Consider the following 57671-nt stretch of genomic DNA (forward strand, 5'->3'; position numbering starts at 1 on the left):
GAATAAAAGAGGTGACAATAAATGAGTAATATGAGAGCAGAACGTGTTGGCGAACAAATGAAAAAAGAAATCATGGATATCGTTAATAATAAAGTGAAAGATCCTCGAGTAGGTTTTATTACAATTACAGATGTTGAATTAACAAATGATTTATCTCAAGGTAAAGTATATTTAACAGTTCTAGGTAATCAAAAAGAAGTAGATAATACTTTTAAAGCACTAGATAAAGCTAAAGGATTTATTAAATCTGAACTTGGCTCACGTATGAGATTACGAATTATTCCAGAATTATCATTCGAATATGATGAATCAATAGAATATGGTAATAAAATTGAACGTATGATCCAAGATTTACACAAACAAGATAAATAATTATCATATTATTTTAGCCTGGGAAAATGTTTCTCAGGCTATATACATATCAAAATCAATCATATTAATCGATGTACTCAATCATCAAATACTTTGCTAAATATTATAATATAAAGCGTAATAATTTTGGAAAATAAAAGGTGTGAAACCATGTATAACGGTATATTACCAGTATATAAAGATCGAGGATTAACAAGTCACGATGTGGTATTTAAATTAAGAAAGATACTTAAAACTAAAAAAATCGGTCATACGGGCACGTTGGATCCCGAAGTATCAGGTGTCCTACCTATATGTATCGGTTCGGCAACACGTGTAAGTGATTATGTTATGGAAATGGGGAAATCCTATAATGCAACCGTAACAATTGGAAGAAGTACAACAACAGAAGATCAAACGGGAGAAACTGTTGAATATCAAAATATTGAAGAAAATACATTAACTGAAACTCAGGTGGATGACATTATCAATCAATTTAAAGGTACAATTGAACAAATTCCACCCATGTACTCATCCGTTAAAGTTAATGGGAAAAGATTATATGAGTATGCACGTAATAATGAAACTGTGGAGCGCCCAGTGAGAAAAGTAACCATTAAACACATAGTACGTACATCACCTTTAAGATTCAAAGATGGAGAATGTTATTTCGATATTTCAGTAAATTGTGGTAAAGGAACATATATTAGAACATTAGCGACTGATATAGGTGCCAAGTTAGGCTTGCCAGCACATATGTCATTATTAACACGTGTTCAATCAGGAGGATTTGGTCTTGAACAAAGTCTCACTCTTGATGATATACGTTCTTTACATGAGCATGATGCATTACAAGATAAATTGTTTCCTATAGAATATGGTTTGAAAGGTTTACCACAAATTAGTATAGATGATGAACAAATCAAACAACGCATTTTAAATGGTCAAAAGTTTTATAAAAAGCAATTTCAAAATATAACGAATGACCAATTTGTATTTGTTAATGATTCAACTCAAAAAGCGATGGCAATATACATTGTACATCCAGATAAACCAGATGAATTAAAACCAAAAAAAGTATTTAATTAAAGGAGATTTATTATGAAAGTGATAGAAATTACCCATCCAATTCAAGAAGACCAACGAATAAATGAAAATGTTGCGATGGCGTTTGGTTTCTTTGATGGTATGCATAAAGGGCATGATAAAGTTTTTCAAACATTAGATCAACAGGCACAATCTCGTGGATTGAAGAAAGCTGTTATGACGTTTGATCCACATCCATCAGTTGTGTTAAATCCTGAACGTAAAAGAACGACTTATTTAACACCACTTTCAGACAAAATTGATATGATAGCTTCACATGATGTGGACTACTGTATTGTTATCAATTTCTCATCTAGGTTTGCGAATGTAACTTCTGAAGAATTTATTGAAGAATATATTATAAAAAATAATGTTAAAGAAGTTATTGCTGGATTTGACTTTACATTTGGTAAATTTGGTAAAGGTAATATGACAGTGTTAAACGAAGTTGATTCATTTAATACGACAATAGTAGGCAAACAAGAATTAGACGATGAAAAAATTTCTACTACAGCGATTAGAGATGCGTTACAAAACGGTGAATTGCAAAAAGCGAATGAGGAATTAGGTTACTTATATAAAATTAAAGGTACAGTCGTTCAAGGTGAAAAGCGTGGGCGAACAATAGGATTTCCAACTGCAAATGTTCATCCTAATGATGATTATTTGTTACCTAAAAAAGGTGTATATGCAGTAAGTATGGAAATCGGCACTGAACAAAAATTATATAGAGGCGTTGCAAACGTAGGTGTTAAACCCACTTTCCATGATCCAGCTAAAGCCGAAGTGGTAATAGAAGTAAATATTTTCGATTTCGATGAAAATATTTATGGCGAACGAGTAGTGGTATATTGGCATCATTTCTTACGTCCTGAAATAAAATTTGATGGCATTGATCCATTGGTAGAGCAGATGAATGATGACAAAGCACGTGCTAAATATTTATTATCTGTTGATTTTGGTGATGATGTATCATATAATATATAAAGTTGATTAAAACAAGTTAACCTTGTTTAAGAGACAACCTTTTTCTTAGTAGGTCGAGACTCCGACGCCTAACTCGGATAAAGGAGTATACAAATTAAAGGAGGAAATTGACAATGGCAATTTCACAAGAACGTAAAAATGAATTAATTAAAGAATACCGCACTCACGAAACAGATACTGGTTCTCCAGAAGTACAAATCGCTGTTTTAACTGCAGAAATCTCTGCATTAAACGAGCATTTACGTGAGCACAAAAAAGATCACCATTCACGTCGTGGATTATTAAAAATGGTTGGTCGTCGTAGACACTTATTAAACTACTTACGTGGTAAAGATATTCAACGTTACCGTGAATTAATCAAATCTTTAGGTATCCGTCGTTAATCTTAATAATAAATTAGGAAAGCACCATTCGATTGGTACTTTCCTTTTTTTATTATCTGACAAATAAGAACTAATATAAATTAAATGTAATAAATGATATGATATAGATAATAGAATTTAGAGAGGAGATTCATAATGTCTCAAGAGAAGAAAGTGTTTAAAACTGAGTGGGCTGGCAGATCATTAACGATTGAGACAGGACAATTAGCCAAACAAGCTAATGGTGCTGTTTTAGTTCGTTATGGTGATACAGTTGTCTTATCAACTGCTACAGCTTCTAAGGAACCACGTGATGGTGACTTTTTCCCATTAACAGTTAATTATGAAGAAAAAATGTACGCTGCAGGTAAGATTCCTGGAGGATTTAAAAAAAGAGAAGGACGTCCAGGAGATGACGCAACATTAACTGCACGATTAATAGATAGACCAATACGACCGTTGTTCCCTAAAGGCTATAAGCACGATGTTCAAATTATGAATATTGTACTCAGTGCTGACCCTGATTGTTCGCCTGAAATGGCTGCTATGATTGGTTCTTCAATGGCATTAAGTGTGTCTGACATACCATTCTTAGGACCTATCGCAGGTGTCAATGTAGGATATGTAGATGGCAAGTATGTGATTAATCCAACCGTTGCTGAAAAAGAAGTTTCACGTTTAGATTTAGAGGTAGCAGGCCATAAAGATGCAGTTAACATGGTTGAAGCTGGAGCAAGTGAAATCACAGAAAGTGAAATGCTTGAGGCAATCTTCTTTGGTCATGACGAAATTAAACGACTAGTTGCTTTCCAACAAGAAATCATAGATTATATTCAACCGGAAAAACAGGCGTTTATTCCAGTTGAAAGAGACGAGGCACTTGTTGAAAAGGTTAAATCATTAACAGAAGCTAAAGGTTTAAAAGACACAGTACTAACTTTTGACAAACAACAACGTGATATTAATTTAGACGCATTAAAAGAAGATATTGTTGCTGAATTTATTGATGAAGAAGATCCTGATAATGAGGCGTTAATTAAAGAAGTATATGCCATTTTAAACGATTTAGTTAAAGAAGAAGTGAGACGTCTGATTGCAGACGAAAAAATCCGTCCAGATGGTCGTAAACCAGATGAAATCCGTCCGTTAGAATCAGAAGTAGGACTTCTTCCAAGAGCACACGGTTCAGGATTATTCACTCGTGGTCAAACACAAGCCTTATCCGTTTTAACATTAGGTGCCCTTGGAGATTATCAACTAATTGATGGTCTTGGACCTGAAGAAGAAAAGCGCTTCATGCATCACTATAATTTCCCTAACTTCTCTGTTGGTGAAACTGGTCCTGTAAGAGCGCCAGGTCGTCGTGAAATTGGTCACGGTGCACTAGGTGAAAGAGCGCTTAAATATATTATTCCAGATACATCGGCTTTCCCATATACTGTACGAATCGTAAGTGAAGTATTAGAATCAAATGGTTCATCATCACAAGCTTCTATTTGTGGTTCAACATTAGCATTAATGGATGCCGGCGTACCAATCAAAGCACCAGTTGCCGGAATCGCAATGGGATTAGTTACACGTGAAGATAGTTACACTATTTTAACTGATATCCAAGGTATGGAAGATGCACTTGGCGATATGGACTTTAAAGTCGCTGGTACTAAAGATGGTATTACAGCAATTCAAATGGATATTAAAATTGATGGTCTTACACGTGAAGTAATTGAAGAAGCTTTAGAACAAGCCCGTCAAGGTCGTTTAGCGATTATGGATCATATGTTACAAACAATTGATCAACCTAGAAATGAATTAAGTGCGTATGCACCAAAAGTGGTTACTATGAATATTAAACCTGAAAAAATTAGAGACGTAATTGGACCTGGTGGTAAAAAAATCAATGAAATTATTGATGAAACAGGTGTAAAATTAGATATCGAACAAGATGGACAAATATTCATTGGTGCTGTAGATCAAGAAATGATTAATCGTGCACGTGAAATCATTGAAGAAATCACTCGTGAAGCTGAAGTTGGTCAAGTATACAATGCTAAAGTAAAACGCATTGAAAAATATGGTGCCTTTGTAGAATTGTTCCCTGGAAAAGATGCGTTATTACACATCTCACAAATTTCTACTGAGCGTATTAATAAAGTTGAAGATGTATTAAAATTAGGTGATTCAATCGAAGTTAAAGTAACTGAAATTGATAAACAAGGCCGCGTTAATGCATCTCACAAAGCTATTAATGAAAAATAATAATACCTTACAAGATTGGAAACCAAACAAAGGTTTCCAATCTTTTTTAGTCATTTAAAGAATTCAAATATCCTACTATAATATAGAGTCATGACTTGCATTAATAGTGTACATCAAGCCAATTTTAACTTATAATAAATGGTGAGTTTATATATGGACGGGGATTAATTATAGGAGGTAACATTTTGAGTTTAATAAAGAAAAAAAACAAAGACATTCGCATCATACCACTTGGTGGTGTTGGAGAAATTGCGAAAAATATGTATATCGTTGAAGTAGACGATGAAATGTTTATGCTTGATGCAGGCTTAATGTTTCCAGAAGATGAAATGTTAGGTGTAGATATTGTAATACCAGACATTCAATATGTCATTGAAAATAAAGAAAAGTTAAAAGGAATATTCCTTACACATGGACATGAACATGCAATGGGTGCTGTAAGTTATATTTTAGAACAAGTTGATGCACCTGTTTATGGTTCAAAATTAACAATTGCACTTGTTAAAGAGAATATGAAATCTCGAAATATTAATAAAAAAGTGCGTTATTATTCAGTTAATCATGAATCTGTGATGCGTTTTAAAAATGTGAATATTAGTTTCTTTAATACTACACACAGTATTCCTGATAGTTTAGGCATTTGTATCCACACTTCTTATGGATCAATTGTTTATACTGGTGAATTTAAATTTGATCAAAGTTTAAGTGGACAATATTCTCCAGATTTCAAACGTATGGCTGAAATTGGTGAAGAAGGCGTATTTGCATTAATTAGTGACTCTACAGAAGCAGAAAAACCGGGATATAATACACCTGAAAATGTCATCGAACATCATATGTATGATGCATTTGCAAAAGTCAAAGGTCGTTTGATTGTTTCATGTTATGCATCGAATTTTATCAGAATTCAACAAGTGTTGAATATTGCTAGCCAATTAAATCGAAAAGTGTCATTTTTAGGTCGTTCATTAGAAAGTTCATTTAATATCGCACGCAAAATGGGATATTTCGATATTCCTAAAGATTTACTTATTCCAATTAGTGAAGTTGAAAATTATCCGAAAAATGAAGTCATCATCATTGCAACAGGAATGCAAGGTGAACCTGTAGAAGCGTTAAGTCAAATGGCTCAACAAAAACATAAAATTATGAACATCGAAAAAGGTGATTCAGTTTTCTTAGCAATTACTGCATCTGCAAATATGGAAGTGATTATTGCTGATACATTAAATGAATTAGTACGTGCTGGTGCACACATTATTCCAAATAACAAAAAAATACATGCATCAAGCCATGGTTGCATGGAAGAGTTAAAAATGATGATTAACATCATGAAACCAGAATACTTTGTACCAGTTCAAGGTGAATTCAAAATGCAAATTGCTCATGCTAAGTTAGCAGCCGAAGCAGGTGTTGCGCCTGAAAAGATTTTCCTTGTTGAAAAAGGGGACGTCATTAATTATGATGGCAAGAATATGGTATTAAATGAAAAAGTTCATTCTGGTAATGTATTAATTGACGGTATTGGCGTAGGAGATGTCGGTAATATTGTATTAAGAGACCGTCATTTATTAGCTGAAGATGGTATTTTTATTGCTATCGTAACGCTCGATCCTAAAAATCGTAGAATTGCTGCTGGACCTGAAATTCAGTCGAGAGGCTTTGTATATGTAAGAGAAAGCGAAGACTTATTAAAAGAAGCTGAAGAAAAAGTACGTGAAATTGTTGAAGCTGGCTTACAAGAAAAACGAATTGAATGGTCAGAAATCAAACAAAATATGAGAGATAAAATTAGTAAATTACTTTTCGAAAGCACAAAACGTCGTCCAATGATTATTCCAGTTATTTCTGAAATATAATCATTATAAAATAAACTAAAGAGGTTGGGACAAACTCACGTTGTTTGTAGTTCAAGTATGTAAATCACTACAGACTTCAATAGGCAAATGTTGAAATGCGAATCTGCATCAAGGTAGATTCGTTATATCATACAGATGTTCTATTATGTGTGTGACGTCCTTACCTCTTTCATCTTATTTAATAAAACTTTAAATCAATACGATACATACGAAAGATTAAAAAAAGAAGGTGTACGAATTTGCCACAAGCAAAGAAAAAATCGCCGACAAAGAGAAAATCGAATACAACTAGGAAAAAATCAACCACAAAGAAAAAGCAAACAGAGAGTCCATTAAGATACATCATTGCTATCATTGTGGTTATTTTAGTCATTTTAGGTGCTTTTCAATTAGGCATCGTTGGACGAATGATTGATAGTTTCTTTAATTATTTTGTCGGAATGAGTCGTTATTTAACATATATATTAATATTATTAGCAACTGGATTTATCACATACTCTAAAAAAATTCCTAAAACAAGACGTACGGTTGGAACGATTACGTTACAAGTAGCGTTATTATTTATTTCTCAATTATATTATCACTTTAGTAAAGGTGTCATATCTGAAAGAGAACCAGTTTTATCATACGTTTATCAATCATACAAACATAGTCATTTTCCTAATTTTGGTGGCGGCTTAATTGGATATTATCTATTAGAGTTATTTATTCCACTCATTTCTATTATTGGCGTATTTATCATTACTGTTTTACTTGTTGCTTCAAGTATTATTTTATTATTTAATTTACGACATAGAGATGTAACTAAAAAAGTATTTGAAAGTGTTAGATCATCGAGCATTTCAGCCACTCAAACTTTAAAAGAAAAACGTGAAGCTAATAAATCGAATAAAGAACAAAGAGCTAAAGATAAGGCTGAAAGAAAAGATAAACGACATCGTACTAATGATAAAGACGAAGTTAAAGATGTCTCAGATTTACCTGAAGTACCTCAAGATAGCGATATTCCTATTTATGGACACAGTGATTCTGAGCAAGAACCTACGCCTTCTAGACGAAAAAAGCGTTCATTTAGTAATGATTCAGAACAAATGTCATCAATGGTAAATGGCACTCCAAACACTTCACAACCATCAACAGTAGATGAGCCAGAAAATCATCAACAGTCTAGTGATGAAGATAATGAAAATTCAATTTCAGAAGCTGGAGAAGAAATGAATGCGGCTTATGTTGTGCCACCATTATCATTATTAAACCAACCAACACAAAAACAATCGACATCAAAAGCAGAAGTGAAAAGAAAAGGTCAAGTTCTAGAATCTACGATGAAAAACTTTGGTGTAGATGCTAAAGTGACACAAATTAAAATAGGTCCAGCAGTTACACAATATGAAGTGCAGCCAGCGCAAGGTGTGAAAGTCAATAAAATAGTAAACTTGCATAATGATATTGCTTTAGCGTTAGCAGCTAAAGATGTACGAATAGAAGCGCCAATCCCAGGCCGTTCAGCTGTTGGGATAGAAGTTCCAAATGATAAAATTTCTCTTGTAGCACTCAAAGAAGTTTTAGAGGAAAAATTCCCATCTAATGATAAATTAGAAGTAGGTTTGGGTAGAGACATCTCAGGCGATCCTATAACGATTCAATTGAATGAAATGCCACACTTGTTGGTAGCAGGTTCTACCGGTAGTGGTAAATCAGTTTGTATCAATGGAATCATTACAAGCTTGTTATTAAACGCGAAACCGCATGAAGTAAAACTTATGCTGATTGATCCAAAAATGGTAGAATTAAATGTATACAATGGTATTCCACATTTATTAATACCAGTTGTAACTAATCCACATAAAGCAGCTCAAGCATTGGAAAAAATAGTAGCTGAAATGGAGAGACGTTATGATTTATTCCAACATTCATCAACTAGAAACATTGAAGGTTACAATCAGTTTATAAGAAAACAAAATAGAGAATTAGATGAAAAACAAGCTGAGTTACCTTATATCGTTGTCATTGTCGATGAATTAGCGGACTTGATGATGGTAGCAGGTAAAGAAGTGGAAAATGCAATTCAACGTATTACACAAATGGCCCGTGCAGCAGGTATACATTTAATCGTTGCAACACAAAGACCATCAGTGGATGTTATCACAGGTATTATTAAAAATAATATTCCATCAAGAATTGCCTTTGCTGTAAGTTCTCAAACAGACTCAAGAACAATCATTGGATCTGGTGGAGCTGAAAAATTATTAGGTAAAGGTGATATGTTGTACGTTGGAAATGGAGATTCAACTAAAACTAGAATACAAGGTGCATTCTTAAGTGACCAAGAAGTTCAAGATGTAGTTAACTATGTTGTTGAGCAACAACAAGCAAATTATGTTAAAGAAATGGAACCTGATGCGCCAGTAGATAAGTCAGAAATGAAAAGTGAAGATGCCTTATATGATGAAGCCTATTTATTTGTAATTGAAAAACAAAAAGCAAGTACATCTTTATTACAGAGACAGTTTAGAATTGGGTATAACCGAGCATCACGCCTGATGGATGATCTTGAAAGAAACAAAGTGATTGGTCCACAAAAAGGTAGTAAACCAAGACAAATTTTAGTTGATATTGATAAAGATGAGGTGTAATTATGGCGGAAATGAATGCTATTTATAGAGTGAAACAATATATCTTAAACAAAATTAAGTCTGGAGAATTAGAGTTTGGTAGTAAATTACCAAGCAATTTAGCTATTGCACGAGAACTCAATATTAAAACAGATGATGTTTATGAAGGTATAGGGGAATTAATTACTGAACAAGTAGTTGTAGATAATTTTGAAGAGGGTACCAGTGTCAAATCACTGCCCCCTTTCTTTTATCCATTAAATGAATTAATTAGTATTACAGAGATGATAAAAAGTGCTGGTTATCAATCTGGTACAGAATATTTAAACTTTGATGAACAACCTGCAACATTATTAGATGCTAAGCGTTTGGGTATTAACGAGAAACAACCAGTAACTATTATAGAAAGATTAAAAACTGCTAACCATCAACCTGTAGTTTATTGTTTAGACAAGATTGCAAAGGACTATTTAACATGTACGGGATATCAAGAAAGTAATGGATCAATGTTAAATGCAATTAAACATGCAACAGGACATACAGTAACTTATGCTGAAACTGACTTAGAAGCGGTTAATTATGAACCACATATTTCTGAAATGTTAAATGCCTCACCACATGAAGGATTGATGTTACTTAAGGTAACTCATTTTGATGAACAAAATAATCCAATTTTATACTCTTTAAATTATATGAAGAGTAGTTTAGTTAAGTTTAGAATTACGAGAGAAAAATAATGAAAAATGTCAATGGAGGTATTGCAGTTGCATAACGAAAAGCAAGAAAATCAAAAAAGCCATATACATGTCTTGCCAACCGAGAAATTTAAAACAACAATGATTACGTTTAAATTTATGGCACCACTTGAATACGAAACAATAACTGCACGTTCAGTATTAAGCAAAGTACTTGTACGCGCATCTCAAAAATGGCAGGACGACAAAGCCTTAAACCGTCGTTTATCTGAACTTTACGGCGCATATGTAAATAGTTTTGTTTCGAAATTTAAAGATAAACATGTAATTACTATTTCTTTAGAAATAGTTAATGAACGATATTTAAAAGATCAAACCCCATTATTTGAGCATGGATTAGATTTATTAAATGAATTAATTTGGAATCCATTAATACATAATAAACAATTTGACGACAAATTTGTGAAACAAGAAAAATCATTGTTAGGTAAAAAGATTGAGGCGATGATTGATAACAAAGCACAATATTCATTTTTAAAATTATTAGAAAACATGTTTGAAAATGAAGCATATCAATATTTAGCAACTGGTCAAATTGAACAAGTACCACAGGTAACACCTGCATCACTGTATGATACATATCAATCTATGATTGAAAACGACTACTGTGCTATTTATGTTGTTGGTAATGTTGATAAACAACAAGTCTACAATCAAATCCAATCTAAATTCGAAATTAAACCGTTTACTTTTGAAGTTTCTGATAATAAAGCACAAAAATTAGACAATAAAATTGAACAATTGCCAAAGACAATTGTTGCAACAGATGATGTTGACCAAGCTAAACTTAATTTAGGTTATCGATTCCCAACTCATTATGGTAAAAGTAATTATTACGCTTTTATTGTGTTTAATATCATGTTCGGAGGAGATCCATCATCAGTGTTATTTAATGAAGTACGTGAACGTCAAAGTTTAGCATACTCTATACACTCTCAGATCGATGGTAAAAATGGTTACTTATTTGTGTTGAGTGGTGTATCAGCAGATAAATACGAAATTGCGAAGCAAACTATTTTAGAAGAATTTGATAAATTTAAAAAAGGTGAATTTGACGATAATAAACTTGCATTAGCTAAAAAAATCATTACATCCCAGAGACATGAATCTGCAGATAGACCAAAAAGTATTATAGAAATATCACACAATCAAATTTTATTAGATGAGCCTCAAAGTGATGAAGCTTTCTTAAATGAAATAGATAAAGTGACTAAAGAAGATATTATAAAATTAGTAAATGAAGCAGTATTAGATACAATTTATGTACTTACTAAAGGAGGGAATGAGTAGTGAAACAACATTATTATGATGTCATAGATGAGACAGTTTATGAACATGAACTACAAAATGGATTACGTTTATTTGTCATACCTAAACCAGGATTTCAAAAAACGTTTGTTACCTATACTACTCAATTTGGCTCTCTAGATAGTCGTTTTAAACCGCTAGGTAAAGAAGATTTTGTAACTGTACCGGATGGTGTGGCACACTTCTTAGAGCATAAATTATTTGAAAAAGAAGAAGAAGATTTATTCACTGCATTTGCTGAGGAAAATGCACAAGCCAATGCTTTTACTAGCTTTGACCGCACAAGTTATTTATTTAGTGCGACAGATCATCTTGAGAATAATATCAAACGGTTATTGACTATGGTTGAAACACCTTATTTTACAAAAGAAACTGTAGACAAAGAAAAAGGTATAATCGCTGAAGAAATCAAAATGTATCAAGAACAACCTGGATATAAACTCATGTTTAATACATTAAGAGCTATGTATGAAAAACATCCTATTAGAGTTGATATCGCAGGTAGTGTTGAAAGTATTTATGATATTACTAAAGATGATTTATATCTTTGCTATGAAACATTTTATCACCCATCTAATATGGTACTCTTCGTAGTAGGCGATGTAGAACCGCAGTATATTGTTGATATTGTAGAAGAACATGAAAACCTTAGAGATAAAACGAATCAACCTAAAATTGAACGTGCATTGATTGATGAACCAAAATCAGTGAATCAACATGTTGTATCTGAAGAAATGAAACTACAATCTCCTAAGTTAATGCTAGGATTTAAAAATCAACCTTTAGATGAATCACCAGAAAAATATGTTCAACGTGATTTAGAAATGACATTTTTCTATGAACTTATTTTTGGAGAAGAAACAGAGTTTTATCAAGAATTATTGAATGATGATTTAATTGATGAAACATTTGGTTATCAATTTGTTTTAGAGCCAACTTATAGCTTTTCAATTATTACTAGTGCAACCAATCATCCAGATCAATTAAAACAGTTGCTTATCAAACAATTAAAGGATAACAAAGGTAATCTTACTGACGTTGAAGCATTTGATTTATTGAAAAAACAATTTATAGGAGAATTTATTTCAAGTCTTAATTCTCCTGAATACATTGCTAATCAATACGCAAAGTTATATTTCGAAGGTGTTAGTGTATTTGATATGTTAAACATTGTTGAAAATATTACGCTTGAAAGTGTTAATGAAACGTCTCAGTTATGCTTAGATTTAGATGAGATGGTGGATAGTCGTTTGGAGCTTAAAAACTAATGAGAGCATTAGTATTGGGTGGTTCAGGGTCAATTGGATCTGCAATTGTTGATCGATTATTAGAAGATGGTTATGAAGTAGATTTACAATTTTATTCAGCTGATAAAACGCAGTTGATTAACCGATATCAAAATAGACCTGTTAATTTAATACAATGTGATTTATTTGAGGATATCAACTTAGAAAATGTATTTGGTCATATTACACGTCTCGATTGTATGATTTATGCAACAGGAACAGCATTGTATGGCATGCTTCAAGATATGTCAGATGAACAAGTTGATAAGTCTTACCATATCCATGTAAGACAACTCATAAGACTGAGTCGTTATTTTGTTGATACTTTAAGACAAAGTGAAAATGGTAGAATAATAGTCATTTCATCCATTTGGGGTGAAACGGGTGCAAGTATGGAAACGATTTATTCTGCTATGAAAAGTGCTCAAATTGGCTTTGTAAAAGCTTTAAGTCAGGAACTGGCTCAAACAACAGTGACAGTAAATGCTATTACACCAGGATTTGTCTCAGGTAACATGAGTAAAAAGTGGTCAGAAGAAGAGTTGGAGGAGATTCTAGATGAACTCCCGCAACATCGCATGATAGAACCTTGCGAAGTAGCACACACTTGTGCATATTTATATAATCCGATGGCTAAAGGTGTTACAGGGACTATTCAAAAAGTGAATGGCGGATGGTATTTATAATCGCTTCAACTAATAGTATCAACTATAAAAACATGATTTCTCTAGTACATGATATTCAATTCGATGTTATAATGTGATTATTATTATATTTAATCAGTGAAATTGAACTTTGAGTCGTGTTTAAACAAGGGGTGGGTATTGGTGTCAGTGGCAGAGAGAAGAAAAGAATGGTATCTCGAATATGAGATTACTATGAACCGTGCCGGTTTGTTAGGTGATGTTTCAAGTTTATTAGGTATGTTAGGAATTAGTATTGTAACGATTAATGGTGTTGACCAAGGTAAGCGTGGCTTATTAATTAAAACCGATAAACTAGAAAAAGTAGAACGATTTGAACAAATAGTTAAAGAAATTAATGAAATTGATATTACTAAATTACGTATACCAGAATTACGAGATAGATTAGCTGTCCGACATGGTCGTTACATAGAGCAAGATGCAGATGATAAAAAAACATTTCGTTTTGAACGTGAAGACCTAGGATTATTAGTGGATTTCTTAGCAGAATTATTTAAAGAAGAAGGTCATAAATTAATAGGAATTCGTGGTATGCCTAGAGTCGGAAAGACTGAATCAATTGTTGCTGGTAGCGTCTGTGCACACAAACGTTGGTTATTTATTAGTTCAACCTTAATTAAACAAACAGTTAGAAGTTCGTTAATTAAAGGTGAATATGATTCGAATCATGTGTATATTATTGATGGTGCTGTTACAGCACGTGAATCTAATATGAAACATCAAGATTTAGTAAGAGAAATCATGACACTTCCTTCAGTCAAAGTAGTAGAACATCCTGATTTATTTGTAGAGGCATGTGATTATAGTATAGATGATTTTGATTACATCATAGAATTACGCGAAAATAAAAATCAAGAAATTCAATATGAAGAGATGAAAAGACAAACGGTTCAAACTAAAAGTAAAAATAATTTAGACTTTGGTGACCCGTTTGGTGGAGGATTCGGGTTCTTTGAATAGTATTTAAGGAGGCATCGTTTTGAATACAATAGGTGAAGTTTTAAAGAGTAGACGTGAAAGATTAGGTATGACTCTTAATGAATTAGAGCAACGTACACAACTTAAACGTCATACTTTAGAACAAATTGAAAATAATGAATTTAATCAATTACCTAACAGTAATTATACTGAAGGTTTTATTAGAAAATATGCCAGTGTTGTGAATATCGAGCCTAATCATTTAATTGAAGTTCATCAAGATGAAATACCGGACAATCGTATTCAATTAGATGATGCGATTCATTCATTCGCTAATAAAGAAGCACCTCCTTATAGAAGAAAGTCGAAAGAATCTTTACAAGTAGTAGTCATTATTGGATTAGTTATCTTGGTTACACTTATGTTGTGGATTATTGCAGTACTATTATTTTAGATAAAAAAGTATTAGAAATGAGGATTTTAAATGAATATACCAAATCAGATAACGGTATTTAGAGTTGTACTTATACCAGTATTTATCTTATTTGCATTAGTCAATTTTGGTTTTGGAAAAGTATCATTCCTAGGTGGATATGATATTAAAATAGAGCTTTTAATAAGTGGTTTGATCTTTATCATTGCATCATTAAGTGATTTCGCAGATGGCTATTTGGCTCGTAAATGGCAATTAGTTACAAACATGGGGAAATTTTTAGATCCATTAGCTGATAAGTTATTGGTTGCTAGTGCATTAATTGTGATGGTACAACTTGATTTAACCAATTCTATTGTTGCTATTATCATTATTGCTAGAGAATTTGCAGTAACTGGACTTAGATTATTACAAATTGAACAAGGTTTTGTAAGTGCAGCCGGTCAATTAGGTAAAATCAAAACAGCAGTTACTATGGTTGCCATTATTTGGATTTTATTAGGTGATCCTTTAGCAACTTGGATTGGATTCCCGATTGGACAGGTATTATTATATATCGGTGTTTTCTTTACTATTTTATCTGGTATTGAATACTTTTATAAAGGCAGAGATGTATTTAAACATTAATATTTTAGCGAGTTGAAATGACATTTTATTTCAACTCGTTTTTTATTTTGGACTTGAAGAATGATTTGAAGTGTCTAATAACTGAGTAATTCTCATTCTTAGATTTTAATTTTTTAAACGTTTATAATAGTGATATTACTTACATTCAAGTATTAAAAGGGGAGAAATATGTTATGAATATTTCAATAATTGCAGTAGGGTCAGAGTTACTATTAGGTCAAATAGCTAATACAAACGGTCAGTATTTATCCAAATTACTAAACGGAGTAGGTAAAAACGTTGTCGAACATACTGTTATTGGAGATAATCCTGAACGCTTAGAGTACATCATACGACAAGGACTAAAGCGATTTGACATGATTGTACTAACAGGTGGATTAGGTCCAACTAAAGACGATCTTACAAAGCATACAGTTGCCAAAGTATTAAATAAAGAATTAGTTATAGATCAACCATCTTTACAATATATAGATAGTTATTTTGCAGACCAGGGACAAGTTATGACGCCAAACAATAAACAACAAGCGCTTGTTATTGAGGGAGCTACTGTACTACCAAATAAGAATGGTATGGCTCCTGGTATGTTAGTGGAAATTGAAGATAAACAGGTAGTATTATTACCAGGACCGCCTAAAGAAATGCAACCAATGGCGAAAAATGAGTTGTTACCCTATATTTTAGATGATGATAACGTCATCTTCTCAGAACAACTTAAATTTGCGGGAATAGGTGAGTCCAAAGTTGAAACTATCTTAATGGATTTAATCGACCAACAAACTAATCCTACTATTGCGCCACTTGCAGGAACACATGAAGTATATATCAGATTAACTGCAAACGCTGAAACTGAAGAAGAATGTCAGAAACTAATCCAACCGATGAAAAACGAAATTTTGAGTCGAATTGGTAATTACTACTTTGGATCTGATGATATCAGTATAGAAGAATCAGTGATGGAATGTATGGACACTTCATTTGCAATATATGACGGCGTCACTAATGGTGCATTATATACACGATTGAAAAATGTAGATGATAGACAACTATTAAAAGGTGCATTACCACATTCTTCGCAATTTGTTGATAGCGAATTAAATATAAATGAACAATTATATGAGAGTGCTAAATACGTCCGAGATTTATTTAATGTAGAAATGGGTATGGCATTATTGCACGATGAAAATGAAGTTTATTTAGGAAAACTTGTCGGAGAAGAATTGGAAATTGAGTCATTTAAAATGTCTCAGAACAGAAATTTACTTAGAAGCAGAAGTCAAAATTATGCACTAATTAGATTATTAAAATGGTTAGAACAATCGAAATAAATCAATTACCGTTTAAATTAATAGCACGTTTGTTCGTTTTTGTATAATTAAATCTTGGAATAACGCGAACAAATATTCGCAAAATGCTTGTAATTTTATTTAAAAGCTTGTATAGTATGAATTAAGATATTAAACAGAAAACATTCTCAATTTAGGAGGTCTCGCTTTGGATAACGAACGTCAAAAAGCTCTCGATACAGTAATAAAAAATATGGAAAAATCATTTGGTAAAGGTGCAGTAATGAAATTAGGCGATAATAAAGGTCGCAGAGTTTCAAGTACATCAAGTGGTTCAGTTACATTAGATAACGCATTAGGTGTAGGTGGCTATCCTAAAGGAAGAATTATTGAAATATATGGACCAGAAAGTTCTGGTAAAACTACAGTTGCATTACATGCCATTGCAGAAACACAAAAAAATGGTGGCGTTGCTGCATTTATTGATGCTGAGCATGCTTTAGATCCTGTTTATGCTCAAGCATTAGGCGTAGATATTGATAACTTATACTTATCACAACCTGACCATGGGGAACAAGGTTTAGAGATTGCTGAAGCTTTTGTTCGTAGTGGTGCAGTGGATATCGTAGTAGTCGATTCAGTAGCTGCATTAACACCTAAAGCTGAAATTGAAGGTGAAATGGGAGATACACATGTTGGTTTACAAGCGAGATTAATGTCTCAAGCATTACGTAAACTCTCTGGTGCTATTTCTAAATCAAATACGACTGCTATCTTCATTAACCAAATTCGTGAAAAAGTAGGTGTAATGTTCGGTAATCCAGAAACAACACCAGGTGGAAGAGCATTGAAATTCTATAGTTCTGTTCGATTAGAAGTTCGTCGTGCCGAACAATTGAAGCAAGGACAAGAGATTGTTGGTAATAGAACTAAGATTAAAGTAGTTAAAAACAAAGTTGCACCACCATTTAGAGTTGCCGAAGTTGATATTATGTATGGTCAAGGTATCTCTAAAGAAGGCGAACTGATTGATCTTGGTGTTGAAAATGAAATCGTTGATAAATCTGGTGCTTGGTATTCTTATAATGGGGAAAGAATGGGACAAGGTAAAGAAAACGTTAAAACTTACCTTAAAGAAAATCCTCAAATTAAAGATGAAATTGATCAAAAACTACGTGAAAAGCTCGGTATTTTTGATGGTGACGTAGAAGAAAAAGAAGAAGACGCTCCGAAGTCATTATTTGATGAAGAGTAAAATAATTTAATGTATTGAAAGAGGTCAAGACAAAAGTATTTAGGATATGAGCAGAACTGATTGATGAACAAAATTGCTATTAAAATTTTGTTGAATCGTGTGAGTTTCTTGTTCAACAAGCAGTAATCATTAGTTTTCAATTAGAAAACTAACGAATACTGCAGATAAATCCTGCTATGGGGATGCTGTTTATCGGTTATCCAGAGTATAAAAACTTTATGTCTTCACCTCTTTTTTTATTTATATAGAAAACTAAAAGTTAAAAATTAAATCTTGTAATATAAGTATTTAATACATTTATGATACTGATAAGTTCAAATTGATATCTTGACACTTATAAGTGTAAAACCGTACAATTAGTATGTATGATTCTTATATAATTTCATATAATCATATTGATTTTGATATACAGAGCAAACCCTAGATAAAGGAGGTGTTTATGTGAATTTATTAGGCCTCCTACTCATTTTGCTGGGTATAATTCTAGGCGTTGTTGTAGGGTATGTTGTTGCCCGAAATTTATTGCATCAAAAACAAGTTCAGGCTAGACAAACTGCCGATGACATTGTTAATCAAGCACACAAAGAAGCAGACAACACTAAGAAAGAAAAATTGCTTGAAGCAAAAGAAGAAAACCAAACTTTAAGAGAACAAACTGAAAATGAACTACGTGAAAGACGTGGTGAATTACAAAAACAAGAAACCCGACTTCTTCAAAAAGAAGAGAACTTAGAGCGAAAATCTGATCTATTGGATAAAAAAGATGAGATTTTAGAGCAAAAAGAATCAAAAATTGAAGAAAGACAACAACAAGTAGATGCAAAAGAGAGTAGTGTTCAAACATTAATAATGAAGCATGAACAAGAATTAGAACGCATCTCCGGTCTCACTCAAGAAGAAGCTGTAAATGAGCAACTTCAACGAGTTGAAGAAGAACTGTCACAAGATATTGCAATACTTGTTAAGGAAAAAGAAAGAGAAGCTAAAGAAAAAGTAGATAAAACCGCAAAAGAATTGTTAGCTACTACAGTACAAAGATTAGCAGCAGATCATACAACTGAGTCAACCGTATCAGTTGTAAACTTGCCAAATGATGAAATGAAAGGTCGAATAATCGGACGTGAAGGAAGAAATATTCGAACACTTGAAACACTTACGGGAATCGATTTAATTATCGATGATACTCCAGAAGCTGTCATTTTATCTGGTTTTGATCCTATCAGAAGAGAAATCGCTAGAACAGCTTTAGTTAATCTAGTTTCAGATGGAAGAATCCATCCTGGACGCATTGAAGATATGGTCGAAAAAGCTAGAAAAGAAGTAGACGATATCATTAGAGATGCTGGTGAACAAGCAACATTCGAAATCAATGTTCATAACATGCATCCTGACTTAGTTAAAATACTTGGCCGTTTAAATTACCGTACAAGTTATGGACAAAATGTGCTTAAACATTCAATTGAGGTAGCACATTTATCAGGAATGTTAGCAGCCGAACTAGGTGAAGATGTTACTTTAGCGAAACGTGCTGGCTTACTTCATGATGTTGGTAAAGCAATAGATCATGAAGTCGAAGGTAGTCACGTAGAAATAGGTGTTGAATTAGCGAAAAAATATGGTGAAAATGAAACAATCATTAATGCTATTCATTCTCATCATGGTGATGTTGAACCAACATCTATTATCTCAATTTTAGTTGCAGCAGCTGATGCATTATCAGCAGCTCGTCCTGGCGCTCGTAAAGAAACATTAGAAAATTATATTCGTCGTTTAGAGCGTTTAGAAACACTTTCTGAAAGTTATGATGGTGTTGAAAAAGCATTCGCAATTCAAGCAGGAAGAGAAATCCGTGTGGTAGTATCTCCTGAAGAAATAGATGATTTAAAATCATATCGATTGGCTAGAGATATTAAAACTCAAATTGAGGATGAATTACAATATCCAGGTCATATCAAAGTGACAGTTGTTCGAGAGACTAGAGCAGTAGAATATGCTAAATAATTTCTTACCCCTGATCATCGCAAAGGTGATTGGGGGTTTTTATGTTAAAAAAAGTGATTATTGATTTTCATCAAATCAATAATCACTTTTTCATATTATGTTAGTATTAAAATTGTTTATTTTAATTGTAAATCTGTTTTTTTCAATTCTTGGATAATTTCAGCTGTGTCATAACAGTTAGTAGCGATGTTAGCGTATCTTTCAGCTAAGCGATATGCATTGATATATAATTTTAAGCTATCTTTTGCGATATCTTCCACATCTTCTGATTTAGATGGGTTAGCACTTACTACTAATTCTGCAAATTTTTCAGGATCGATATTAATAGACATTTATTATTTACAACTCCTAAACTTTTGATAAACATATACTAACATAATATATGTTGATAAAAAAGCAAAGACAGTTATTACTCAAATAAATAATTTTCAAAGAGTACTTTAAATAAAGTTATCTATCTATTAAACTTATTTGTATGAGAGGATGAACATGCCATGAGAATATTATTTATAGGAGATATCGTTGGTAAGATTGGAAGAAATGCGATTTCAACATATTTACCTAAGTTAAAACAAGAATATCGTCCTACCGTTTCCATTGTAAATGCAGAAAATGCAGCACACGGTAAAGGACTGACAGAAAAAATATATAAGCAATTACTTCGTGAAGGCGTTGATTTTATGACAATGGGTAATCATACATATGGTCAACGTGAAATTTATGAATTTATCGATGAAGCTAAAAGAATGGTCAGACCAGCTAACTTCCCGAGCGAAGCACCTGGCGTGGGTATGCGCATTATTCAAATTAATGATATTAAGTTAGCGATTATTAATCTACAAGGTAGAGCTTTTATGCAAGATATAGATGATCCATTTAAAAAGGCTGATGAACTTGTTAAAGAAGCACAAAATGTGACACCTTATATTTTTTTAGACTTTCATGCTGAAACGACATCAGAAAAAAATGCTATGGGGTGGTATTTAGATGGTCGAGTTAGTGCGGTAGTTGGTACACATACTCATATCCAAACTTCAGATAATCGTATCTTACCTAGTGGAACTGGATATATTACTGATGTTGGTATGACAGGATTTTACGATGGCATATTAGGTATTAATAGAGATGAAGTGATAGAACGATTTATTACAAGTTTACCTCAACGTCATGTAGTTCCTGACAATGGTCGAAGCGTGTTATCTGGTGTTATCATTGATATAGATAAGAATGGTAAAACGACTAACATTGAAAGAATACTGATTAATGACGATAATCCTATGAAATTATAGTGCAATGACATGTGACATAACAGTTACAATTAGTTATCGTCCATTAGTATGAATTTAAAAACACGCCACTGTTTACATAGTAATACAGTGGTTCTTTTTGTTATCATTTAATATGAATTAAAACCACAGGAGGCTTATGATATGAAATCACAAATATCATGGAAAGTGGGCGGACAACAAGGTGAAGGTATTGAATCAACTGGTGAAATCTTTGCGACTGCAATGAATAGAAAAGGTTATTTCCTATATGGTTATAGGCACTTTTCAAGCCGTATCAAAGGTGGGCACACAAACAATAAAATTCGAGTGTCTACATCTCCAGTACATGCAATAAGTGATGATTTAGATATTTTAATTGCATTTGACCAAGAGACTATTGAAGTTAATCATCATGAAATGCGCGAAGATAGCATCATTATTGCTGATTCAAAGGCGAAACCAGTTAAACCTGAAAATTGTCAGGCACAACTTATAGACTTACCGTTTACAAGTACTGCAAAAGAATTAGGCACTGCATTAATGAAAAATATGGTGGCAATCGGTGCTACATCAGCATTAATGCATTTAGATACATCTACATTTGAAGATTTAATTACTAATATGTTCACTAAAAAAGGTGACAAAGTTGTTGAAATGAATATTCAAGCATTAAATCAAGGCTATCAACTAATGAAAGAACAATTAGCCGATATCAATGGTGACTTTGAATTACAAGAAAGTAATGAAGCACCACATCTTTATATGATTGGGAATGATGCTATCGGATTAGGTGCTATTTCAGCAGGCTCTAGATTTATGGCTGCATATCCAATTACACCTGCGTCAGAAATTATGGAGTATATGATTGCTAATTTACCTAAAGTAGGCGGAACAGTAGTTCAAACTGAAGATGAAATCGCAGCTGCAACGATGTCTATTGGTGCAAATTATGCAGGGGTTAGAGGTTTTACAGCTAGTGCAGGTCCAGGATTGTCATTAATGATGGAATCGATAGGCTTATCAGGTATGACTGAAACGCCATTTGTTGTGATTAATACACAACGTGGTGGTCCATCAACTGGTTTACCAACAAAGCAAGAACAAGCTGACTTAATGCAAATGATTTATGGCACACATGGCGATATTCCTAAAATTGTTGTTGCACCTACTGATGCAGAAGATGCATTTTATTTAACGATGGAAGCATTTAACTTAGCAGAAGAATACCAATGTCCTGTAATTATCTTAAGTGATTTACAATTATCATTAGGTAAACAAACCGTTAAAAACCTAGATTATAATAAAATTCAAATTAAACGTGGTGAACTAATCCAATCTGATATAGAACGAGAAGAAGATGATAAATCATACTTCCGCAGATATGCATTAACAGGTAGTGGTATTTCACCTAGACCTATTCCAGGTACAAAAGGTGGTATTCATCATATAACTGGTGTTGAACATAACGAAGAAGGTAAGACAAGTGAAGCTGCTACAAATCGTCAACAACACATGGATAAACGTATGAGAAAAACGAAAAATCTTCTAATAGAAAAACCTGTAGAACTTACTGAAAATCATGAACAAGCAGATATTTTATATATTGGATTCATTTCTAGTAAAGGGGCAATTCAAGAAGGGGCAGAACGTTTAAACAATCAAAATGTTGCTGTTAATACATTACAAATTAGACAATTGCATCCTTTCCCTACAGAAACGATTCAAAATGCAATTGATAAAGCTCAAAAAGTAGTTATTGCAGAACATAACTATCAAGGACAATTAGCAAGTATAATTAAAATGAATGTTAATATTCAAGATAAATTGGTGAATCAAACGAAATATGATGGCACACCATTCTTACCACATGAAATTGAAGATAAAGGTTTAGAAGTTGCCAAAGAATTAAAGGAGTTGGTCTAATTGGCTACATTTAAAGATTTTAGAAATAATGTTAAGCCAAACTGGTGTCCTGGGTGTGGCGATTTCTCTGTTCAAGCGGCTATACAAAAAGCAGCAGCAAATGTAGGACTAGAACCTGAGGAAGTTGCACTCATTACAGGAATTGGTTGTTCAGGTAGATTATCTGGTTATATAAATGCATATGGGGTTCATGCGATACATGGTCGTGCATTACCACTTGCACAAGGCGTAAAAATGGCTAATAAAGATTTAACTGTTATCGCTTCTGGTGGAGATGGTGATGGATATGCTATTGGTATGGGTCATACAATTCACGCTTTACGTAGAAATATGAATATGACATATATTGTCATGGATAATCAAATTTACGGATTGACAAAAGGGCAAACATCACCTTCATCTGCTGTAGGCTTTGTGACTAAATCAACACCAAAAGGTAATATCGAGAAAAATGTAGCACCTCTAGAATTGGCATTATCATCAGGCGCAACATTTGTAGCACAAGGTTTTTCAAGTGATATCAAAGCACTAACGAAATTAATTGAAGACGCTATCAACCATGATGGCTTTTCATTTGTAAATGTGTTTTCACCATGTGTGACTTATAATAAAATTAATACTTATGACTGGTTTAAAGAAAACTTAATTAGTATTGACGATATTGAAAATTATGATCCAACTAATAAACAACTAGCCATTCAAACTGTGTTGGAACATGAATCACTAGTTAAAGGTATTGTTTACCAAGATACAGAAACACCTTCATATGAATCACAAATTGAAGAAATGGAAGGCGAAGCATTAGCTAAAAAAGATATTCACATTTCTGAAGAAACATTTAATGATTTAACAAAACAATTTGTATAACTTTAATGAATTAACCTGAGGCACAATAAAGATGGCTCAGGTTAATTTTATATGTGACTTAAATATTCAAATCATAAGAAATATTTATTTAACTACATATCCTTGATTTTATAAAAATATTTTTATTATTGAAACACTCCAATTTTTTAATTTGAAAAGGTGAATAAAAAAATTATAAAATTGTAAGTATTATAATGATTTTGTAAATTAGAATTAAAAATATAAAGATGGTGGAATAGAATAACAAGGATTAACTGAGGAGGTATAGGGATGGATAAATATAGTACGATGAATGAATTACAAAAATATACTAATGAAGATAAAGATTGGCATATCGAATCCATAGATAATCATCATGATGTTACTATTCTAGCTATTCATGGCGGTGGTATTGAACCTGCAACTAGTGAATTAGCATTAGTCACTGCACAAACTAATGATTATAACTTTTTTACGTTTAAAGGGGATAGAAGCAAAGGTAATAATGAATTACATGTGACTTCAATTCACTATGATAATGATACAGCATGTCAATTGACTCAAAAAAGTAAAAGAGCTATTTCAATACATGGATGTACTGGACATGAATCAGTCGCTTACATCGGTGGGAAAGATGAAGCGTTAATTGAACTTATCACATCAGAACTTGATAAAATTGGTGTGAATGTGGAGCATGCACCTTCTACAATGTCTGGTAAGCAAAAAGAGAATATTGTGAATCAAACTCGTATTAAGGGTGGCGTTCAACTTGAATTGACGAAATCTTTAAGAAAGCAATTTTTTAAAGATGGAAAAATTGGTCGTAAAAGTAGAGAAGATAAAAATAATTGGGATGATTTTTTATATGATTTTGCTAATGCACTTGCAACAGCACTTGATAAAGTAGAAAATGAGAGTTGAATATAAGTAATCATATAGAACGATATATTATATAAATTGAGGTGCATAAAATGATCGATACACTAATGAGTATTCAAATTATACCGAAAACACCAAAAAATGAGGATGTTATTCCATATGTTGATGAAGCAATTAAAATCATTGATCAATCTGGTTTACATTATCGCGTAGGGCCTCTCGAGACAACAGTCCAAGGAGACATGAATGAATGTTTAATTTTAATACAAAAATTAAATCAACGAATGGTTGAATTAGAGTGTCCAAGTATAATAAGTCAAGTTAAGTTTTATCATGTGCCAGAAGGTATAGAAATAGAAACATTAACTGGAAAATATGATGCAGGGTAAAATAATAATATCTAAAGCATATTCTAACAAATGATAAATTTTAAAATCATAGTGCATAAATGAGGCAGGACCAAAAGCTAGTCATTTTGATATAGATAGAAAAGAGATTTTCTTCGTCAATTTTTCGTATTGATAATCATGCTAGTGGCTTTGGTCTTAGCCTTTTTTGTATGATTGAATGATGACGCTTTTTGCACTTTTGTATTAAATTTAATATAATGTAGAAATGATATATGGGCATATAGAAAGGATTTTTAATAGTGAATGAAGAGCAGAGAAAAGCTGGTACGATAGATATTTTAGCAGAACGTAATCGTAAAGAAGAAAAAGATTATAGCAAATATTTTGAACATGTGTATCAACCACCTAATTTAAAAGAAGCTAAAAAGCGTGGGAAACAAGAAGTTGAATACAATAGAGACTTTCAAATAGATGAAAAATATCGTGGCATGGGTAAAGAACGTACATTTTTAATAAAAACATACGGGTGTCAAATGAATGCACATGATACTGAAGTTATGGCGGGGATTTTAGAAGCTTTAGGTTATAGTGCAACGACTGATATTAACACTGCTGATGTCATTTTAATCAATACATGTGCAATTCGTGAGAATGCAGAAAATAAAGTGTTTAGTGAAATCGGTAACTTGAAACATTTAAAAAAGGAAAGACCTGATTGTTTAATTGGGGTATGCGGGTGTATGTCTCAAGAAGAATCAGTTGTAAACAAAATATTAAAATCATACCAAAACGTTGATATGATTTTCGGTACACACAATATCCATCGTCTACCAGAAATATTAGAAGAAGCCTACTTATCAAAAGCAATGGTTGTTGAAGTATGGTCTAAAGAAGGAGATGTTATTGAAAATCTTCCTAAAGTACGTGATGGTCATATAAAAGCATGGGTAAATATTATGTATGGTTGCGATAAGTTCTGTACATATTGCATCGTGCCATTTACTAGAGGTAAAGAACGTAGTCGTAGACCAGAAGACATTATTGATGAAGTAAGAGAGTTGGCTAGAGAAGGTTATCAAGAAATTACATTATTAGGTCAAAATGTTAATTCTTATGGTAAAGATATTGAAGGACTAGACTATGGATTAGGCGATTTACTAGAAGATATTTCTAAAATTGATATTCCGAGAGTAAGATTTACAACTAGCCATCCATGGGACTTTACAGATCGTATGATTGAAGTAATTGCTAATGGAGGTAATATTGTTCCGCATATCCATTTACCAGTACAATCAGGTAATAACGCAGTATTAAAAATTATGGGAAGAAAATATACGAGAGAAAGTTATTTAGATTTAGTATCTCGCATAAAAGAAGCCATTCCTAATATTGCCTTAACGACGGATATTATTGTTGGTTATCCTAATGAAACTGAAGAACAATTTGAGGATACTTTAACTTTATATGATGAAGTAGGATTTGAGCATGCCTACACGTATTTATATTCTCAAAGAGATGGTACACCAGCTGCGAAAATGAAAGACAACGTACCTACAGAAGTTAAAAAAGAACGTCTACAACGCTTAAATAAAAAAGTCGGAGAGTACTCTCAAAAAGCTATGAGCCAATATGAAAATGAAATTGTCACAGTGTTATGTGAAGGCTCAAGTAAAAAAGATGATTCTGTTTTAGCGGGTTATACTTCAAAAAATAAATTAGTCAATTTTAAAGCACCAAAAGAAATGGTTGGCAAGCTAGTAGATGTTAAGATTGATGAAGCTAAACAATATTCTTTAAATGGTACCTTTATAGGAGAACATCAAAGAGAATTGGTGATGCAATAATAATGTATAACAAAACACAAATACTTTCTAATGCAGATCAATTAGCGCAGAAGATTAAAAACTTAGAAATGATCAAAGAATATCAATCAATTGAATCACAAATTCATAATAATAAAGCGATTGAAAATAAAATGAATCAATTAAAAAAGCAACAGAAGCAATCAGTTAACTTACAAAATTATGGTAAGGAAACGGCATTTCACCAGTCAGAGAATCAAATACATCAGTTAGAAAATGAAATCAATGAATTGCCGATTGTTGAAGAATTCCGTGCATCACAGTACGAAGCTAATGATTTATTACAAATGATGATTAATACAATGGAAAATCGCTTAAATGAGCATAATGAGAACTACCACGATAAATAAATTGGATAAGGAGACAATGCATTGAATATTAGAAAATTAACCATAACAGCGCTATTAATAGCGATTAATGTCATCTTAAGCAGTATCATTGTCATCCCACTTGGTCCAATCAAAGCAGCACCTATGCAACACTTAGTTAATGTACTTTGTGCAGTTTTTGTAGGGCCTTGGTATGGATTAGCTCAGGCTTTAATATCATCCATTTTACGCGTAACATTTGGTACAGGAAGTGTATTTGCATTTCCAGGCAGTATGATCGGTGTGTTATTAGCTAGTTTATTTTACATGTATCGTAAACATATTTTTATGGCTGCAGTAGGTGAGGTTTTAGGCACGGGTATTATAGGCAGTTTGATCTGTATTCCATTAGCATGGATACTTAACTTACAAAACTTCTTTGTAAAACCGCTTATGACTGCTTTCATTGTATCTAGTATTATCGGTGCAGCTATTAGTTATGTGTTATTAATAATATTAAAAAGACGAGGCCTCTTAGATCGTTTTCAAAAATAATGATTGAGTACGTATAGTCCAATGTGTAACTGTAATGATTTAGTACATGGGATTATGCGTATTTTTTATGCTTCATTTTAGATAATGGGCTAGATGTGATTGTATATGTTAAAATAGATGAGTTAAATAATACGTAAAAAATTACATAAATTTATTGAACCATATTAATAAAAAGACTATAAAATAAGGGTTGTGAAGAACTTTATGTCAAATGTGACACCAATGATGCAACAATATTTAAAAATCAAATCAGAATATGATGACTGCTTGTTATTCTTTAGACTTGGAGACTTTTATGAAATGTTCTTCGATGATGCTAAAGAAGCATCAAGAGTATTAGAGATTACGCTAACAAAAAGAGATGCCAAAAAAGATAATCCTATACCTATGTGTGGCGTTCCATATCACTCAGCAGATAGTTATATAGAGACGCTAATTAATAACGGGTATAAAGTAGCGATTTGCGAACAGATGGAAGACCCAAAACAAACTAAAGGTATGGTTAAAAGAGAAGTTGTTCGAATCGTAACGCCAGGGACAGTTATGGATCAAGGTGGCGTGGATGAAAAGCAAAATAACTATATCTTGAGTTTTATACAATCTCCTCATGAATATGCATTAAGTTATTGTGATATTTCAACAGGTGAATTGAAAACTACACATTTTGAAGATGAAGCTACATTATTAAATGAAATCACAACTATCAATCCCAATGAAATAGTTATTTGTGAGCCTTTATCTGAGAATATGCAACGACAAATTAATATGATTACCGAAACCATAACAGTTCGAGATGAGATTGCAAATCAATATTTTGAAGTGAATAACATTGAACATCAGCACATGCAACAATCAACGCAATTATTGTTAGATTATATACAACATACACAAAAAAGAGATTTATCACACTTAGAAGATGTCCAACAATATGCTGCTATTGATTTTATGAAGATGGATTTCTATGCTAAAAGAAATTTAGAATTAACAGAAAGCATTAGATTGAAATCTAAAAAAGGGACACTTCTATGGTTGATGGATGAAACCAAGACGCCAATGGGTGCAAGACGACTGAAACAATGGATAGACCGTCCGTTAATATATAAACAACAAATCGAAGAACGATTAAATATCGTTGATGAGTTTATCAATCATTTTATTGAACGAGATACATTGAGAAACTATTTGAATCAAGTATATGACATAGAAAGATTAGTAGGTCGTGTAAGTTACGGAAATGTAAATGCACGCGATTTAATTCAACTTAAACATTCAATTAGTGAAATACCTAATATAAAGCAATTATTAAGTCAATTAGATAGCGATACGATTACGCAATTTGATGCACTCGAACCGCTTGATGACTTACTCGAAGTATTAGAGAATAGTTTGGTTGAAGAACCACCTATTTCAGTCAAAGATGGTGGCCTATTTAAATCAGGATTTAATCACCAATTAGATGAATATTTAGAAGCTTCACGTAATGGTAAATCTTGGCTTGCTGAATTACAAGCCAAAGAAAGAGAACGTACAGGCATTAAATCATTAAAAATAAGTTTTAATAAAGTATTTGGCTACTTTATCGAAATTACTCGTGCCAACCTACAAGGCTTTGATCCATCACAGTTTGGATATAATCGTAAACAAACATTATCTAATGCTGAGCGCTTTATAACAGATGAGTTAAAAGAAAAAGAAGATATTATTTTAGGTGCCGAAGACAAAGCAATAGAGTTAGAATATCAATTATTTGTCAAATTAAGAGAACATATTAAAGAATATACCGAGAGACTTCAAAAACAAGCTAAAATCATATCGGAACTGGATTGTTTACAAAGTTTCGCAGAAATAGCTCAAAAATATAATTATGTTCGACCACATTTTAGTGATGATAAAACATTAAAATTAAAAAATTCTAGACATCCAGTTGTTGAACGTGTCATGGATTATAATGATTACGTACCTAATGATTGTGCTTTAGATAATGACACATTTATTTATCTGATAACGGGCCCTAATATGTCTGGTAAATCGACTTATATGAGACAAATTGCAATTATTAGTATAATGGCTCAAATGGGTGCGTATGTACCTTGCGAATCTGCGACATTACCAATATTTGATCAGATTTTCACTCGTATTGGCGCTGCAGATGATTTAGTTTCAGGTAAAAGTACATTTATGGTAGAAATGTTAGAAGCTCAAAAAGCATTAACCTATGCTACTGAGGATAGTTTGATTATTTTCGATGAGATAGGAAGAGGAACGTCAACGTATGATGGTTTAGCGTTAGCACAAGCGATGATAGAGTATGTCGCACAAACCTCACATGCTAAAACGCTATTCTCAACACACTATCATGAACTGACGACATTAGATCAGCTATTACCATGTTTAAAAAATGTGCACGTAGCCGCCAATGAATATAAAGGAGAGCTCATCTTCTTACACAAAGTTAAAGATGGTGCGGTTGATGATAGTTATGGTATTCAAGTAGCGAAACTTGCTGATTTACCTGATGAAGTCATTCAAAGAGCACAAGTTATTTTGAATGATTTTGAACAAAAATCTGATAGTCCTGAACCTCAGATCGTTCAAACTGAATCATATCAAGCTGATGAAACTAAGGCACCTAATAAAAAGGCAAATCATGACAAGTGTGATGAGAAAGAAGCATCATTTGAACAAGCCGCATTTAACTTATTTGAATCGGAAACACAACAAAGCGAAATTGAAGCGCACATCAAATCATTAAACTTATCAAACATGACTCCAATCGAAGCATTGATAAAATTAAACGAATTACAAAATCAATTAAAATAGAGGTGTTGTAAATGGGAAAAATTAAAGAACTACAAACCTCCTTAGCTAATAAAATTGCAGCTGGCGAAGTAGTCGAAAGACCTAGTTCGGTTGTTAAAGAATTACTGGAAAATGCCATCGATGCCCAATCTACGGAAATAAATATTGAAGTAGAACAATCTGGTGTTGCATCAATACGTGTAGTAGACAACGGTACTGGAATAGAAGCTGATGATTTAAGTTTGGTATTTCATCGACATGCGACAAGTAAATTAGATGCAGATGATGATCTATTTCATATTAGAACATTAGGATTTCGCGGCGAAGCCTTAGCCAGTATCTCTTCAGTATCGAAAGTAACGTTACGTACATGTACAGATAATGAAAGTGGACATGAAATATATGCTGAGAATGGTGAAATTATTAACCAAAAACCAGCTAAAGCGAAAAAAGGCACGGATATCCTAGTAGAATCATTATTTTACAATACGCCGGCTAGATTAAAATATATTAAAAGTCTCTATACAGAGCTAGGAAAAATCACTGATATAGTTAACCGTATGGCAATGAGTCATCCTGATATAAGAATATCTCTTGTTTCTGATGGCAAGACACTACTCAAAACGAATGGTTCTGGGAAAACAAATGAAGTAATGGCAGAAATATATGGCATGAAAGTGGCAAAAGATCTCGTACATATCACAGGTGATACAAGTGATTACCATCTAGAAGGATATGTAGCTAGACCTGAACATTCAAGAAGTAACAAACATTATATTTCTATATTTATTAATGGTAGATATATTAAAAATTTCGTTTTGAATAAAGCCATTGTAGAAGGTTACCATACGTTACTAACTATTGGTCGATATCCTATTTGTTATATCAATATACAAATGGATCCTATATTAGTAGATGTCAATGTACATCCTACTAAACTTGAAGTGAGATTATCTAAAGAAGAACAACTATATGATTTGATAGTAGAAAAAATACGAGAAGCATTTAAAGATAAAATCCTTATTCCTAAAAATGATTTAGATACTCATCCAAAGAAAAATAAAGTGCTCAATAGCTTTGAACAACAAAAGTTAGACTTTGAACGTAAACAAAATGAAGTCCAAAATCGTCCACAATCATTTGAAGATGAGAGACAAGAAGATTTAAGTGCAACCACATTAGATAAAGTTGAGAATCAAAATATTTCACAAGTGAATGAAGACAATGAAAGTACATTGTTTAATGACTCTCAATATATTAACCGTAATCATGATGATTATTACTTCAATAATCAAAAAGATATTTTAAATGAATTAGATAATCAAAATGAGACACTAAAACAAGAAGAAAATCAAAATGAAAATGACATTAAAGGTACAGTAAGTGCTTCAACACGTCGACGTGTACCATATATGGAAGTTGTCGGACAAGTTCATGGCACATATATCATTGCTCAAAACGAAAATGGCATGTTTATGATTGATCAGCATGCTGCTCAAGAACGTATTAAATACGAGTATTTTAGAGAAAAGATTGGGGAAGTAACAAATGAAGTTCAAAACTTGTTAATTCCAATGACATTTCATTTCTCAAAAGATGAACAGTTCATTATAGATCAGTATCAAGAAGAATTAGACAGAGTAGGCGTACACCTTGAACATTTCGGTGGACATGATTATATTGTTAATAGTTATCCAGTTTGGTTTCCAAAAGCAGAAGCGGAAGAGATCATCAAAGATATGATAGAACTCGTATTAGAAAATAAAAAAATTGATGTGAAAAAAATGCGTGAAGATGCAGCAATAATGATGTCTTGTAAAAAGTCGATTAAAGCTAATCATTATCTTAAAAATAATGAGATGGCAGATTTAATTGATCAATTGCGTGAAATGGAAGATCCATTTACATGCCCGCACGGAAGACCCATTATCATTAACTTTTCGAATTACGAATTAGAAAAATTATTTAAACGTGTAATGTAGAGAGGAGCAATCATTTGAAAGAAAATATACTCCCGGCAATTAGAAATATGAAAGATTTAGATAAGCTCATTAAAACCGAATATAAATCATGTGTACTGTTGGATATGCATATCGGTCATCTTAAAAGTATATTAGATCTTTTGAAAAATAAAGGTATTGAATGTTATATCCATATTGATTTAATTAAAGGGTTAAGTCATGACGAATATTCTTGTGAATATATTATTCAACAATATAAACCTAAAGGCATCGTTTCAACAAAGACTAAAGTGATTAAAAAAGCAAAGTCGCTAAATACGCTAACTATCTTTAGAGTGTTTATTATAGATAGTCAGGCTTTAAGTCGGAGTATTGAATTAATCCAAAAGGTACAACCAGATTTCGTTGAAGTGCTACCGGGTATTGCACACAAAGCAGTAAGATGTATTCAAGAAGAGACTGATACATCTGTGATTGCAGGTGGATTGATTAGTGAAGTATCTGAAGTAGAAGAGGCCATTAATAATGGTGCAGAATATATTACAACAAGCAATCAAAAATTATGGTAACAATAGAATAATATCTCTATGAATAAGTGTAGGAATCAGTCGAACTGTTGAGTCGCTGATTCCTTTTTATATATCAAAAATGAGTTGAGTAATGAGGATTGAAATGAAATAAATTTGACAAATTTATAACAAAAATATTGACAACGCTTACAACATAACTGTAATATATAACCAAGTTATTAAAAGTTAATATTAGAATAGAGAAGGGGAGATTTCTGCAGCTTTATAACGTTGTAGGGGTCTCCCTATCTATTTTGGGAGGAATAGTTATATGAATGCTTATTTAGCAGAGTTTTTAGGTACGGCCATCCTTATACTTTTCGGTGGCGGCGTTTGTGCTAACGTTAATTTAAAACGTAGTGCTGGTAATAACGCTGACTGGATTGTTATCGCTACAGGATGGGGTCTAGCCGTTGCAATGGGTGCATTTGCAGTTGGTAAATTTTCAGGTGCACATTTAAATCCAGCAGTTTCAATTGCATTAGCCATGGATGGTGGATTTAGTTGGGCGCAAGTTCCAGGATATATCGTTTGCCAAATGCTTGGAGGTATCGTTGGTGGTGCCTTAGTATGGTTAATGTATTTACCACATTGGAAAGCAACAGAAGATCAAGCTACAAAATTAGGCGTGTTCTCAACAGCCCCTGCAATTAAAAATTATTTCGCAAACTTTTTAAGTGAGATTATTGGTACAACAGCTTTAACTTTAGGTATTTTATTCATCGGTGTAAATAAAATTGCTGATGGTTTAAATCCATTAATTGTCGGTGCTTTAATTATTGCAATCGGGTTAAGTTTAGGTGGTACAACAGGTTATGCAATTAACCCTGCCCGTGACTTAGGTCCTCGTATCGCGCATGCCATTTTACCAATTGCTGGTAAAGGCGGTTCAAACTGGTCATATGCGATTGTACCTGTACTAGGTCCTATTGCTGGAGGTATGCTAGGCGCAGTCATTTATGAAGTATTTTATAAACAAACATTTAATGTAAGTTGTGTAGTTGGTATTATTTTAGTTATCATTACATTAGTATTAGGTGTGATTTTAAATAGAACTTCTAAAAGTAATGATATTGAGTCAATCTATTAATCAACATAAGAAAATATCACAATTTTAGTGTTTGTTATTAAAAAATTGCATATAAATTAACATGATGTGTTGATATATGATATAAGTAATTATCATTAAAATACTTTAAATAATATTGAAGACATCAAAAGGAGTCAAATACCTATGGAAAAATACATTTTATCAATAGACCAAGGAACAACAAGTTCAAGAGCTATTCTATTCAATAAAGATGGCGAAATTAAAGGTGTAGCACAAAGAGAATTTAAACAACATTTCCCACAATCAGGATGGGTAGAGCATGATGCGAATGAAATTTGGACGTCAGTACTATCTGTGATGGCAGAGGTCATGAACGAACATAACATTAGAGCAGAACAAATCGAAGGTATTGGTATTACAAACCAACGTGAGACAACAGTTGTTTGGGATAAAAATACTGGTCGACCAATTTACCATGCAATTGTATGGCAATCTCGTCAAACGCAAAGTATTTGCCAAGAATTGAAAGACCAAGGTCATGAAGCATTGTTCCGTGACAAAACTGGTTTATTATTAGACCCATATTTTGCAGGAACAAAAGTCAAATGGATTTTAGATAATGTTGAAGGTGCACGTGAAAAAGCAGATAATGGCGATTTACTATTTGGTACAATTGATTCTTGGTTAGTATGGAAATTATCTGGTAAAGAAGCACATATCACAGACTATACAAACGCAAGTCGTACATTAATGTTCAATATCCATGACTTAAAATGGGATAAAGAATTATTAGATATTTTAGAAGTACCTGAAAGTATGCTACCTGAAGTGAAGCCATCAAGTGAAGTTTATGCACATACAGTTGATTATCATTTCTTTGGTCAAAATGTACCAATCGCAGGTATCGCTGGTGACCAACAAGCTGCCTTATTTGGTCAAGCATGTTTCGACAAAGGTGACGTGAAAAATACTTACGGTACTGGTGGATTCATGTTAATGAACACTGGTGAAGAAGCAGTTAAATCTGACAGCGGATTATTAACAACTATCGCATATGGTATTGATGGTAAAGTAAACTATGCTTTAGAAGGTTCTATCTTTGTTTCAGGTTCAGCTATTCAGTGGTTACGTGATGGATTAAGAATGATTAATTCAGCACCACAAACTGAAAACTATGCGACTAGAGTAGACTCAACTGAAGGTGTATACGTTGTACCAGCATTTGTTGGATTAGGAACACCTTACTGGGATTCTGAAGCTAGAGGCGCAATCTTTGGATTAACTCGTGGTACTGAAAAAGAACACTTCATTCGTGCAACATTAGAGTCACTATGCTATCAAACTCGCGATGTAATGGAAGCAATGTCAAAAGATTCAGGTATCGAAGTTCAAAACTTACGAGTTGATGGTGGCGCAGTTAAAAATAACTTTATCATGCAATTCCAAGCAGATATTGTTAATACACCTGTAGAAAGACCTGAAATTCAAGAAACAACTGCACTTGGTGCTGCATACTTAGCAGGTTTAGCAGTTGGATTCTGGGAAAGTAAAGATGACATTGCTAACAGATGGAAACTTGAAGAAGAATTCGAACCAAAAATGGAAGAAGAACAACGCACTAAGCTTTATAAAGGTTGGAAAAAAGCTGTAGAAGCTACACAAGTATTTAAATTAGAAGATTAGTCTTTAGCAAATCAATAAATTGTAAGCTCGAGATAGACTAGATTTTCTTATTTATGTTATACTTGAAACAAGTTAATAAGGAAATCGAGAAATGAGAGATTTATTCGTACAATTAAATGGTAATTGTGGGATAAGTCTCTCTTTTTTTATACTAAATAGGAGGCGTTGAATTATGGGTTTATCAACACTAAAAAGGGATCACATTAAGAGAAATTTAAAGAATGAAGAGTATGACGTTGTTATTATTGGTGGCGGAATTACAGGTGCAGGTATTGCATTAGATGCTAGTAACCGTGGCATGAAAGTTGCTTTAGTAGAAATGCAAGACTTCGCACAAGGAACAAGTTCACGTTCTACAAAATTAGTACATGGTGGTTTACGTTATTTAAAACAACTACAAGTAGGCGTTGTAGCTGAAACTGGTAAAGAACGTGCGATTGTATATGAAAATGGTCCACATGTAACAACACCAGAATGGATGTTATTACCTATGCATAAAGGTGGTACATTTGGTAAATTTACAACGGCCATTGGTTTAACAATGTATGATCGTTTAGCAGGTGTTAAAAAATCTGAACGTAAAAAAATGCTTTCTAAACAAGATACAATTAATAAAGAACCTTTAGTGAAACAAGATGGACTAAAAGGTGGCGGTTATTATGTTGAATACCGTACAGATGATGCAAGATTAACTATTGAAGTGATGAAAAAAGCAGCTGAAAAAGGTGCTGAAATCATTAACTATACAAAATCAGAACACTTTACTTATGATTCAAATAAAAAAGTAAACGGTATTGAAGTTGTAGATATGATTGACAATGAAACATATCCTATCAAAGCTAAGAAAGTAATCAATGCATCAGGACCTTGGGTAGATGAAGTAAGAAGCGGTGACTATGCACGTAATAACAAACAATTACGTTTAACAAAAGGTGTTCACGTTGTAATCGATCAATCTAAATTCCCATTACAACAAGCAGTTTACTTTGATACAGAAAAAGATGGTCGAATGATTTTTGCGATTCCTAGAGAAGGTAAAGCATATGTAGGTACAACTGATACATTCTATGATAATGAAAAAGCAACACCATTAACAACGCAAGAAGATAGAGATTATTTAATTGATGCGATTAATTACATGTTCCCAACAGTTGATGTAAAAGATGAAGACATCGAATCTACATGGGCTGGTGTACGTCCGTTAATTTTAGAAGAAGGAAAAGACCCTTCAGAAATCTCTCGTAAAGACGAAGTATGGGAAGGCGAATCAGGCTTATTAACAATCGCGGGTGGTAAATTAACAGGATACCGTCATATGGCATTAGAAATTGTTGATTTATTAGCTAAACGTCTTAAAAAAGAATATGGTTTAACATTCAAACCATGTGCGACTAAAGAATTGAAAATTTCTGGTGGTGACGTTGGTGGTAGTAAAAACTTTGACCACTTTGTTAAACAAAAAGTAGACGCTGCTAAAGGTTTTGGTATTGATGAAGATGTAGCATACCGTTTAGCAAGTAAATACGGTTCAAATGTTGATGATTTATTCAACATTGCTCAAACTGCGCAATATCATACTAGTCAATTACCATTAGAAATTTATGTAGAATTAATCTATGGTATCCAACAAGAAATGGTATTTAAACCAACTGACTTCCTTGTACGTAGATCAGGTAAATTATACTTTAATATTGATGATGTACTACAATATAAAGATGCAGTTATCGATGTATTAGCAGATATGCTTCAATATAGTGAAGGTCAAAAACAAGCCTATACTGATGAAGTAAATAAAGCGATTGATGAAGCACAATCTGGTAATAACCAACCAGCAGTTAAAGAATAATTTAAATCAATTTCAAACTACTAGCATTGAGTTTTATCTCAATGTTAGTAGTTTTTTTATATGAAATGTTATATTTGTCATACATGCTTATAAGACAAAAAATACATCTGAATGTGAATTGTTAACTAAATATGCATACAATTTGATTCCGATGTTATCAAAAGGTATATTGAATATAATATGTATGTTTATATTAATAAACATGATGAATGAAGATAAGAAGTTTTGGGGGGTATATGCGTGAGTCAAAGTCAATTCAACATTACAGTCAAAGATGGAACAATGATTGAAGTGAAAATAGATAAAGCTAATAATGAAACGATTGGTATTGTCCATCTTTTTCATGGTATGGCTGAACATATGGATCGATATGATGAGTTAGTTAAAGCATTAAATTTACAAGGGTATGATGTACTTAGACATAATCATAGAGGTCACGGTAAAAATATAGATGAAAATGAAAGAGGCCACTTCAATGATATGACACAGGTTGTTGACGATGCATACGAAATAGTAGAAACCATTTATGATAGCCATTTTGAACTACCTTATATTGTGTTAGGTCATTCAATGGGGTCAATCATTGCAAGACTATTTGTAAAACAATACCCTCAATTTGCAAATGGTCTTATATTAACTGGTACAGGTATGTTTCCTAAATGGAAAGGTATCCCAACCATGGTTCTATTGAAATTAATCACAATGATTTTAGGTAAAAGACGTCGAGTTAAATGGGTTAACCGATTAATGAATAAATCCTTTACTAAAAAGATTGATCAACCTCAAACAGAAAGTGACTGGCTATCTACCAAAAGAGAAGAAGTGAACAAATTTATCGATGATGAATATTGTGGATTCAGAGTATCTAACCAACTGATTTATCAAACAGTTAAATATATGATGGACACTGCCAATGTTAAATCATTAAAGCAGATGAATCACAATCTACCTATACTATTAATTTCAGGCAAAGATGATCCCTTTGGAGAATATGGTAAAGGTGTTAAAAAACTAGGTAAGATTTATAAAAAAGCAGGAATCAAACACATAACTGTGCAATTATATAAAAATAAACGCCATGAAATATTATTTGAAGATGATTATTTAACAACTTGGCAACATATGTTTGAATGGATTAAAAAGCAAATATTAAAGAAAAATAAAGTGAGTGAATAAGATGAGTAATACAGATAAGCCATTTCTAATTGTAATTGTAGGACCAACGGCGTCTGGAAAAACAGAATTAAGCATAGAATTAGCAAAACGATGTAATGGAGAAATTATTAGTGGCGACTCTATGCAAGTATATAAACAAATGAATATTGGTACTGCTAAAGTTACAAAAGAAGAAATGGACGGTATTACCCATCATATGATTGATATATTGAATCCTGATGACACATTTTCTGCTTATGATTTCAAACAACGAGCAGAAAAGTGTATCAATGATATTAGAGATAGAGGTAAGACACCTATTGTTGCTGGTGGAACTGGATTATATATTCAATCTTTACTTTATAATTATCAATTTGAAGATGAAACCGTTTCAGAAGAAAAAATGAAAGAGGTTAAATCTAAATTAAATGAATTAGCAAAATTAAATAATAATGAATTACATGAATATCTTAATTCATTTGATCCTGAATCAGCCGACAATATACACCCTAATAACAGAAAAAGAGTATTGAGAGCGATAGAATATTATTTAAAAACAAAAAAACTTTTAAGTTATCGCAAGAAAGTTCAACAATTCACTGAAAATTATGATACATTATTAGTAGGGATTGAAATGTCGCGTGAAACATTATATGAAAAAATAAATAAACGTGTTGATATTATGTTGAGCCACGGATTATTTAATGAAGTGCAACACTTAGTTGAACAAGGCTATGAGTCAAGTCAAAGTATGCAAGCAATTGGGTATAAGGAATTAATACCTGTTGTGAAAGGGAATATGGATTTACAGTCAGCTATTGATAAGTTAAAACAGAATTCGCGAAAGTATGCGAAACGTCAATTGACTTGGTTTAAGAATAAAATGAACGTTCACTGGTTAGATAGAGAAAATATGTCACTTCAAATGATGTTAGATGAGATTACACCCCAAATAAATAAAAGGAGTACTGAACATGATTGCAAATGAAAACATCCAAGATCAAGCACTAGAGAACTTTAAATCAGAAAAAACAGAAGTCACTGTGTTCTTTCTAAATGGTTTCCAAATGAAAGGAACAATTGAAGATTTCGACAGCCAAGTGATTCGTTTAGTTTCACAAGGAAAACAACATCTGATTTACAAACATGCGATCAGCACTTTCATGATTGATGATGAAAACGAATCAGCATCAGAAACATCTGAAGAATAAGACATAATTGAAGTGCAGTAAAGCACAAATCATAAATGAACGTAGTAATAGTTACATAGAAGAGAAATAATGGATTTATTGGTTCTAATTAGTGCTTTATCGTATTAAAGATTGTAATTCAAAAAAGCTTCATTTAAAGTAAGCATTCGCGTATATCAATTCGCTATTGCAGATCACTTTAAATGAAGCTTTTTAATATTAAAAAATGAGAAGTTTATGTTTGATATTTTAAAGAAGTTTTTCAATTTCATTTTCTAATTGTGCCGGTTTCTTCTGAGGAGAAAAACGTTTAACTACATTACCGTCACGATCAATTAAAAACTTAGTGAAGTTCCACTTAATTTTTTCATTAAACATCCCTTGTTGTGCATCAGTAAGGAAGCGGAATAACGGATGTTGATGTTCTCCTTTAACATCAATTTTTTGATGGATAGGGAATGTTACACCGTAATTTAATTTACAGTTTTGAGCAGCTTCTTCACCCGATCCAGGTTCTTGACCACCAAATTGATTACAAGGGAAGCCTAAAATAATAAATTTTTGATCTTTATATTTTTCATAAAGCTTTTGTAACCCTTCAAATTGTGGTGTGAAACCACATTCACTTGCAGTATTTACGATTAACATCACATAATCTTTATAATCTTCTAACTTATATGTTTCTCCTGTATTCTTTTCTACAACGAAGTCATATATATTTTCCATAAGATCACCCTTTCGAATTAATTACAATTTAACATAATATTGACGAATAGTCTTTATATTGGCACTATGATAAAATATTTAAGAACTAAATTAAAAGGGAGATGTATATCATGGCACAGCTATCAACACATGATACAAAGAAAAAATTAGAAACGGCTGTACTAATCGGTGTACATGCTCAAAACGATAATGAATTTAATTTTGAATCGACAATGGAAGAATTAGAAGCGCTATCAGAAACATGCCAATTAAATGTTAAAGGTCAAATCACTCAAAACCGTGAACAAGTTGATCACAAATACTATGTTGGTAAAGGTAAAATTGAAGAAATTCAAGCTTTTATAGAATGCCATGATATAGATGTCGTTGTGACTAATGATGAATTAACGACAGCTCAATCTAAAACATTAAATGGCAATTTGGGCATAAAAATTATCGATAGAACACAGTTAATCCTTGAAATTTTTGCTTTAAGAGCAAAAAGTAGAGAAGGTAAGCTACAAGTAGAATTAGCACAATTAGACTATTTATTACCACGATTACAAGGACATGGTCGTAGTTTATCAAGACTTGGTGGTGGCATTGGTACACGTGGTCCAGGTGAGACGAAGCTTGAAATGGATCGTCGACATATCCGTACAAGAATGAATGAAATCAAGCATCAATTACAAACAGTTGTTGAGCATAGAGATAGATACCGAAGTAAACGAGAACAGAATCAAGTCTTTCAAATAGCATTAGTAGGATACACTAATGCTGGTAAATCATCATGGTTTAATGTGTTAGCTAATGAAACAACATATGAACAGAATCAATTGTTTGCAACATTAGATCCTAAAACACGCCAAATACAAATCAATGAAGGATTTAATTTAATCATTTCAGATACAGTTGGATTTATTCAAAAATTACCTACAACGCTAGTAGCTGCATTTAAATCAACTTTAGAAGAAGCTAAAGGAGCAGATTTACTCTTACATGTGGTTGACGCAAGTCACCCAGAGTATCGCTCTCAATATGATACTGTCAATCAACTTATTAAGCAGCTAGATATGGATCAAATTCCTCAATCAGTGATTTTTAATAAAAAGGATCAATGTCCAAGTAATATGGACCTACCAGTTTCTGAACAACCTTATGTATTTGTTTCAAGTAGAGATGAATCAGATAAGGATAAATTGAAAAATTTATTAATCAATCAAATTAAGCGTAGTTTAACGTATTACGAAGAGACAGTACCGAGTTCGGATGCAGACCGACTCTATTTCTTAAAACAACATACACTCGTCAGTGAACTCAATTTCAATGAAAAAGACGAGTCTTATGAAATTAAAGGATATAAAAAAATATAAAAAGGAAGTTAGCAAGATGACAGATATGAGAAGTCTTATTGAAGATGTAGAATCTACATTGACACCGTACTTTAAAGATATTGAACGCATTGCTTTGATTAATCAAGAAAAGGTATTAGATGCGTTTCATGCAGTTAAAGCTACAGAAAGTGATTTATTAGGAACAACTGGCTATGGATATGATGATTTTGGACGTGATCATTTAGAAGAAATTTATGCAAGAACATTTAAAGCAGAAGATGCCATTGTAAGACCTCAAATTATTTCTGGAACACATGCCATTACCTTGGCTTTACAAAGTAATTTGAAATACGGTGATGAATTATTGTATATCACGGGTAGTCCATACGATACATTATTAGAAGTTATCGGAGTAAACGGCAATGGCATTGAGAGTTTAAAGGAACATGGTGTTTCATATAATGAAGTAGCATTAGCAGAGGGTAAAATTGATATACCTAACGTTCTAAATGCAATTAATGATCGAACTAAAGTCGTTGCTATCCAACGTTCCAAAGGTTATGATCAACGACCTTCAATACCTGTTGATGAAATTAAAGAAGCGATTTCGGCAATTAAAGCACAATATCCGAATGTCATTATCTTTGTCGATAATTGTTATGGAGAATTTGTTGAAGAACAAGAACCTACAGAAGTTGGCGCTGATATAATTGCAGGTTCACTCATTAAAAATCCTGGTGGTGGATTAGCTAAAATAGGTGGCTATATCGCTGGTAATAAGGATTTAATTGAGCGTTGTGGTTATAGATTAACCGCACCAGGTATAGGTAAAGAAGCAGGCGCATCTTTAAATTCATTACAAGAAATGTATCAAGGATTTTTCCTAGCACCTCACGTCGTCAGTCAAAGTTTAAAGGGCGCTTTATTCACGAGTCTGTTACTTGAAAAATTAAATATGACTACAACACCTAAGTATAACGTTAAACGTACAGACCTAATCCAAACTGTGACATTTGAAACAAAAGAACAAATGATATCATTTTGTCAAAGTATCCAACATGCATCGCCAATCAATGCACATTTTAGCCCAGAGCCGAGTTATATGCCAGGTTATGAAGATGATGTTATTATGGCTGCGGGTACTTTCATTCAAGGTTCCTCAATTGAATTGTCTGCTGATGGCCCTATACGTGAACCGTATGAAGCATATGTTCAGGGTGGTTTAACATATGAACATGTTAAATTAGCTGTTACATGTGCAGTCACTCAATTAAAAGAACAAGGACTTGTTTAATTTGATATTGGGAGTGGGACAGAAATCATAAAGAACCACTAATCATTGATGATGTAGTGGTTCTTACGCATTAGCCACAGCTAATGTGTACTTTAAAATAGGAATACATGAGTGAAACTCATTCATAAGAAATACTAATTTTTAAAGAAAAAGTATTTCTTTAGCGTTGTCCCACCCTGTTTCAGCTTGTTTTATCAGAAAATTTTAAAATTTATTCAGGAATTTTGTGAATGTTGTTACGTGGTGGTATTTCAATGCTTCTAAAATGCAGTCATATCAATGGGTTTACTTATCATGTCAGAAAACCTAACATATTTTTGTAATCTGAGCTAAACTATGCTAAATTAAGTACAAGTTCAAAAGTGGAGGAGATGTTAGCGATGTCTAATGATTCTATTAGAAGAAACATGGCTGTATTCTCCATGAGTGTAGTCAGTAAATTAACAGAATTAAGTCCAAGACAAATTCGTTATTACGAGACACATGAACTTGTTAAACCGGAAAGAACTGAGGGAAATAAGAGATTATTTTCGCTGAATGATTTGGAAAGATTATTAGAAATTAAATCTTTAATTGAAAAAGGCTTTAACATTAAAGGTATTAAACAAATTATTCATAAACAAGAGAATCACTTATCATCAGACGAACATGAAACTAGAAAGAAAATGATTGTAGATGCAACTCAAAAACCATATGGTGAAACATTGCCGATAAATCGAGGAGACTTATCCCGATTTATAAAATAAAATTTGGAGGATTTCAAGTATGCCAAAACGTAGTTTTACAAAAGACGATATTCGTAAGTTTGCTGAAGAAGAAAATGTGAGATATTTAAGATTACAATTCACTGATATTTTAGGAACAATTAAAAACGTTGAAGTACCAGTAAGTCAATTAGAAAAAGTATTAGATAACGAAATGATGTTTGACGGATCATCCATCGAAGGTTTCGTACGTATTGAAGAATCAGATATGTACTTACACCCTGACTTAGATACTTGGGTTATCTTCCCATGGACAGCTGGTCAAGGAAAAGTTGCACGTTTAATCTGTGATGTATTCAAAACAGATGGTACACCATTCGAAGGTGACCCTCGTGCCAACTTAAAACGCATCTTAAAAGAAATGGAAGATTTAGGTTTCACAGACTTCAACTTAGGGCCTGAACCAGAATTCTTCTTATTCAAGTTAGATGACAAAGGTGAACCTACATTAGAATTAAATGATGATGGTGGTTACTTCGACTTAGCACCTACGGATTTAGGTGAAAACTGCCGTCGTGACATCGTTCTTGAATTAGAGGACATGGGCTTTGATATTGAAGCAAGTCACCATGAGGTTGCGCCAGGTCAACACGAAATTGACTTTAAATATGCAGATGCAGTAACAGCATGTGATAACATCCAAACATTCAAATTGGTAGTTAAAACAATCGCTCGTAAACATAACTTGCATGCAACATTTATGCCAAAACCATTATTTGGTGTGAACGGAAGCGGAATGCACTTCAACGTATCATTATTTAAAGGTAAAGAAAATGCATTCTATGATCCAAATGGCGACATGGAATTAACTGAAACAGCGTACCAATTCACTGCAGGTATTCTTAAAAATGCACGTGGATTCACTGCAGTATGTAACCCATTAGTAAACTCTTATAAACGTTTAGTACCAGGTTACGAAGCGCCATGTTATATTGCATGGAGTGGTAAAAACCGTTCACCATTAGTACGTGTACCTTCATCAAGAGGTTTATCTACTCGTATTGAAGTACGTTCAGTTGACCCAGCAGCTAACCCTTACATGGCATTAGCAGCAATCTTAGAAGCAGGATTAGACGGTATCAAAAACAAATTAGAAGTTCCTAAACCAGTAAACCAAAACATCTATGAAATGAATCGTGAAGAACGTGAAGCTGTTGGTATCCAAGATTTACCATCAACTTTATACACTGCGTTAAAAGCAATGCGTGAAAATCCAACAATCAAAAAAGCGTTAGGTAATCATATCTATAACCAATTCATCAATTCAAAATCAATTGAATGGGATTATTACAGAACTCAAGTTTCTGAATGGGAACGCGAGCAATATATGAAACAATACTAAAACGCTAAACAACATTGGGGAATGTCGTTATATCAAGGGCTAGAGCAATTTTGCTTTAGCTCTTTTTTGTTTGAAAATGGGCAACTTTGAACATTGAGATGAGTACTTTTTTATCGACTGGGCAACTTTTGGGCAACTGAATTCAAAAAATGTTGCGTATATATGTCTCAAAGTTTTCTTTTGCGTTATCATTCATTTCTTTAGTGACATGACTATAGACTTCACTATTGATTGTATCTTTTATTGATATTTATTTTTTTACTGTTTCTGTCATATTAGAGAATTGCTTTATTTCAAAAGAATTGTCACTTACTTTATTTTTTACTACGTTTCTAGATAATAATCTAATCATTTCTTTTGCGTAAATTTTACTCTTCTTAAAACATTTATTTTCTGTCTCAATTGCAGCTTTTTTAGCTTCTTTTATTGTTCTGAATCGAGATTTACAAATGATTTTTTTACCAAGATTATCTACATAATAAATTCTAAAGTGATAATATTTGTCTCTTTTTTGGAAAGATGCCATATTATGCACTCCTCCTTAATGTATATAAAAGGGCAGGAGACCTGCCCAATAGAATCTATTTATATAGATGACCAATTGCGTATTGTGCTTCGGAAGGAGTGAATTGTTCTCCATATTCTGATATTAGTTGGTCATAAATTTCATTCGTAGACAGATTCATATGTTTAACGTATGACTTTGCAGTTTCTAATGCATTAGAATTATAATCTGCTTTTAAATGATCAATAGCATATTGTGCAGCTTCTGGATTGAATTTGTCACCATATTCAGAAGTTAATTGTTTATAGATACCTTTTTTAGATAGGTGCATATGGGTTGAATATACTTCAGCAGAGTTAAGCGCAGCTTTTTCTTCACGTGTATTACTAATATTATCTTGATTATTTGCTGTTTCTGAATTGGTTAAGTCATTTTTGCTTTCATTTTTTGTTTTTGTATTAGATTGGTTAACTAAAATGTCAGTAGATTCATCGTTAGTTTTTACTGTTTCTTTGTTTTTTGAATGATTCTTATCATCATTTTCTTTAAAATTTTCATTGCTTTTTTTCTGCTCATTATGTGTTTTATTTTGCTTAACTGTTTGCTTGTTTTCTTGTGAATTTTCTTCTGAAAACATTCCAAAACTACCAATAAATACTAAAGTTACGATAATTGTTATTAAAATCTTAGCTCATGTTTTCCAATATGTATATTTCTACGTTAAAAATAGAACAACTTGTCAAATAAATATTAAAGATAAAATAATAAACCATGCGTTTTTATACCATTTTGTTGATTCTTGATGCATTTATATACCTCCATAAATTTATAGTTATTTCAAAAGTATTTCTTTCTTTTGATTAAATTCTTCTTCTGTGATGGCGTTCATATCTAGTAATTCTTTCAACAATTTTATTTGCAAAAGTTTTTCTGTTTCAGGATTTTTACTTTCAATTTCAGATGTTTTATTATTCATCATTTTATTAACGTATTTAATAAAATCTTTCACATTATTGTCATTGATAAAACTCATTTTCACTTTATTACCACTAGAATAAAATGTGATAACATGACCAGTGAATTTTTTACTTAGTTCAAAAGTGGAAATTTTATCATAATCAAAGTTTTCATAGTCATATCCACTTAATCTTTTAGCATAAAATATAACTCTATATTCAGTAGCAACTAACACTCCATTTTTGACTGTATCACTACCTAGCATACTTGTTTCATATAATCCTGAAATAGCCTGTACAATTGTTTCATCTTCATGCAAAATTGTATTTTCAACTAAATTTAAATTTTTAACTTTACTTGCCAATTAGCTCACTCCTTGTTTTATTGTTTTAAAATTGGAATTAGAAAATGTATATTTTTAAAAATGGAATCGTGGGGGAATAAATACTTATAGTAGGTTAAATTTAGTAGTATAAAATTAAAATCAAATTTTAAATATGGGTTAGATCATCTGAAATACATGATCAATATTAGAAAGAAATGCTTTCAGTTTGTCAAAAGGAATTAGGAAAGCGATATCATTTTTTATTTGAATACATTTTAATATTATATGTATTATTGGAAAAAAACGAAAATTTGTACTAATTTTATTGCTAAGTGAATTCAAATTCTTAATTTAGAACCGACTACACTTAATTTAACCAAAGTTCTACTTATTAAAGTTGTCCAATTAAGTGTAGAAAGTCTAAATTGAATTATTAATATAGTTATGACACTTTATTGCATAATAATTAGTTTAATGAAACCTTCTCTTTTTCTGTTCCAAATAAACCTGATTGTACTTGTAGCATTAGATTATTTTGTGTAATAACATTTTGATTTACATCAAAAACTATTTTAGCTTGCTTTTTACTTTCTGGGTTGATTTTTTCTCCAAAGAATCCTAAATTATCAGGGGAAATAGCTTGATTGGCAGATAAACTCGCACTACCATCAGCTTGGAATTCCTTACTACCATTAATTAATTTAAAAAATGAATCAGAAATGTTAACAGGTTTATTACTATTGTTTTTCACAGTTACATCTAAGATTAAGTATTCCCCGTTTGCATTTTTTTAAGTCCTGGTGTTCCAACACTTTTTGCAGTACTTTTATCTAGAATAGTAACTTCAATTTTATCAAATTTTAAGGTGTCTCCAATTTTATAATTTGATTTTTCCAATTTATCAACTGGTTTACTTTTAGTTTCATTGCTAGAGTCTTTATTGTCATTTGATTTACTTTTATTTTTATTATTAGAGTCTTTATTATCATTTTGATCACTTTTCGAAACTTGATTATCACCATTTTTCATATCAGTTTTTTCCTGTGTAAAATTAACGATGATCATGCAAGTAATAATAATAGTTATTAATAATTTTACCCAAAGTTTCCAATTAGCATATTTATACATTAAAAATAAGCCTATTGGAAAAAATATTATTAAAAATAATATTATTATACCTGTTTTTTGGTACCAAGGTGTTTTTTCTTGTTGCATATTATTCAGCTCCTACCTATAAATATAAAAATAATTTATTTAATTAATAAACAAACTATTTGTATAGGAATATAACATATTTGATAATTAATTTCTATATCAATTCTAATAATCGATTTACAATTTCTTCAGTTGTGGCCCAACTTGTCGCAAATCTTACAACTCGATGTTGATCATCATATTTTTCCCAAACGGCAAATTTTACTTTTTGTTTTAATTCATTAATTTTATCGTTACTTAAAATGAAGAATTGTTGGTTAGTGGGTGAATCAAAATATAGTCGATATCCTTTTTTAAGGAAACCTTCTTTCATTTTATTGGCCATTTCTATCGCATGGCGGCTAATTTTGAAATATAAATCATCTGTAAATAATTCAAGAAATTGTATGCCGGTTAATCGTCCTTTAGCTAAAAGGGCACCATGATGTTTAATACGTGTCGTAAAATGTTTGGGTTCGTTCTGCTTCGTAAATACAACTGCTTCTCCACATAATGCACCGATTTTAGTTCCACCGATATAAAAAATATCACAGAAATTCGCAACATCTTCAATAGTCATATCTGATTGATCACTCATCAAACCATAACCTAAGCGCGCACCGTCCATAAAAAGGGGGAGATTATGTTTTCGGCAAACGTTAGATAGTGCTTCTAATTCATTTTTTGAATATAATGTACCGTATTCAGTAGGATGGGAAATGTATACCATACCAGGAAAGACCATATGATCACGTTTAAAATCACTATTAAATGTTTCAATATAATCTTCAACACCGTTGGCAGTGATTTTTCCTTCTGATGAAGGGATTGTCAGTACTTTATGTCCACTATATTCGATTGCGCCACCTTCATGTACTGCAACATGACCTGTATCTGCTGAGATAACACCTTCATAGCTTTCTAACATGGAGTTTATCACGACTTGATTTGTTTGCGTACCTCCTACTAAAAAACGAATCGTTGCATCAGGACATTTAATTTTATGTTTAATTTGTTGGATAGCTAGATCCGTAAATTGGTCAAAACCATATCCTGGAGCTTGAATTCGATTTGTTTCAATTAAACGTTGTAAAACTTTTTCATGTGCACCTTCTAAATAGTCATTTTCAAAAGATAACATTTACTTTCCCTCCAATATTACAATGAATTACTTTCCTTAATTAGTTAGATTATTCTGATAACTAAGATGGATGAATATATTATATCTTATTTTAAATATATTTAATTCCTTTTGTCGCTTTCGCTATTTATTGAATTATTTTTGGAAAAGCCGTATCATTTAATCAATAAAAAGAAAAGGGGATTAGAACATGGAACAAATTAAATTTAAGACTTTTACAGAAAGTAGTTTAGAAAAATTAGAAAGTACTTTAAATGAATTTTTAAAATCAGAAGAAGGGGCAAATTATCGTTTGTTAAATGTTACAATTAAACAGACTGAAGAACAAAAGTTTCCAAATATTGAGGAAGATTTCACTGCTTTTGTGACTTTAGTCAAAAATGAGTCAAATTAAAAGATAATATGTCGTTAGGAGTATATGTTTATGGAATTAAAGTTTTCTCATGATTTGGGTATGCTTTTTACGATATTACTTGCAATAGGTTTTGTAATTAATGTTGTTTTAGCATTTATTATTATATTTTTGGAGAGAAACCGACGTAGTGCAAGTTCTACATGGGCGTGGTTATTTGTACTATTTGTATTACCTTTAATTGGTTTTATCCTTTATTTATTCTTTGGACGTACAGTGTCTAAACGTAAGTTGGATAAAAATAATGGTAAAGAATTAGATGCCTTTAATGAACTTATTGATAAACAGATTAAGGATTTTGATGAACACAATTATGGTACTGATAACGAATTAGTAGCGAAACACCATGACCTAGTACGAATGTTACTTATGAATCAAGATGGATTTATTACTGAAAATAACCAACTTGATGTTTTTACAGATGGTCATGAATTATATGATCAAATGTTAGAAGATATTCGAAATGCTAAAGATTATATTCATTTAGAATACTTTGGCTTCGAATTGGATGGCTTAGGTAAACGTATCATCAAAGCATTAGAGGAAAAACTGAAAGAAGGTTTAGAAGTCAAATTATTATATGACGATGTCGGTTCTAAAAAAGTTGGAAGAGCTAATTTTAAACACTTTAATGAATTAGGCGGAGAAGTTGAGGCGTTTTTTGCTTCTAAATTACCTATTATCAATTTTAGAATGAACAACCGTAATCACCGTAAAATTGTAGTCATTGATGGACAAGTTGGCTATATAGGTGGCTTCAACGTTGGTGATGATTATCTTGGTTTAGGTAAATTAGGTTATTGGAGAGATACGCATTTTAGAATTGCTGGAGATGCAGTTGATGGTTTACAAACTCGATTTATGATGGACTGGAATTCACAAGCACATAGACCACAATTCGAATATAACGATAGATATTTCCCGAAAAAGCATGTGCAAGATGGACATGTACCTATGCAAATTGTGGCGAGTAGTCCAGCAGAAGATTGGCATCAAATTGAATTTGGTTATACTAAAATGATTATGAAAGCGAAAAAGTCGATTTATATACAAACGCCTTATTTTATTCCAGATAATTCATATATCAATGCTTTGAAAATGGCAGCAGCGACTGGTATTGAGGTACATTTAATGATTCCTTGTAAGCCAGACCACCCATTTGTTTATTGGGCAACATTTGCGAATGCGGCACAATTATTAGAAAGTGGTGTCCATATTTATACATATGAAAATGGATTCCTACATTCTAAAGTATGTTTAATTGATGATGAGGTCGTGTCAGTCGGTTCAGCAAACATGGACTATAGAAGTTTTGAATTAAACTTTGAGGTTAATGCATTTGTATATGATAAAGAGATAGCTAAAAAAATCAAACAAGCTTATAAAGAAGATATTAAAAAGTCAAAAGAATTAACAATAGAAGGCTATAGAAATCGTTCATTAAAAATTAAAATTAAAGAAGATTTAGCTAAACTTATTTCACCAATTTTATAATAAACAAAAAATCTGTCACTAATGGTGGCAGTTTTATTGTTTATTATAAGTATATTATGTAAACTATGTGACAAATGTCATATCTAAATAATGACAAACGCTACTATTTTGAGTTATACAAACTTGATATTCTGTATTCAACTCAAAAAAGAGGTGGTATAAATGATAAAAATAAATCATTTAAGTAAACAATTTAACGATGTCAATGTACTTGAAAATATTAACTTAAATATAGAAGATGGTATTTGCACGGCACTCATTGGCAAAAATGGGGCAGGAAAATCAACATTAATCGATATTATTATTGGTAATAAAACAATTGAATTTGGTGAAATTATTGATAAACATAGTTTAATTAATAGAAAACAAATGGCTGTTTTATACCAAAAGACACATTTTCCTAAATTAGTAAAAGTAAAAGAGTTATTTAATTTATATTGTAGTTTATATCAAGAGCATATTTCTAAAGAAGAATTTATGAGTATCACTAACTTTGACGAACAATTGTTAAATCAATGGGCTTCAAAGCTTTCTGGTGGTCAACAAAGAATTTTAGATTTTGCCTTAACAGTTACAGGTAGACCAAAGTTACTTATATTAGATGAGCCAACCACTGCAATGAATATTGAAACGAGAGAACATTTTTGGAAAATAATCAATCGATTTAAAAGTGAAGGTATGACCATCTTATATACCACACATTATATAGAGGAAGTAGAAAGAATGGCTGATCAAATTGCTTTATTAGAAAATGGTCATATTAAAATTAAGGGGGATATAAATAAAATAAAGTCTTTAGAAAAAGCATCTTACATATATATTCCACTTAAATATAAAGATGAAGTTCAAAAACTGGCTGTTAATTTTATATTCAAAAAATTAGAACAAAAGTTCGAAATTAAAACAAAACAAGTCAAGGACATATTAATTGAAATGATGAATCAGAATATTGATTTAAATGAAATTGAAATATATAAATCATCTCTATTAGAAGTGATATTTAATAAGTCGAATATCAGTGAGGAGGAAATATAATGCTAATGTCTTATTTTACAATCGAATTTAAAGTTCTACTTAGGAAAAGATTATATTTAATTATGTCCATATGTTTACCACTATTTTTTTATCTTTTATTCACTTCTATATTAGATTTGCCTAAATCTGAAAGAATAATATTTTATAAGGAATATATGTATAGTATGGTAGTATTTAGTTGTATGAACTTTTGTTTGATTTCATTTCCTGTTGATATGATTGAAGAAAGAACAAATGGGTGGTTTAAGCATCTTATGACCACACCTCTCAATATAACGTCATATTATTTGGTTAAAGTTAGTAAGACTACTTTTCAGTTTTTATTAGCTATTGTATTAATATTTGTAGTAGCACATTTTTATAATAACGTAAATATGGAAATGATAAAGTGGATAAAATCTGCAGTTATATTATGGATAGGTGCTAGTTTGTTGTTAACATTAGGTTTAATTATTGCTCAATTTAACGATACTCAAAAAGCAAGCAGTATTGCTAACTTAATAGGTATAGGATTAGCGATTTTAGGAGGTTTATGGTTCCCAACTAACACATTTCCTAATTGGTTACAAACTATTTCTAAATTAACACCTACTTATCATCTTAAACATTTGGCTTATCGTTTAAGTAAAGGTGATAGTCTCGATTTTACCTCTTTTGGAATAATATTTTTTTATAGCGTGATATTTTTAATTATCGCAATACTGATTAATAAACAGAAAGCAGTGGATTAATATGGCAAATGTATCCGTTTGGACAAAAATTGGAACTAGAATAACTCCTTTAATTTATTTGATTTTTCCGATATTAAACCTTATCGATTACAGTATTGACAGACCCAAATTGGAATATTTACTGATTCTAATCATTTTTGCAATTGATTATATCACAATTGTCTTTTACTATAATCACATGAGTGATAAAACACTATATACACTGTTTCTGATTCACTATATATTATTAGATTATTTTGTTATATGTAAACAACCAATGAATGCATTATTTTTCTTCTTTAGTGCATTTGCTATTCCTTTCATGTTGAAAAAAGGATTTAAGTCTAAATATTTTATTACATTTGTTATTGCGATGATAGTAACACTAGGAATCACTTTTATTTTTATAAATGAAGCAACATTACCTCTATCAATTTATTTTGTGGTCATTTTTTTAATGTGTGTAGGGAATATTTATGCTTTAGAAGAGCGTAAAATGAAAGAAAAACTTACAGAACAGAATAAATACATTAATATTCTAATAGCGGAACAAGAAAGATCACGTATAGGACAAGATTTACATGATACGTTGGGTCACGTTTTTGCAAGTTTAACATTAAAATCAGAGCTAGCTATGAAACTGATTAATCAACAACCAACTAAAGCTAGAGATGAAATAGAATCAATCAATGAACTATCAAAAGACACGTTAAAAAAAGTGAGAAATATAATAGAAAATCTTCAAACGCCTTCATTTCTAGAAGAAGTCAAAGCTGTCTCGACAATTTTAAAAGATGCTCAAATTGATTTTGCTTTTTCTAACACACAAATAGTAGCATCTTTAAATCCAGCTAAACAGGCTTTAGTATCCATGATTTTAAAAGAGGCGATAAATAATATAATTAAACATGCTAATGCAACTGAAGTTAAAATTAATTTAAGTGATTATCAAAATTGCATTATTTTAACTATCCAAGATAACGGTATAGGAATGAATAATAAAGATAAAGAAAAGCTTGGTAGTATTCGGAGTAGAGTAAATTATTTAAACGGAGAACTAAATATTGAAAACCACAATGGAACTAAGCTAACAATCTGTGTACCTAGAGGTGAAATGATGTGATTACAATGATTATAGCTGAAGATCAACATATGCTTAGAAAAGCAATGGTACAACTTATAGAATTAAATGATGATTTGAAGGTATTAGCAGATGTAGGAAATGGTAATGAGGCATTAGAGTTAATAAAAACATATAAACCTGATATTGCAATACTAGATATAGAAATGCCAGGTAAGACAGGTATTGAAGTCTTAGCAGAATCTAAAACTTTAAAATTACAGACCAAAATTATTATTGTTACAACTTTTAAAAGACCAGGATATTTTGAAAAAGCTGTAGCAAATGATGTAGATGCATATGTTTTAAAAGAGCGATCCATAGATGAATTAGTAAATACTATTCAGAAGGTAGTTAAAGGGAAGAAAGAATATAGTGATAGCTTGATGACATCATTAATTACGTACACCAATCCATTAACGCACAAAGAACAAGTTGTCTTACGAGAAATCGGTAATGGATTAAGTAGTAAGGATATTGCAGATAAATTATATTTATCAAATGGAACAATACGTAATTATACCTCATCTATTATTGATAAACTTGAAGCAGAAAATCGTTTTGATGCTTGGAAAATTGCCACAAATAATGGGTGGATATAATTAGCTTGGTTGTTTATCAACATGTTCTGAAAGTAATTTTAAAATTTCAATTGCTTTATAAGTTGGTGTTTCAATGCTTAAAGTATGATCGAATGTATGATTTTGGGGTGTTTTAACTTTATAAGTAATTTCATAGCTATCAATGATGCAATCTATAATTTCCATAATTTCCCCCTCCTAAAAATTTTATTAAATTAATTGTTTTATTAATTTTTATATACCACAAATTTTACAAATTATTCCTCTAATATTCACATAAATGTTACAAAATAAATATTTTTTTGAAATGAAAAAAGGCCATTGAATTTGATTTCAATGGCACGCTTTGTTTATTATTGATATTTCATAAAATTAATTGCTATCGTTTTCTTTTTTCCATGAAATTAGTAATTAAATAAACGATAAATCCTACAAAAATCCCTAAAAATAATGCAACTACGGCAGAAACTATAGTTGGGAATTTAAATACAACTTGCATTACAATACCTATTATAACTGCCACAATGACTGCTATAAGTGTGACTCTATTCTCACTAGACATATTGTTAATTCACTCCTATCATTGATTATTATATCATGGTCATGCTTGTTTAAAAATTTTTATTTAGTATTGACGCTATGATTATTATTCATTATGATTAGTCAGGATAAATAAGTAAGAATGGGTGACATCAATGAAATCGAAAAAGTCTTTATCAACACTCGTGTTGGTAATCATAGTTGTTTGTGTATTATTGTTTCAATTTATTAATCATACTGGACCATTTAGTGGATCTAAATCTGAAAATACTAGCACAGAATTAAAAGGAAAGGAAAAAGTCCATATTGATAGGGTAGTTGACGGTGATACATTTGTAGCAAAACAGGGCAACAAAAATATTAAAGTGCGTTTAATTGGTGTTGATACGCCTGAAACAGTTAAACCGAACACACCTGTTCAACCATATGGTAAAGAAGCTTTAAACTATAGTAAGAAAACTTTAACCAATAAAGATGTATATCTTGAATATGATAAAGAAAAAAATGACAGATATGGTAGAACATTAGCATATGTATGGCTAGATAAAGATCATATGTATAATAAAGAACTAATTGAAAAAGGTTTAGCAAGAGAGAAGTACTTTGCGCCAAATGGCAAGTATAGAGATGTATTTAAAAAAGCTCAAAATGAAGCTAAGAAAAACAAAGTTAATATTTGGAGTTAATATGTAATAAAAAGGCCGATACAATTTATGAATATCATTTCATAAATGTATTGGCCTTTTATCATATCAATTTTAATTAAATTGTTGTGTAACTTGTTCAACTTGATCTTTAGTTAGTGGATGTTTAGATAAACTTACTGCATCGCTAATCACTTTTTCAAGTGATGATTTAGTTGAAACTGTGTCTACATATTTGTCGCTTTCTTCAGAACCTTCGATAATATTGACAGTTCCATCATTAAAATAAACCACACCGATACTTTGAATTTTGAAATTAAACTGTGACTCGATTTGGTCTTTTAATGCTTTAGCGTTATTAGCAGCTTGTTGGTATGGATCATAATCATAAAATTCATAAATCACTCGATTATCTTGAAGCATTTCAATGAATGTATAGACACCTTCACGAGTAGTATTGAATTGTTTATGATACTGTTCACTAATATAATGTCCAACTATTTTATCTCTATTTAGAGGTTGTTGGTCTAAATTAATATGCTTATCAGGCACATCAAAATGATAGAAAGTTTTTTGGTTCCAATGTTTAACATCAACATTGATTAAACCGACATCAGTAACAATAATGAAATCAAATGATCTTACATAATCAAATAATGGATGTTTAGTGGCAAGGTTACTCGTTGCTATAATGTTATATACATTTAATTGACCACTTTCCACAAATTGATCTAAGATACCTCGTAAATCACGCTTCGCATTTTTGAATGCATGTGGGCTAATGCCTTTGTTGGTACTTAGCATTTGATTTTTTAAAGAAAGATTTTCCTCACTTAAAGCTGAATTTTTGGCTACGATTTGATTTTTTGCATATTCTTCAGTTTCAACTCTACTTTTTAAATACTGTTGATTCAAGAAAAATGCGATAATCAAAACAATGATGATAATTATTAGAATTATCGATAAAGTTGACATAATTTTCACCCGAATCTATTTAGATTTAAACAGTAATGCATATGTATGATAGTGATATGAAATATTAATTTTTATGAAAAAGAAAATAATATATATAATCAAAATCACACAATTGATAACTCAATATTGATTATAAACTTACATTTAATGATGTTCAATCTATTGTAAGTGAAATTAAGAATAATATTTGAAATTTTAACGTTATAGACACTTTTAATAAATAACCATTGGAGTAACCACCAATTAAGATAAAATAATAAAAATTTAT

The 57671-nt window shown here is 31.8% G+C and carries 56 protein-coding genes; 45 read left to right on the forward strand and 11 right to left on the reverse strand.

Features of this window, described 5'->3' with window-relative positions; all coding sequences use genetic code 11:
* The first annotated feature begins 21 nt into the window (after positions 1–21).
* The 17 genes from rbfA (at position 22) to rny (ending at position 20086) form a co-directional block, all read left to right on the forward strand.
* Positions 22–372 (forward strand): 30S ribosome-binding factor RbfA, encoded by a 351-nt coding sequence (gene rbfA, locus ACJQQZ_RS03505; protein WP_002450542.1) that lies wholly within the window; start codon positions 22–24, stop codon positions 370–372.
* A 150-nt stretch (positions 373–522) separates the two neighbouring features.
* Positions 523–1440: a tRNA pseudouridine(55) synthase TruB gene (gene truB, locus ACJQQZ_RS03510; RefSeq protein ID WP_049425149.1), complete on the forward strand. Its 918-nt coding sequence runs from the start codon at positions 523–525 to the stop codon at positions 1438–1440.
* A 12-nt stretch (positions 1441–1452) separates the two neighbouring features.
* Complete coding sequence (gene ribF, locus ACJQQZ_RS03515) at positions 1453–2424, forward strand: riboflavin biosynthesis protein RibF (RefSeq protein ID WP_049425151.1); 972 nt, start codon at positions 1453–1455, stop codon at positions 2422–2424.
* A 113-nt stretch (positions 2425–2537) separates the two neighbouring features.
* Positions 2538–2807 carry a 30S ribosomal protein S15 gene (gene rpsO, locus ACJQQZ_RS03520; RefSeq protein ID WP_002450539.1) on the forward strand — a complete coding sequence of 90 codons (270 nt, stop codon included), beginning with the start codon at positions 2538–2540 and terminating at the stop codon, positions 2805–2807.
* Positions 2808–2942: 135 nt separating this feature from the next.
* Entirely contained in the window at positions 2943–5042 is a 2100-nt protein-coding gene (pnp, locus tag ACJQQZ_RS03525; protein ID WP_124224750.1) for a polyribonucleotide nucleotidyltransferase, read from the forward strand.
* 185 nt (positions 5043–5227) lie between these two features.
* Positions 5228–6901, forward strand: coding sequence for a ribonuclease J2 (gene rnjB, locus ACJQQZ_RS03530; RefSeq protein WP_124224749.1), 1674 nt, complete (start codon positions 5228–5230; stop codon positions 6899–6901).
* A gap of 239 nt (positions 6902–7140) precedes the next feature.
* Positions 7141–9537 carry a DNA translocase FtsK gene (locus tag ACJQQZ_RS03535; RefSeq protein WP_408023068.1) on the forward strand — a complete coding sequence of 799 codons (2397 nt, stop codon included), beginning with the start codon at positions 7141–7143 and terminating at the stop codon, positions 9535–9537.
* A gap of 2 nt (positions 9538–9539) precedes the next feature.
* Entirely contained in the window at positions 9540–10253 is a 714-nt protein-coding gene (locus ACJQQZ_RS03540; protein ID WP_002450534.1) for a GntR family transcriptional regulator, read from the forward strand.
* A gap of 12 nt (positions 10254–10265) precedes the next feature.
* The gene (gene yfmF, locus ACJQQZ_RS03545) at positions 10266–11561 is read left to right on the forward strand and encodes an EF-P 5-aminopentanol modification-associated protein YfmF (RefSeq protein WP_049425171.1); all 1296 of its coding nucleotides are present in this window, start codon (positions 10266–10268) and stop codon (positions 11559–11561) included.
* Positions 11561–12847: an EF-P 5-aminopentanol modification-associated protein YfmH gene (gene yfmH, locus ACJQQZ_RS03550; RefSeq protein ID WP_049425159.1), complete on the forward strand. Its 1287-nt coding sequence runs from the start codon at positions 11561–11563 to the stop codon at positions 12845–12847. Before yfmF ends, yfmH begins: the two co-directional genes overlap by 1 nt.
* Positions 12847–13551 (forward strand): elongation factor P 5-aminopentanone reductase, encoded by a 705-nt coding sequence (ymfI, locus tag ACJQQZ_RS03555; RefSeq protein WP_049425161.1) that lies wholly within the window; start codon positions 12847–12849, stop codon positions 13549–13551. Before yfmH ends, ymfI begins: the two co-directional genes overlap by 1 nt.
* A 141-nt stretch (positions 13552–13692) precedes the next feature.
* The gene (locus tag ACJQQZ_RS03560) at positions 13693–14529 is read left to right on the forward strand and encodes a YmfK family protein (protein ID WP_124228345.1); all 837 of its coding nucleotides are present in this window, start codon (positions 13693–13695) and stop codon (positions 14527–14529) included.
* A gap of 19 nt (positions 14530–14548) precedes the next feature.
* Positions 14549–14941, forward strand: coding sequence for a helix-turn-helix domain-containing protein (locus ACJQQZ_RS03565; RefSeq protein WP_002450529.1), 393 nt, complete (start codon positions 14549–14551; stop codon positions 14939–14941).
* Between the two features lie 30 nt (positions 14942–14971).
* The gene (gene pgsA / locus ACJQQZ_RS03570; RefSeq protein WP_002450528.1) at positions 14972–15547 is read left to right on the forward strand and encodes a CDP-diacylglycerol--glycerol-3-phosphate 3-phosphatidyltransferase; all 576 of its coding nucleotides are present in this window, start codon (positions 14972–14974) and stop codon (positions 15545–15547) included.
* 173 nt (positions 15548–15720) lie between these two features.
* On the forward strand, positions 15721–16872 hold the full coding sequence (locus tag ACJQQZ_RS03575) for a CinA family nicotinamide mononucleotide deamidase-related protein (RefSeq protein WP_049425162.1): 1152 nt from the start codon (positions 15721–15723) through the stop codon (positions 16870–16872).
* 166 nt (positions 16873–17038) lie between these two features.
* Positions 17039–18085, forward strand: coding sequence for a recombinase RecA (gene recA / locus ACJQQZ_RS03580; protein ID WP_002451246.1), 1047 nt, complete (start codon positions 17039–17041; stop codon positions 18083–18085).
* A 441-nt stretch (positions 18086–18526) separates the two neighbouring features.
* Complete coding sequence (gene rny, locus ACJQQZ_RS03585) at positions 18527–20086, forward strand: ribonuclease Y (RefSeq protein WP_124228344.1); 1560 nt, start codon at positions 18527–18529, stop codon at positions 20084–20086.
* A 116-nt stretch (positions 20087–20202) separates the two neighbouring features.
* On the opposite strand, the gene ACJQQZ_RS03590 is transcribed toward rny, so the two are convergent.
* Positions 20203–20418 carry a hypothetical protein gene (locus ACJQQZ_RS03590; RefSeq protein ID WP_002451248.1) on the reverse strand — a complete coding sequence of 72 codons (216 nt, stop codon included), beginning with the start codon at positions 20416–20418 and terminating at the stop codon, positions 20203–20205.
* A 162-nt stretch (positions 20419–20580) separates the two neighbouring features.
* Between ACJQQZ_RS03590 and ACJQQZ_RS03595 the strand changes: the two genes are divergently transcribed.
* The 17 genes from ACJQQZ_RS03595 (at position 20581) to hfq (ending at position 40352) form a co-directional block, all read left to right on the forward strand.
* Positions 20581–21375 carry a TIGR00282 family metallophosphoesterase gene (locus ACJQQZ_RS03595; protein WP_049425163.1) on the forward strand — a complete coding sequence of 265 codons (795 nt, stop codon included), beginning with the start codon at positions 20581–20583 and terminating at the stop codon, positions 21373–21375.
* A gap of 141 nt (positions 21376–21516) precedes the next feature.
* On the forward strand, positions 21517–23277 hold the full coding sequence (locus tag ACJQQZ_RS03600) for a 2-oxoacid:acceptor oxidoreductase subunit alpha (protein ID WP_408023069.1): 1761 nt from the start codon (positions 21517–21519) through the stop codon (positions 23275–23277).
* Positions 23278–24144: a 2-oxoacid:ferredoxin oxidoreductase subunit beta gene (locus ACJQQZ_RS03605; protein WP_002451251.1), complete on the forward strand. Its 867-nt coding sequence runs from the start codon at positions 23278–23280 to the stop codon at positions 24142–24144. It begins immediately after the preceding gene.
* Positions 24145–24414: 270 nt separating this feature from the next.
* Entirely contained in the window at positions 24415–25044 is a 630-nt protein-coding gene (locus ACJQQZ_RS03610; protein WP_049425167.1) for a poly-gamma-glutamate hydrolase family protein, read from the forward strand.
* Between the two features lie 50 nt (positions 25045–25094).
* Positions 25095–25391 (forward strand): thiamine-binding protein, encoded by a 297-nt coding sequence (locus ACJQQZ_RS03615; RefSeq protein WP_002451253.1) that lies wholly within the window; start codon positions 25095–25097, stop codon positions 25389–25391.
* A gap of 260 nt (positions 25392–25651) precedes the next feature.
* Positions 25652–27196, forward strand: coding sequence for a tRNA (N6-isopentenyl adenosine(37)-C2)-methylthiotransferase MiaB (gene miaB / locus ACJQQZ_RS03620; RefSeq protein WP_002451254.1), 1545 nt, complete (start codon positions 25652–25654; stop codon positions 27194–27196).
* Between the two features lie 2 nt (positions 27197–27198).
* Positions 27199–27564: a YlbF/YmcA family competence regulator gene (locus tag ACJQQZ_RS03625; RefSeq protein WP_002451255.1), complete on the forward strand. Its 366-nt coding sequence runs from the start codon at positions 27199–27201 to the stop codon at positions 27562–27564.
* A gap of 21 nt (positions 27565–27585) precedes the next feature.
* Positions 27586–28077 (forward strand): energy coupling factor transporter S component ThiW, encoded by a 492-nt coding sequence (gene thiW / locus ACJQQZ_RS03630; RefSeq protein ID WP_002451256.1) that lies wholly within the window; start codon positions 27586–27588, stop codon positions 28075–28077.
* A gap of 204 nt (positions 28078–28281) precedes the next feature.
* Positions 28282–30897 carry a DNA mismatch repair protein MutS gene (gene mutS / locus ACJQQZ_RS03635; RefSeq protein ID WP_049423385.1) on the forward strand — a complete coding sequence of 872 codons (2616 nt, stop codon included), beginning with the start codon at positions 28282–28284 and terminating at the stop codon, positions 30895–30897.
* Between the two features lie 11 nt (positions 30898–30908).
* Entirely contained in the window at positions 30909–32858 is a 1950-nt protein-coding gene (gene mutL, locus ACJQQZ_RS03640) for a DNA mismatch repair endonuclease MutL (protein WP_145505208.1), read from the forward strand.
* A gap of 14 nt (positions 32859–32872) precedes the next feature.
* The gene (locus ACJQQZ_RS03645) at positions 32873–33406 is read left to right on the forward strand and encodes a glycerol-3-phosphate responsive antiterminator (RefSeq protein ID WP_002451259.1); all 534 of its coding nucleotides are present in this window, start codon (positions 32873–32875) and stop codon (positions 33404–33406) included.
* 271 nt (positions 33407–33677) lie between these two features.
* The gene (locus tag ACJQQZ_RS03650) at positions 33678–34496 is read left to right on the forward strand and encodes an MIP/aquaporin family protein (protein ID WP_002451260.1); all 819 of its coding nucleotides are present in this window, start codon (positions 33678–33680) and stop codon (positions 34494–34496) included.
* Positions 34497–34640: 144 nt separating this feature from the next.
* Positions 34641–36140, forward strand: coding sequence for a glycerol kinase GlpK (glpK, locus tag ACJQQZ_RS03655; RefSeq protein WP_049425252.1), 1500 nt, complete (start codon positions 34641–34643; stop codon positions 36138–36140).
* A gap of 172 nt (positions 36141–36312) precedes the next feature.
* Positions 36313–37986, forward strand: a complete 1674-nt coding sequence (locus ACJQQZ_RS03660) for a glycerol-3-phosphate dehydrogenase/oxidase (protein ID WP_002451262.1) — start codon at positions 36313–36315, stop codon at positions 37984–37986.
* A gap of 240 nt (positions 37987–38226) precedes the next feature.
* Complete coding sequence (locus ACJQQZ_RS03665) at positions 38227–39162, forward strand: alpha/beta hydrolase (RefSeq protein WP_049425253.1); 936 nt, start codon at positions 38227–38229, stop codon at positions 39160–39162.
* Between the two features lies 1 nt (position 39163).
* Positions 39164–40129 carry a tRNA (adenosine(37)-N6)-dimethylallyltransferase MiaA gene (gene miaA, locus ACJQQZ_RS03670; RefSeq protein WP_049425254.1) on the forward strand — a complete coding sequence of 322 codons (966 nt, stop codon included), beginning with the start codon at positions 39164–39166 and terminating at the stop codon, positions 40127–40129.
* Positions 40116–40352 carry an RNA chaperone Hfq gene (hfq, locus tag ACJQQZ_RS03675; RefSeq protein WP_002451265.1) on the forward strand — a complete coding sequence of 79 codons (237 nt, stop codon included), beginning with the start codon at positions 40116–40118 and terminating at the stop codon, positions 40350–40352. The genes miaA and hfq overlap by 14 nt, the downstream gene beginning before the upstream one ends.
* A 228-nt stretch (positions 40353–40580) precedes the next feature.
* Here hfq and ACJQQZ_RS03680 read toward each other — a convergent pair whose 3' ends face one another.
* Entirely contained in the window at positions 40581–41057 is a 477-nt protein-coding gene (locus ACJQQZ_RS03680) for a glutathione peroxidase (protein WP_002451266.1), read from the reverse strand.
* Positions 41058–41167: 110 nt separating this feature from the next.
* Here ACJQQZ_RS03680 and hflX point away from each other — a divergent pair, with 110 nt between their 5' ends.
* From hflX to glnA, 4 genes are all read left to right on the forward strand, one after another.
* Complete coding sequence (gene hflX / locus ACJQQZ_RS03685; RefSeq protein WP_145505211.1) at positions 41168–42409, forward strand: GTPase HflX; 1242 nt, start codon at positions 41168–41170, stop codon at positions 42407–42409.
* Positions 42410–42425: 16 nt separating this feature from the next.
* The gene (locus ACJQQZ_RS03690; protein WP_145505214.1) at positions 42426–43664 is read left to right on the forward strand and encodes a methionine gamma-lyase family protein; all 1239 of its coding nucleotides are present in this window, start codon (positions 42426–42428) and stop codon (positions 43662–43664) included.
* A gap of 380 nt (positions 43665–44044) precedes the next feature.
* Complete coding sequence (locus ACJQQZ_RS03695; RefSeq protein WP_002451269.1) at positions 44045–44410, forward strand: MerR family transcriptional regulator; 366 nt, start codon at positions 44045–44047, stop codon at positions 44408–44410.
* A 19-nt stretch (positions 44411–44429) separates the two neighbouring features.
* The gene (gene glnA, locus ACJQQZ_RS03700) at positions 44430–45770 is read left to right on the forward strand and encodes a type I glutamate--ammonia ligase (protein ID WP_002451270.1); all 1341 of its coding nucleotides are present in this window, start codon (positions 44430–44432) and stop codon (positions 45768–45770) included.
* Positions 45771–46020: 250 nt separating this feature from the next.
* Here the strand turns inward: glnA and ACJQQZ_RS03705 are convergent, their stop codons facing one another.
* From ACJQQZ_RS03705 to ACJQQZ_RS03730, 6 genes are all read right to left on the reverse strand, one after another.
* Complete coding sequence (locus ACJQQZ_RS03705) at positions 46021–46296, reverse strand: hypothetical protein (RefSeq protein WP_049425273.1); 276 nt, start codon at positions 46294–46296, stop codon at positions 46021–46023.
* 55 nt (positions 46297–46351) lie between these two features.
* Entirely contained in the window at positions 46352–46912 is a 561-nt protein-coding gene (locus tag ACJQQZ_RS03710) for an Ltp family lipoprotein (protein ID WP_261369314.1), read from the reverse strand.
* 195 nt (positions 46913–47107) lie between these two features.
* Positions 47108–47596, reverse strand: a complete 489-nt coding sequence (locus tag ACJQQZ_RS03715; RefSeq protein ID WP_124228339.1) for a PH domain-containing protein — start codon at positions 47594–47596, stop codon at positions 47108–47110.
* A 427-nt stretch (positions 47597–48023) separates the two neighbouring features.
* A complete protein-coding gene (locus tag ACJQQZ_RS03720) occupies positions 48024–48308 on the reverse strand; it encodes a DUF4352 domain-containing protein (protein WP_049425275.1) in 285 nt (94 codons plus the stop codon).
* 14 nt (positions 48309–48322) lie between these two features.
* Positions 48323–48772, reverse strand: a complete 450-nt coding sequence (locus tag ACJQQZ_RS03725; protein WP_049425276.1) for a hypothetical protein — start codon at positions 48770–48772, stop codon at positions 48323–48325.
* 94 nt (positions 48773–48866) lie between these two features.
* Entirely contained in the window at positions 48867–49892 is a 1026-nt protein-coding gene (locus tag ACJQQZ_RS03730) for a threonine aldolase family protein (protein WP_049425277.1), read from the reverse strand.
* A 190-nt stretch (positions 49893–50082) separates the two neighbouring features.
* On the opposite strand from ACJQQZ_RS03730, the gene ACJQQZ_RS03735 reads away from it, so the two are divergent.
* The 6 genes from ACJQQZ_RS03735 to ACJQQZ_RS03760 all read left to right on the forward strand — a co-directional run bounded on the left by ACJQQZ_RS03735 (position 50083) and on the right by ACJQQZ_RS03760 (position 55265).
* The gene (locus ACJQQZ_RS03735) at positions 50083–50286 is read left to right on the forward strand and encodes a hypothetical protein (RefSeq protein WP_002451279.1); all 204 of its coding nucleotides are present in this window, start codon (positions 50083–50085) and stop codon (positions 50284–50286) included.
* 30 nt (positions 50287–50316) lie between these two features.
* Positions 50317–51798, forward strand: coding sequence for a cardiolipin synthase (cls, locus tag ACJQQZ_RS03740; RefSeq protein ID WP_145505217.1), 1482 nt, complete (start codon positions 50317–50319; stop codon positions 51796–51798).
* Between the two features lie 162 nt (positions 51799–51960).
* Positions 51961–52833 (forward strand): ABC transporter ATP-binding protein, encoded by an 873-nt coding sequence (locus ACJQQZ_RS03745; RefSeq protein ID WP_145505220.1) that lies wholly within the window; start codon positions 51961–51963, stop codon positions 52831–52833.
* Positions 52833–53564, forward strand: a complete 732-nt coding sequence (locus tag ACJQQZ_RS03750) for an ABC transporter permease (protein ID WP_049424822.1) — start codon at positions 52833–52835, stop codon at positions 53562–53564. Before ACJQQZ_RS03745 ends, ACJQQZ_RS03750 begins: the two co-directional genes overlap by 1 nt.
* 1 nt (position 53565) lies before the next feature.
* Positions 53566–54666, forward strand: coding sequence for a sensor histidine kinase (locus tag ACJQQZ_RS03755; RefSeq protein ID WP_049424819.1), 1101 nt, complete (start codon positions 53566–53568; stop codon positions 54664–54666).
* The gene (locus tag ACJQQZ_RS03760; RefSeq protein ID WP_002451284.1) at positions 54663–55265 is read left to right on the forward strand and encodes a response regulator transcription factor; all 603 of its coding nucleotides are present in this window, start codon (positions 54663–54665) and stop codon (positions 55263–55265) included. The genes ACJQQZ_RS03755 and ACJQQZ_RS03760 overlap by 4 nt, the downstream gene beginning before the upstream one ends.
* Here ACJQQZ_RS03760 and ACJQQZ_RS03765 read toward each other — a convergent pair whose 3' ends face one another.
* Together ACJQQZ_RS03765 and ACJQQZ_RS03770 are read right to left on the reverse strand one after the other, a co-directional pair.
* Positions 55266–55430 (reverse strand): hypothetical protein, encoded by a 165-nt coding sequence (locus tag ACJQQZ_RS03765; RefSeq protein ID WP_002451285.1) that lies wholly within the window; start codon positions 55428–55430, stop codon positions 55266–55268.
* 193 nt (positions 55431–55623) lie between these two features.
* Positions 55624–55806 carry a hypothetical protein gene (locus tag ACJQQZ_RS03770; RefSeq protein WP_002451286.1) on the reverse strand — a complete coding sequence of 61 codons (183 nt, stop codon included), beginning with the start codon at positions 55804–55806 and terminating at the stop codon, positions 55624–55626.
* Positions 55807–55939: 133 nt separating this feature from the next.
* Here ACJQQZ_RS03770 and nucI point away from each other — a divergent pair, with 133 nt between their 5' ends.
* Positions 55940–56470 carry a thermonuclease NucI gene (gene nucI, locus ACJQQZ_RS03775; RefSeq protein WP_049424818.1) on the forward strand — a complete coding sequence of 177 codons (531 nt, stop codon included), beginning with the start codon at positions 55940–55942 and terminating at the stop codon, positions 56468–56470.
* Positions 56471–56542: 72 nt separating this feature from the next.
* Here the strand turns inward: nucI and ACJQQZ_RS03780 are convergent, their stop codons facing one another.
* Positions 56543–57403, reverse strand: a complete 861-nt coding sequence (locus ACJQQZ_RS03780; protein WP_002451288.1) for a hypothetical protein — start codon at positions 57401–57403, stop codon at positions 56543–56545.
* Between the last annotated feature and the right edge of the window lie 268 nt (positions 57404–57671).

Origin of the sequence: Staphylococcus sp. KUGN1 (assembly GCF_045984185.1) — a bacterium.
In the GTDB taxonomy this organism is placed as follows: domain Bacteria; phylum Bacillota; class Bacilli; order Staphylococcales; family Staphylococcaceae; genus Staphylococcus; species Staphylococcus warneri_A.

What these genes read in the sequence shown, in the direction of transcription:
- rbfA (WP_002450542.1), top strand. Translation starts at nt 22, where the DNA reads ATGAGTAATATGAGAGCAGAACGTGTTGGCGAACAAATGAAAAAAGAA.
- truB (WP_049425149.1), top strand. Translation starts at nt 523, where the DNA reads ATGTATAACGGTATATTACCAGTATATAAAGATCGAGGATTAACAAGT.
- ribF (WP_049425151.1), top strand. Translation starts at nt 1,453, where the DNA reads ATGAAAGTGATAGAAATTACCCATCCAATTCAAGAAGACCAACGAATA.
- rpsO (WP_002450539.1), top strand. Translation starts at nt 2,538, where the DNA reads ATGGCAATTTCACAAGAACGTAAAAATGAATTAATTAAAGAATACCGC.
- pnp (WP_124224750.1), top strand. Translation starts at nt 2,943, where the DNA reads ATGTCTCAAGAGAAGAAAGTGTTTAAAACTGAGTGGGCTGGCAGATCA.
- ACJQQZ_RS03540 (WP_002450534.1), top strand. Translation starts at nt 9,540, where the DNA reads ATGGCGGAAATGAATGCTATTTATAGAGTGAAACAATATATCTTAAAC.
- yfmF (WP_049425171.1), top strand. Translation starts at nt 10,266, where the DNA reads ATGGAGGTATTGCAGTTGCATAACGAAAAGCAAGAAAATCAAAAAAGC.
- ymfI (WP_049425161.1), top strand. Translation starts at nt 12,847, where the DNA reads ATGAGAGCATTAGTATTGGGTGGTTCAGGGTCAATTGGATCTGCAATT.
- pgsA (WP_002450528.1), top strand. Translation starts at nt 14,972, where the DNA reads ATGAATATACCAAATCAGATAACGGTATTTAGAGTTGTACTTATACCA.
- ACJQQZ_RS03575 (WP_049425162.1), top strand. Translation starts at nt 15,721, where the DNA reads ATGAATATTTCAATAATTGCAGTAGGGTCAGAGTTACTATTAGGTCAA.
- ACJQQZ_RS03590 (WP_002451248.1), bottom strand. Translation starts at nt 20,418, where the DNA reads ATGTCTATTAATATCGATCCTGAAAAATTTGCAGAATTAGTAGTAAGT.
- ACJQQZ_RS03595 (WP_049425163.1), top strand. Translation starts at nt 20,581, where the DNA reads ATGAGAATATTATTTATAGGAGATATCGTTGGTAAGATTGGAAGAAAT.
- ACJQQZ_RS03600 (WP_408023069.1), top strand. Translation starts at nt 21,517, where the DNA reads ATGAAATCACAAATATCATGGAAAGTGGGCGGACAACAAGGTGAAGGT.
- ACJQQZ_RS03610 (WP_049425167.1), top strand. Translation starts at nt 24,415, where the DNA reads ATGGATAAATATAGTACGATGAATGAATTACAAAAATATACTAATGAA.
- ACJQQZ_RS03615 (WP_002451253.1), top strand. Translation starts at nt 25,095, where the DNA reads ATGATCGATACACTAATGAGTATTCAAATTATACCGAAAACACCAAAA.
- ACJQQZ_RS03625 (WP_002451255.1), top strand. Translation starts at nt 27,199, where the DNA reads ATGTATAACAAAACACAAATACTTTCTAATGCAGATCAATTAGCGCAG.
- mutS (WP_049423385.1), top strand. Translation starts at nt 28,282, where the DNA reads ATGTCAAATGTGACACCAATGATGCAACAATATTTAAAAATCAAATCA.
- mutL (WP_145505208.1), top strand. Translation starts at nt 30,909, where the DNA reads ATGGGAAAAATTAAAGAACTACAAACCTCCTTAGCTAATAAAATTGCA.
- ACJQQZ_RS03650 (WP_002451260.1), top strand. Translation starts at nt 33,678, where the DNA reads ATGAATGCTTATTTAGCAGAGTTTTTAGGTACGGCCATCCTTATACTT.
- glpK (WP_049425252.1), top strand. Translation starts at nt 34,641, where the DNA reads ATGGAAAAATACATTTTATCAATAGACCAAGGAACAACAAGTTCAAGA.
- ACJQQZ_RS03660 (WP_002451262.1), top strand. Translation starts at nt 36,313, where the DNA reads ATGGGTTTATCAACACTAAAAAGGGATCACATTAAGAGAAATTTAAAG.
- miaA (WP_049425254.1), top strand. Translation starts at nt 39,164, where the DNA reads ATGAGTAATACAGATAAGCCATTTCTAATTGTAATTGTAGGACCAACG.
- hfq (WP_002451265.1), top strand. Translation starts at nt 40,116, where the DNA reads ATGATTGCAAATGAAAACATCCAAGATCAAGCACTAGAGAACTTTAAA.
- ACJQQZ_RS03680 (WP_002451266.1), bottom strand. Translation starts at nt 41,057, where the DNA reads ATGGAAAATATATATGACTTCGTTGTAGAAAAGAATACAGGAGAAACA.
- hflX (WP_145505211.1), top strand. Translation starts at nt 41,168, where the DNA reads ATGGCACAGCTATCAACACATGATACAAAGAAAAAATTAGAAACGGCT.
- ACJQQZ_RS03690 (WP_145505214.1), top strand. Translation starts at nt 42,426, where the DNA reads ATGACAGATATGAGAAGTCTTATTGAAGATGTAGAATCTACATTGACA.
- ACJQQZ_RS03695 (WP_002451269.1), top strand. Translation starts at nt 44,045, where the DNA reads ATGTCTAATGATTCTATTAGAAGAAACATGGCTGTATTCTCCATGAGT.
- glnA (WP_002451270.1), top strand. Translation starts at nt 44,430, where the DNA reads ATGCCAAAACGTAGTTTTACAAAAGACGATATTCGTAAGTTTGCTGAA.
- ACJQQZ_RS03705 (WP_049425273.1), bottom strand. Translation starts at nt 46,296, where the DNA reads ATGGCATCTTTCCAAAAAAGAGACAAATATTATCACTTTAGAATTTAT.
- ACJQQZ_RS03710 (WP_261369314.1), bottom strand. Translation starts at nt 46,912, where the DNA reads ATGTTTTCAGAAGAAAATTCACAAGAAAACAAGCAAACAGTTAAGCAA.
- ACJQQZ_RS03725 (WP_049425276.1), bottom strand. Translation starts at nt 48,772, where the DNA reads ATGCAACAAGAAAAAACACCTTGGTACCAAAAAACAGGTATAATAATA.
- ACJQQZ_RS03730 (WP_049425277.1), bottom strand. Translation starts at nt 49,892, where the DNA reads ATGTTATCTTTTGAAAATGACTATTTAGAAGGTGCACATGAAAAAGTT.
- ACJQQZ_RS03735 (WP_002451279.1), top strand. Translation starts at nt 50,083, where the DNA reads ATGGAACAAATTAAATTTAAGACTTTTACAGAAAGTAGTTTAGAAAAA.
- cls (WP_145505217.1), top strand. Translation starts at nt 50,317, where the DNA reads ATGGAATTAAAGTTTTCTCATGATTTGGGTATGCTTTTTACGATATTA.
- ACJQQZ_RS03745 (WP_145505220.1), top strand. Translation starts at nt 51,961, where the DNA reads ATGATAAAAATAAATCATTTAAGTAAACAATTTAACGATGTCAATGTA.
- ACJQQZ_RS03750 (WP_049424822.1), top strand. Translation starts at nt 52,833, where the DNA reads ATGCTAATGTCTTATTTTACAATCGAATTTAAAGTTCTACTTAGGAAA.
- ACJQQZ_RS03755 (WP_049424819.1), top strand. Translation starts at nt 53,566, where the DNA reads ATGGCAAATGTATCCGTTTGGACAAAAATTGGAACTAGAATAACTCCT.
- ACJQQZ_RS03765 (WP_002451285.1), bottom strand. Translation starts at nt 55,430, where the DNA reads ATGGAAATTATAGATTGCATCATTGATAGCTATGAAATTACTTATAAA.
- ACJQQZ_RS03770 (WP_002451286.1), bottom strand. Translation starts at nt 55,806, where the DNA reads ATGTCTAGTGAGAATAGAGTCACACTTATAGCAGTCATTGTGGCAGTT.
- nucI (WP_049424818.1), top strand. Translation starts at nt 55,940, where the DNA reads ATGAAATCGAAAAAGTCTTTATCAACACTCGTGTTGGTAATCATAGTT.
- ACJQQZ_RS03780 (WP_002451288.1), bottom strand. Translation starts at nt 57,403, where the DNA reads ATGTCAACTTTATCGATAATTCTAATAATTATCATCATTGTTTTGATT.